We start from the raw sequence: 43,542 nt of genomic DNA, 5'->3' as shown, positions 1-43,542 counted from the left end.
TGTTATTTCCTTTTGGGTCATATTAAAAATCTCCTCTCTCATACTGACATTTTATCAGATTAAATTTAATATGACATTATCATAGAATATTTATAGAAGAGTATAAAATATATTGACAAAACAAATAAAAAGATTTATTATTAATATACCATAAGGGGGTATAGGAGTGATAAAATGGAAATAATGTTGACAGATTCTGCAAAGGAAGAACTAAAAAAAGTTCTTGATAGCAGAAAAGACAATGCAAAAGCATTGAGAATTTTTTTAGCTGGCTATGGTTGAAGCGGCCCAAGCTTTGGTATGGCTCTGGATGAGCCAAAAGAAGGAGACGTTGAAGTAGAGGCTGATGGATTCAAATTTTATTTAGAAGATTTAGCTTTTGAAAATTTTGATTCATTCACTATAGATTATAGTGACAATTGGCTAAGACGAGGTTTCAGCATTTTGCCAAATGGCATGGCTAAAGAATCGAGCTGCTAAACAAAAAAAGGTGGGAAGACCACCTTTTTTTGTGCTATAATATAGGTGCATTTTATTTTGAAAGGAGTGATGGCTGTGGATTCTAGTCCGCTGCCCGAAGGTAAAAGCTTAATAACTGGAACCACAGCCATTGTCTGTGGTTCCTCGAAAACTGAATAAGGAGGAATACTATGGACAAAGAAAAACAATTAGAGTTAATTTTGGATCTAGTTGCAAGAAAGAAATATGTGGAGCTCAAAGAAATCCTAAAAGAGATGAACGAAGTAGATTTAGCTGATATTTTGAATGAAATTGATGCTCAAACTGCTGTGCTGTTATTTAGAATGCTCCCCAAAGACCTTGCGGTTGATGTATTTGCGCATTTGACTTCAGAAAGGCAAAAGGAAATCATAAAAGTCATAACAGACAAGGAGCTCAAGTACATTGTAGAAGAGCTATACTTTGACGATATGATCGACCTTTTAGAAGAGATGCCTGCAAATATTGTAAATAAAATCTTATTGCAATCCAACAAGGAAGAAAGGGATTTAATAAATCAATTTTTGAAATATCCACCTGATTCTGCAGGAAGCATAATGACTATAGAGTATGTCGATTTAAAGAAAAACATGACAGTAAGAGAAGCGCTGCAACATATAAAAGAGACAGGATTGAATAAAGAAACGGTCTATACGTGCTATGTAACTGATGAAAATAGAAAGCTGGAAGGAATTATCTCCCTTAGAAAGCTAGTCACATCTGAGCTGGATCAAAGAATTGAGGACATAATGGAAAGAGATGTCATATATGTAAACACTCATGACGATCAAGAAACTGTCGCCAACATATTTAGAAAATACGGATTTTTAGCTCTTCCGGTTGTTGACAATGAAAACAGACTTACAGGAATCATAACCGTTGACGACATCATGGATGTAATGGAACAAGAAGCAACTGAAGACTTTCAAAGAATGGCAGCAATGGCGCCATCAGATGAAGCCTATTTGGAGTCGAACGTATTTGAATTAGCAAAGCATAGGATATTATGGCTATTGATATTGATGGTATCAGCCACAATTTCAGGCAGGATAATAAATGGAGCTGAAGAAGTTCTGACAGCTATGATTGTTTTGAATTCATTCATACCAATGCTAATGGATACAGCAGGAAACTCAGGTAGCCAATCATCGACACTCGTTATAAGAGGTCTGGCAACAGGAGAAATCGAAATGAAAGATTTCGCTAAGGTATTGTGGAAAGAGTTTAGAATTTCGATAATCGTAGGTGTAGTACTTTCATTTATAAATTTCTTGAGATTGTATTATCTAGAAAAGATTGATTTTAATATTTCGCTTCTGGTTTGCCTGACTCTAATTGTGGTAATAGTTATCTCAAAGCTATTAGGCGGCATACTGCCAATTATTGCAAAGAAATTTAAAATAGACCCAGCAATTATGGCGGGACCACTTATCACAACAATTGCAGATGCCATAAGCTTGACAATTTATTTCTACTTTGCAAGATTGATTTTACACATATAAATTATTAATAAATCTTAATAAAATAAACAATAGTTATTATTGACAGTATCAGGGTATAAATAGTATAATGTTGAACGTTTGACTTTTTGTTTGCCCCGTGTTATACTATACCTATGATGAGTGTCCCTACACTCCTTCTGCCCCGTTAAGGGAGATTCCTTTGGAAGGTGGTTTTAATAGGTATGGATAGTATAACCAAAATCAGAGAAGATTTAGAGGGATGCATTGGAAAAAAAGTAAGACTTAAAGCAAACAAAGGTAGAAAAAAGACAACTGTTAGAGAGGGAATACTAGAATCTGCATATCCCAGTCTTTTCGTAGTCCGTATTAACAACGACTATGACAACACCAGAATGGTTAGCTACACTTATTCTGATGTGCTCACATCTACTGTAGAAATCACAATTTTAGAAGATTAAGAAATACTATAAGACGACATAAATCGAGTTTAAGGATCTGCTCAAAGCAGGTCCTTTTTCATTTAAAAAATATTTTGCATATGGTATAATTATATAAAACAATGCGAGGAGAGATATAGTGGTTTACGAAATTGATGCAAACGCAAAAATAAACCTTGCACTCGATGTACTAAGTAGAAGAGAAGACGGATACCATGAAATCCGAACAATAATGCAGGAAATATCTCTATGTGACAAATTGATATTTGAAGAGATAAAATCAGGCGTGGAAATCACAACCAACAACAATAAATTGCCAACTGATGAAAACAACTTGGTTTGTAAAGCGTACAAGAAAATGGCGGAAATTGCCAATACTAAAACTGGAATCAAAGTAAAAATAATTAAAAATATACCACTCTCAGCTGGCCTTGCCGGCGGTAGCACAAATGCAGCTGCGACTTTGCTTGCGCTAAATCAAATGTGGGGTTTGAAGCTTTCGATCGAAAAACTTATGGAGATAGGAGAAGAGCTAGGGTCTGATGTCCCATTTTGCTTAGTGGGTGGCACAAAATTAGCTGAGGGTAAAGGCGAGAGGTTAAGAGACATTAAATCATTTAAAAACAAACATATACTACTTGTAAATCCCGGGTTTGAGATCTCGACACCCTATGTTTACAGTAAAATCAAGATTGATGACAATAGAATTGACATGGAAGGACTCATAAAAGCGATTGAAATGGATGATTTGCATACAGTGGCAAATAAGCTTGAAAACAAAATGGAAAAGGTAGTCTTTGAAGAATTTCCAATAATAAAAGATATAAAAGACTTTATGCTTCAAAATGGAGCTTTAGGAGCTCTTATGAGCGGAAGTGGTGCTAGTGTATTCTCTATATACGAAGATATTGAAAAATTAAAATATGCTAGGAAGAAAATGGAGCAAAAATATCCATATTGTTTCCACACTTTAACAAAATAAATTCAGAAAAGTATAGGAAATTGCAACTATTTGGCAGGGAAAACCTGCCTAAAATTCGGCGGTAAATGCCTAAAATTCGGCATGGAGGGATAATATGAAAGATACATTTTTAAGGGAGAATATATTTGAGGTATTGGATTATTTAGAGGAGGGAATACATATAATAGATGCCTCTGGAAAGAGCATATATTACAATGCATTTGCTCAAATGATAGATGGAGTAGAATTAAATAAAGCTATTGGCAAGCATCTGTTGGAGATATACCCTTCTTTAGATGAACAAACTAGCACTTTGCTCACTGCTATTAGAACTGGAGAGCCTATATTGAGAAAAGAGCAGACTTTTGTAAACTACAAAGGGGAGAAAATAACGACAATAAACTCCACTATTCCCATAAAGAGTAAAGGAAAGATAATGGGTGCAATAGAAATTTCAAGAGACATAACACAAGTCAGGGAGCTCTCAGAAAAAGTAGTTGATTTGCAGAGTCAATTATTCAAGAAAAACGACAAACTAAGTCCGACTAATGAATACGCTAAATACACATTTTATGACATTGTGGGCAACAACAAGGAAATATTGAGATTGAAAGCTTTAGCAAAAAAAGCATCTGAATCAGATGTGCCAGTGATGGTATCAGGAGAGACGGGCACAGGCAAGGAATTATTTGTTCACTCCATCCATAGTGGGAGCAAAAGAAGACATGGACCATTCATAGCTCAAAACTGTGCAGCTTTGCCTGCCAACCTCTTGGAAGGAATATTATTTGGAACTGCTAAAGGCGGCTTTACTGGCGCTGAAGATAGGCCTGGACTATTTGAGTTAGCTAATGGAGGCACATTGTTTCTAGACGAGATAAACTCCATGCCTCTTGAACTTCAACCAAAGCTTTTAAGAGTGCTTCAAGACGGCAATGTAAGGAGAGTAGGAGATACAAAAGTAAAAAATGTGGATGTGAGAATAATCACAGCGCTAAATATTCATCCCGAAGAAGCGATAGATAAGAAGATGTTGAGGAAAGACTTGTTTTACAGGCTCAATGTAATAACGTTGGAAATACCTCCACTTAGAGAAAGAAAAGATGACATCGAAACGCTCACCAATCACTTCATTGAAAAATACAATATGCTCTTAAACAAGGAAACTAAAGGCATATCCAAAAAAGCTCTAGACTTATTGAAAAGCTATGCTTGGGAAGGAAATGTCCGCGAATTGGAGCACCTCATAGAAGGAGTCATGAGCATCTACGATGTGGACATAATAGATATAGAACATCTGCCTGAAAAGATGAAGAGAATTGCCAACAGGAAGAACAAGAAGAAGCTAGAACTTGATCTAAATCAAGTGCTTAGAGATACAGAAAAGAACTTAATATTAGAAGCACTGCAATCAACAGATGGAAATATATCTAAAGCGAGCGAAGCTTTAAACATTCCAAGACAAACTCTTCAATATAAAATTCAAAAATACAATATCGAGCTAAAATGAGCCCTCTGGGCTCTTTTTTTTACTTTAATGCCGAATATTCGGCGTAAAAAACCTTTTCCCGACTTTTATTTTTATAAAGTCAGGAAAATAGCTATTTTTTTAACAAAGATTATTGGCACGAAAATTGCATTATAAAATAGCGTAAAAAAATTTAAGGAGGAGTTGCCAATGAAAAAAGGGAGTCCATATGGAGTACACAGAGTTATTGAACCAAAGGGTGTGCTTCCACAACCAGCATTAAAAATTGATAACACTATGGAAATCTACGACAATGAGATACTTATCGATGTAAAAACACTTAACGTTGACTCAGCTAGCTTTACTCAAATAGAAGAGCAAGCAAAAGGCGATGTTGAAGAAATCAAAAAAATCATGATGGGCATTGTTGCAGAAAGAGGGAAACACCAAAATCCAGTTACTGGGTCAGGTGGAATGTTAATTGGCACTGTTGAACAAATTGGGCCAGCTTTAGAAGGTAAGACTGATTTAAAAGTAGGCGATAAAATCGCAACTTTAGTTTCATTATCACTTACTCCACTTAGAATAGACGAGATTTTGGAAGTGAGAAAAGACATAGACCAAGTAGACATCAAAGGGAAAGCAATATTATTCGAATCAGGAATATACGCTAAATTGCCAGAAGACATTCCTGAAAACTTAGCTCTTTCAGTTTTAGATGTTGCTGGAGCACCGGCACAAACTGCAAAACTAGTAAAACCTGGGGATACTGTAGTAGTATTAGGTGGAACTGGAAAATCAGGCATGCTTTGTCTATATGAAGCAAAGAAAAGAGCAGGAGTAACAGGAAAAGTAATTTGCATAGGCAGTAGAGACGAGACTATAAACAGAGTAAAACAAGCAAATCTAGCTGATGTATACATCAAAGCTAATGCACAAGATGCTGTTGAAATCATGGAAAAAGTTGCAGAAGCAACAAATGGAGAAATGGCAGACATAGTAATAAATACTGTAAATATTCCAAACACTGAAATGTCATCAATACTAGCTACTAAAGACAATGGATTGGTATATTTCTTCTCGATGGCAACAAGCTTTACAAAAGCTGCATTGGGAGCTGAAGGAGTAGGTAAAGACGTCACAATGATCATTGGAAATGGATACACTAAAGGACATGCTGCAATTGCGCTTAATTTAATGAGAGAATCAGAAACCTTAAGAAAAATATTCACAGAGCTTTATGCTTAATTGAAAATATTTGGAGGTATAAAAATGAGAAAATACAACGAGATTCCGTTGTGGAAAGATGTAACAGAAAGTGAATGGAATGACTGGAAATGGCAAGTTAGAAATAGAGTTTCCGATGTTGAAACACTAAGCCAAATCATCAATCTGACAGAACAAGAAAAGCAAGACATAAATGAAGTATTGAAGAAATTCAGAATGGGAATAACTCCATACTATGCTTCTTTGATGGACCCAGACGATCCACATTGCCCAGTTAGGATGCAAGCTGTTCCAACAATTGCAGAAACCCACATATCAGTTGCCGACATGGAAGATCCACTTCATGAAGATGCAGATTCACCAGTTCCTGGGCTTACACACAGATATCCAGATAGAGTGTTGTTCTTAATCACAGACCAATGCTCAATGTATTGCAGGCACTGCACAAGGAGAAGATTTGCAGGACAAAGCGACTCCGCAGCAACAATGGAAAGAATAGACAAATGCATTGAATACATCAGAAACACTCCACAAGTTAGAGATGTTCTATTGTCAGGTGGAGATGCGCTATTGGTCGGAGACGACAGACTTGAATACATCATCAGTAAACTTAGAGAAATACCTCATGTAGAGGTAATAAGACTTGGAAGTAGAGTCCCAGTTGTTATGCCACAAAGAATTACCGACGATTTAGTAAACATGCTTAAAAAATATCATCCAATTTGGTTAAATACACATTTTAACCATCCAAAAGAAATAACACCTGAATCAATGGAAGCTTGTAGGAAGCTAGCAGATGCTGGTATTCCTTTAGGAAACCAATCAGTTCTATTAAGAGGAGTAAATGACTGCCCACATATCATGAAAGACTTAGTTCATGGGCTTGTAAAAATGAGAGTTAGACCTTACTACATCTACCAATGTGATTTATCAATGGGTATTGAACACTTTAGAACTAGAGTTGCAAAAGGTATTGAAATAATTGAGGCTCTAAGAGGACATACTTCAGGTTATGCTGTGCCAACATTTGTAGTAGACGCTCCTGGTGGAGGAGGAAAGATTCCAGTAATGCCACAATACTTGATTTCTCAATCTCCAACAAAAGTTGTCCTAAGAAATTATGAAGGAGTAATCACAACATATGTTGAACCAAATCACCTTGAAGAAGAATGCCATTGCGATGTATGTCAAGGCAAGAAAGAATCTAAATCCACAGGTGTTGCTGGACTGTTGGAAGGAAATGAAGTAAAAAATCTCGAGCCAAGCTATTTAGAAAGACATGAAAGAAGCGAGAAATACAATAAATAGTCATGCGCCTACTAAATTTAATTAAAGATGAATACAAGATAATATCAATAATTGGAATGAGCAAAAATGCTGGGAAAACTACTACTCTAAATGAGATAATAACTGAAGCTTACGAAGAGGATATACCAATAGGGATAAGCTCAATTGGCAGAGACGGCGAAAGTTTGGATATAGTAACAGAAACTGAAAAGCCAAAGATATGGGTATGTGAAAACACATATGTTGCCACTGCCCAAAGCCTTCTGCTTTTAAGTGATGCAAATGTGGAGATAATGATGACTACAAACTATCGAACGCCACTAGGACAAGTAGTCATCGGGAAAGTCAGATCTGCTGGATACATTCAACTTGCAGGACCACAGACCCTAAAGGAAATGAAAAAAGTTTCAGAGGACATGCTACGCTTAGGTGCTAAATTTGTAATCATAGATGGCAGCCTTGACAGAAAATCACAAGCAGCTCCTGCTATATCAGATGCTACGATTTTAGCAACTGGAGCTGCCATATCAAGAGATATAAACAGAGTAGTGGAAGAAACGCTTCACACTATCAGCTTGCTTAGACTTAAAAAAGTAGAAGATAGGTATGAGGATATTTTGAAGAGTCTTTTGGAAGAGAACACAATAGCAGTAGTAGATGAGGACTTAAAGAATGAAAGGTTAAAGTATAAAACCGCTTTGGGCATGGGTCGTGAAATATCCGAGCATATGAAGGAAAATTCAAGATACCTTTTGATACCGGGCTCTCTGGTTAAATCGACCATAAGTGAACTACTAAGCTCTACACACCATTATAAGAATGTGACCATTGCAGTATCAGATGGAACTAAAATATTTATCCCCCCCAAGGATTATTTGCACTTTCTTAGAATGGGTTTAAAGCTGGAAGTAGTTTACCCGATCAATTTAATCGGAGTAACGGTGAATCCCTATTCTCCTTACGGCTATTACTTTGAGCCAGAAGAACTTTTAAAAAAGATGAGAAGCTATATAAAAGATATTCCGGTTATTGATATTATGATAGGGGGTTAAATTATGTTTATGGATCAGAAGACAATTGATGCATTGGATTTTCAGTATGTTTATGACAAAATAGACTGTATAACTCCCTATGGAAATATTTTTAAATCTAGAATGCATTGCTATAAACCTGGGGAAGAGGAAGCTCTTTCCCAGCAGTTTTTGATGCTCGAGTCATTTATTCCATTTATCAAGAACACATCAATAAGAAGTGGATTTAACAATATCTTGAGTCATTTTAAAGACTTAAGGCAATCCATTAAAAGAGCTAATGACGGCTTTATATTAAATGATGTTGAGTTTTTTGAGATAAAATCCATGCTATTTTTCTTAAGAGAGTTAGATGAGTTCATACATGAAAATGGCATACCTGTATATGAAAAGACGAAAATAACTCCGATAGAACCTTTAGAAAAACTTCTAGACCCTGAAAACACAAAGATATCTTCTTTCTATATCTATGACTTGTACTCTGAAGAACTTAAAAAAATAAGAGAGAAGAAAAGAGAAATAGATAAAATACTTAAAAAAGAACAAAAGTCTATCAGAGACAGAATTAAAGAGGAATTGAAAGTAGACATAAGACCAGATAATACAGTCATTATTTCGAAAGACAAGAAAGATGTACTAGACAGAATAAAAGAAAATCCTAATCTAAACTATGTGTCTGAAACATATCTAAACATTAAATTCAGCATAAAAACTTCCGAGGAGATTGATGAATTAGAAAAAGAGCTGAATTTATTGAGAAAAAAAGAAGAATTAGAAGAGATGAGGATAAGAGAACTCCTCACAAAAGAGATTAAAAGACACCAAAAGGCAATTTACAGGAATATATCAAGCATAGGGAAATTGGATTTGCTGATTGCAAAAGCAAAATTTGCTGTGGACTACAACTGCGTAAGACCCGAAATAGTAAAGGAACATGTCATTGAGATTGAAGATGGGATTCACCCAAAAGTAGCTGAGATGCTTTCTAAAAAAGACTTAAAATTCACACCGATTTCAATATCATTAAAAAAAGGTGTAACTTGCATTACAGGTGCAAATATGGGAGGCAAGACCATAACATTAAAACTTGTTGGTCTTCTAACAGCAATGGCTCAATATGGTATGTTTGTGACAGCCAAGAAGATGACACTCGGGCTTAGTGAGTACATAAAGTCATCTATTGGCGATATGCAATCTACTGACAGTGGCTTATCTACCTTTGGCGGAGAAGTAAAAGTCGTAAAAGAAGCAATAGAAAGAGCTGATGAAAGAGGATTGATACTCATTGATGAACTGGCAAGAGGCACAAACCCAGAAGAGGGGTATGCAATATCTAAAGCTATAGTAGAGTATTTAAAAGACAAACAAGCAATCACAGTTTTAACCACTCATTATGACAATGTAGCTGATTTAGATGATGTGGTCCATTTGCAAGTAGTAGGATTATCCAATTTAGATTTGAAGAAATTGAAAGAAGAAATGAACGCAGAAGAAGGTTTTGAAATCATCAATAAATACATGGACTATAGGCTAAGGACTGTTGACAAAGACACTCCAATTCCAAGAGATGCATTGAATATAGCCCGTATTATGGGATTGGATGATGAAATAATTTCATTAGCCGAAAAAAACTTAAAGAAGAATTCATGAAAGGAGTGTTAAAGTGGGAAAACTAAATCTTGATGTAGAGAAAATAAACAAATCAAGACAATCGGCTAAGAATATAGCAGATGAAGTACAAAAATTTATAGATCAACACACTACTGTGGCTACAGAAAGAACAGTAGTGAGGTTACTTGGAGTAGATGGAGTAGATGAAATAGGAAAACCACTTCCAAATGTTGTAGTTGACAATATCAAAGAAGGAGGAGGACTCCAAAGAGGAGCAGCCTACTGGATTGGTAACGCAATTGCAAATTTAAGCCTAACACCACAAGAAATAGCAGAAAAAATTTCCAAAGGGGAAATAGATATAACTAGGCTTCCTGCTAAAGATGAAGGTGAAATAAGAGAACATATATATAAGATTGCAAATCAAACAGTTGATAAAATTAGAAATGTAAGAAAGACAAGAGAACACTATCTAAATACTCTTGGAGAAGGCCCAAAGCCATATCTATATGTAATCGTTGCAACTGGGAATATATATGAAGACATCATTCAAGCTAAAGCTGCAGCAAAACAAGGTGCAGATGTAATAGCAGTTATAAGAACTACGGGGCAGTCATTGCTCGACTATGTTCCTTATGGGGCAACTACAGAGGGATTTGGGGGAACATATGCAACTCAAGAAAACTTTAGGCTCATGAGAAGAGCATTAGATGAAGTTGGAGAAGAAGTAGGTAGATATATAAGACTTACTAACTATTGCTCAGGGTTATGCATGCCAGAGATTGCAGCAATGGGTGCAGTTGAAAGATTAGACATGATGTTAAATGACGCACTATATGGGATACTTTTTAGAGATATAAACATGCAAAGAACTTTAATCGACCAATATTTCTCAAGAGTTATAAATGGATTTGCAGGTATAATCATTAATACAGGCGAAGACAATTACCTAACAACAGACGATGCTGTTGAAGCTGCTCACACAGTACTGGCATCTCAATTTATCAATGAGCAATTTGCTCTAAAAGCAGGATTAAAAGAAGAACAAATGGGATTAGGCCATGCATTTGAAATGGATCCTTCGCTAGAAGATGGATTCTTGCTTGAATTAGCTCAAGCACAAATGGCTAGAGAGATTTTCCCTAAAGCACCATTAAAATACATGCCACCTACTAAATTCATGACAGGAAACATATTTAAAGGACATGTTCAAAATGCTATGTTCAACATGGTTTCAATCATGACTAACCAAGGAATCCAATTATTAGGAATGCTAACAGAAGCAATACACACACCTCATTTGCACGATAGATACCTTTCAATTGAAAACGCAAAATACATCTTTAACAATGCAAGACACTTAAGCGAAGAAATTGAATTCAAAGAAAATGGCAGAATTCAACAAAGGGCAAGTGAAGTTTTAGATAAAGCAAGCGATTTATTAGCTCAAATAGAAAAAGAAGGGCTATTCCAAACAATCGAACAAGGGAAATTTGGTGGAGTAAAGAGAATGAGAGACGGTGGCAAGGGATTAGATGGAGTTTCTAAAAAAGATTCTGGCTACTTCAACCCATTCATTGAATTGATGCTTGGAGGTGACAAGTAATGACTGAAGCTCAAAAGGTTGATTTAACAAAAGTAATGCCCTATGGAGATACATTAAACGATGGAGTAATGCAATTAAGCTTTACACTTCCAGTGCCATATGGAGATGAAGCCAAAGAAGCTGCAAGGCAAATCGTATTGAAAATGGGTTTTGAAGAAGCATCAGTAGTATACGCGCATGACTTGGGAGTAGAATACACTTATTTCATTGTATATGCAAAGACAAAACAAACAATCGACTTTACATCCATTGAAGTACCAAAAGTAGATGTAGAAGTCATGGAAAAAGAAGATATAGAAAAATTCATCAAAGAAAATATTAAGAGAAACATAGTGGTAGTTGGAGCATGCACAGGAACAGACGCTCATACAGTTGGAATAGATGCTATCATGAACATGAAAGGCTATGCTGGCCACTATGGGCTTGAAAGATACGAAGGAATAGAAGCATACAATTTAGGTAGCCAAGTACCTAACGAAGAACTCGTAGCTAAAGCAATTGAATTAAATGCAGATGCAATACTTGTATCTCAAGTTGTAACACAAAAAGATGTTCACATTCCAAACCTGACAGAATTAGTTGAACTTTTGGAAGCAGAAGGCATTAGAGATAAAGTTGTTTTGGTTTGTGGTGGACCTAGAATCACTCATGAATTAGCAAAAGAATTAGGGTACGACGCAGGGTTTGGCAGCGGTGCTTACGCAGAAGATGTGGCAACATTTATAGTAAATGAAATAGTAAAGAGAAATTTAATTAATAAATAGTATAAAAGCTAAAGCAACACTCCCATATTTTATCGATATGGGAGTATTGTTTTATCAAAAAAAGAGTTACTTTTTTAGTGCAAAGGGGTATATTAGAATAACAGAGGTGATATAAATGGTACTTTACATAAAAACATTTGGTGATTTCGATATATTAGATGAAGGAACTTCGAGGATTGAAAATCTAAAAAGAAGTTACAAGCTTATGAAACTCCTTCAGTATTTTATTGCCTTTAGAAATCAGAAAATACTGACCGAAACCATTTATGAAACTCTCTGGGGAGAATATGATTCAATGGATGTAAAAAATGTCATTAAAGGTCAGATATTCAGGTTGAAAAAAGGACTTAAAGAAGCTCGAATTGATGAAGATTCTTTGACAATAGAATTTGTTAAAGGCTATTATATGTTAAAGAGCGGCGAAAATGTCGTCATAGACAGTGATACTTTTGAAAAATATATAAGTGAAGCAAATATGATCACCGAGAATTTCGAAAAAGCTTTGGAATTGTACAACAAAGCTTTTTCTATATACGAAAATCAATTATTAAACAACATTGGCTATGAGATATGGCTAGTGCCCATGAGAAATTATTTAAGGAAATTATATGTAAATTCGGTAGAAAAAATCATTTTGCAATATCAATTACAAGATAAGGACGATGACATCATCAATATCTGCCAAAGAGCGCTGTCTAAAGAACCATATGAAGAAAAGTTTCATAGATATCTAATTCAAAGCTTAATAAACGAAGGGAAAATTCAAGCGGCAGTTGAACATGTAAAGTACTTGCAAAATGAGTTTGTTAAGGGCACAGGAGTTTTTACAATAGATTCCATCAACCGCTTAGAGAATTTATTGAATGCAAATAAAAAAAACACATACATTGACAACGGAATTGAAAAATTACAACCTTTAGAGGGTCCGATGCAATTAACTGAAGAAGAATTCAAGACCGTATATCAAATAGCTAAACGAAAGAGAAAAAGCGATGAGGAAGCAGACTATTTATTTATAATAGAGCTTGCTGATTGGAACAGATACAGTCTTAAGCAAATAGCATGGCATGAGTATGTCGCGAATGTGGTAACTAGATCTTTTAGGAAAAGCGATTGTTTTGCCATTTGGAAAGGCAAAGAAATACTAGTGCTTTTAAGTGCTGTTAAGATAGATGCATCAGCAAAGATGGAAAACCGATTTTTTATCAATTACTACGAAACTGATTCATCAAGAGCATTGCCAATAAAATTGAGGTCAATACAAATTGATGAAAACACAAAAATTAAATTGTAAAATATGGAAAAACTTGAACAAAAATTAATCAAGTGCTAAACTATTAAGGAGTAACTGAGAATTTGGTTTACTCTTTAATTTTTAGAGGTGAAATTTTGCTAGAAATATTTGTTTTTTTAAAGACGATTCTTTTTATGAATTTAATAAAAGTTGAGAACAATAGATTATTTGTGGTGCTTTTGACATCCTTAATAACATTGGGCATCATATACATTATACTCAGTCTAAATACCAATAAAAAATATTCAATACTCTTTTTATTTTATTTTGTTTTTTCAGTATTTTTGTTTGCAAATGCAATGTACTTTGGGTATTTTAACAAGCTGATATCCATAGATGCGTTTACACAAGCGGGTCAAGTGGGGGATGTATTGGACAGCATTAAAGAGCTTTTAAACTTTAAAAGACTAGCTTTGCTGTTGGATTTGCCGCTTTTGGCAGCATATCTTACAGCAATAGTTAAAAATAAAACAATTTCAAAACTAAATATTTCTGAAAAGAAATCAAAGCGATTGCTTTTAACATCGACTGTCACTGTGATCATTTTGTTTATATATATAACTACAATAGGACAGATAAAGGCAGTTGCGTCTGATGAAATATATTCATTTTACACAAGCAATTTAATCAACTATTTTAAAAAAGATAATGAAGTGGAAAATTTTTTAACAGAAGAAGACAAGTTGGAAGAATTGATTCATAGAGAAACTCAAACAAATGAATTTACAGCGATAGGCGAAAATAGAAACTTGATCGTCATTCAAGTTGAAGCGCTTCAAAATTTTGTGCTATTTAGAGAAATCAACGGTTTTGAGATTACACCGAACTTAAATAAACTAGTTAAAGACAGCGCCACTATATACTACGACAACTATTTTCACCTCGTCGGGAAAGGAAATACATCAGATGCTGAAGTGGCAACATTGAATTCGCTCTACCCTTCACTAGAGGAGCCAACTAATACCCTATACTACGACAATTCATACTATGGATTGCCATGGATATTGAGAGACAACGGCTACACAACATGGGCTTTTCATGGGTATAAGAGGGATTTTTGGAATAGAGATAAGGCATATGCATCAGAAGGATTTCAAAAGTTTATTGCTCAAGATGACTTTGTGTTTGACAACTACATTGGCTTTGGAATACCCGACAGGGAATTTTTCAAGCAGTCGCTAGAGTACATTAAAGAGCTCGATCAAATAGATGAAAATCCATTTTTTGCATTTTTAATCACTCTAACTAGCCATACGCCATTTAAGATGCCTCCAAATGAAAAATACACTGACTTAGGTGAATTAGAAGGTACGCTTACAGGTAACTACATTCATGCCATTCACTACGCAGACATGGAGGTAGGCAGATTTATCGAAAATTTAAAAAGCGAAGGCTTATACGAAAACTCAATAATATCAATATACGGAGATCATTTTGGTATTGCCGCTTATGATGAAACAGAAAGTGAAAATGCGGGAAAAATAACCAATGAAAGATATGATTACGACACGATGATGAACATACCTCTTTTAATCCATGTACCAGGAGAAAATATAAATAAAACTGTATCAACTGTTGGCAGTCAATTAGATTTTTTGCCAACCATATTAAATATTATGGGCATAAAAAATGAAAAAGGAATAATGTTTGGCAAAGACTTAAACGGGGAATTTACCGACAACTATGTATTTCCAATGGGATACATCAAAGAAGGCTCCGTTATATCCGAGGAAGAGATGTTTGTCAGAGATAAAGCATTGTTCGAAAACAGCAGAGCATTCAATAGAATAACTAGAGAAGAGATAGACATAGAGAAATTTAGAGATTTAAGCGAGAGAGCTTTAGAAGAAATCAACCTATCAAACTATGTGTTGAAATCAAATTATATAGATAGATTGCTTAATGAATAACTGGCTTTAAGGAGGAATTTAAATGCTAGAACTGATGATGCTAATAAAATCCATTATATATACAAACGCAATAAAAGTAGAAAAAAATGAAGGCTATATTATTGTATTGACTTTCTTCTTGTCTTGTGCCATTTTTTCATTTATTTCTTGGAAAAGTGGAAATAAAAAGAAGAGAAACACAATAGTTTTTTATAGCTTGATCTCGATTTTGATGTTTGCAAACGCAGTGTATTTTTCATATTTCAACTCGCTCTTGTCGATAAATGTGCTGGGACAGGCAAGGCAACTGAACACAGTAAAAAACAGCATAAAGCACCTTTTGGATTTAAACAAGATAATACTTGTGTTGGATATACCATTTGTATATTATTTCTTAAACAAGAAAGAAAAAGCATTTGGGAAAAAAGGAGCATTAAAAGCGGAGGATTATAAAAACATATTTAAAACATCATCAGTCTTTGTTTTGAGTGTGTTGGTATATTTGTTTGGAATTGGTGAATTAAAGTCGGTTATAAATCAAGAGTTTTACTCACATCAAATTGTCGATTTCTATCACATAGTGAAATTCGAAAAAACCTCAGTAGCCGAAGAGCAAACGATTGAAGATGGATTGAAAAAAATTGCTGAAAGAATGAAGAACGAAGGCCAAAACTATCATGGCATTGGAAAGGGCAAAAATCTCATTGTCATTCAAGTAGAATCCCTAGCAAATTTTGTCATGTTTAGGGACTACGATGGTCAAGAGATAACTCCAAATTTAAACAAACTAGCTCTTGAGAATGACAGCCTTTACTACAATAACTATTTTCAGCTTATAGGAAAGGGCAACACTTCAGATGCAGAATTCGTATCTTTAAACTCGCTCTATCCATCTATGGAAAAGCCAACCTATTTTCAATACGCTGACAACAAATTCTATGGGCTTCCTTGGCTAATGAGGGACAATGGCTATACTGCATGGGCATTTCATGGATATAAAAGAGAGTTTTGGAATAGAGACAAAGCTTACGTAAATCAGGGGTTTGAAAGGTTTATAGCAGAAGACAATTTCAACTTCACTGAAGAAATTGGCTTTGGCATAACGGATAAAGACTTTTTCAATCAATCGATATTTTACCTAAAACAACTAGATCAGAAAGATGAAAACCCATTTTATGCATTTTTAGTCACCTTGACAAGCCACAACCCATATGAGATGCCAGAAGAATACCAAAAGATAAATATCAGGGAAGAGCACAAGAACACTCTTACAGCTAATTACCTTCAAGCTATACACTATACAGACGAAGCAATAGGTGGATTCATTCAAAGCTTAAAGGACAATGGACTTTATGACGATTCTGTTATAGTAATCTATGGGGATCATTTTGCAATTAATGCAGGACTTGAAACTGAAGAAGAGATATTAGATTATTTGCTAGAGAAACCCTATGACTATGACACAATGATGAATATTCCTTTGATAATACACATACCAAATGAAAACTTAGGTAATACCATAACAACTGTGGGAAGTCAACTTGATTTCTATCCAACGATAGCAAATGTCATGGGATATGAAAACACTAAAGGTATTGTCTTTGGAATGGACTTAAACAATCCAACTAGAGAGAACTGTGTATTCCCACAAACTTATTTGTACAAAGGCTCTGTCATAACCAAAGACTATATGTTTGAGTTTTCAAGAGATGGAGTTTATGAAAATAGCAAAGCTATAAATAGGCACACTCGAGAAGAAGTAGATATAAATAAGTTTAAAGATATTTACCAAAGGGGTATAAGGGAAATAGACCTATCGGATTATATATTGAAAAACAACTATTTCCAGGAGTACATTAAGTAAAGGGGCGAGTTGATTGAAAAAGAAAATGAATAGATTGTTGATCTTTTTACTTGTTCTCACAATTCTACTGCCAAGTGCAAGCTTTGCTCAAAGTGGAATAGACTATGGCTATGTGGATTTTATTGTGGAATACATTAATTCTTATTACATTAAAGACATTGATTACGAAACTCATCAAAACAACATATTAAAGGGTCTGTTGCAAAACTTAGATCCATACAGCGACTACTACACAAAAGAAGAATATGAAGATTTTATCAACAGTTTAAATCAATCATTCGCAGGCATAGGCATTGTAATAAAGCTTCAAAACAAAGATGTGGTTATAGATAAAGTTTTGGACAATACACCAGCACAAGCTCAAGGACTTAAAGCAGGAGATGTGATAATCAGCATAAATTACCAAAAAGTAGAAGGGCTAAGTTTAGACCAAGTCACTTCTCTTTTGAGAGGGAAAGCTGGGAATATAGTGCGAATCGAGATAAAAAGAGATGGTGAATTAAAGGTTTTTAAAGTCAGAAGAGAGAAAATTGAAATATCCCCAGTAGAATACGATGTATCCAAAGGAGTAGGCTATATCAAACTCAATAGTTTTAGCGACAAAGCAAGTGACAAAGTAAAGGAAGCCCTTGACTATATAGATACTGTTGGAACCAAGAAAGTCATACTGGATCTAAGGGACAACCCTGGAGGTTATTTAGATGAAGCTGTAAAAGTAGCTAGTCTCTTTGTGCCAAAAGGACCAATAGTACACATAAAAGATAAATATGGAAATGTGCAAAGCTATTATTCAAATCTAGAAAAGACCAAATATGAACTTGTTGTATTGGTAAATCACAACAGCGCAAGCGCATCGGAGATTGTAGCCGCAGCAGTCAAAGACACAAAAGCAGGATACATTATAGGAACAAAGACCTATGGGAAGGGCACAGTGCAAAACATAGTTCAACTTCCAAAAGGAGATGCGATGAAATTGACAGTAGCTGAGTATTTTAGTCCAAAGTGGGTAAAAATAAATGGAGTAGGCGTGACGCCTGATTTAATAGTTGAAAATGAAACCTTTGATACTCAGCTTGAGAAAGCAATAAATTACTTAAACAACTAAATGACTTAAATGTAACAAATTTGTAACACTAAAATCCAAAATTTAGTGTATAATCAAAGTATAGTAACTACTTTAGTATATGCTGCAATATATTTACAATTTATTGACCATGGCTAAAGTAGGTGTTATAATAACTGTAAAGTGCGAGTTACTGTACTTAACAGTACAAATTAAAACAAAATTATAAGGAGGTAATTAGAACATGAAGAGAACCCTATCATTGGTGTTAGCTTTAGTAATGGTTCTAGGAATGATTCCTGTTTATGCACAAGCTGCAACTCCACAAGAGGAAGCAGGGAAACTTCTTGAACAATTAGGCGTTCTTAAAGGAGATCAAAACGGCAATTTAATGCTAGACAAGACTCTTTTAAGAAGAGACGCAGTAGTAATGCTTGCTAGACTTCTTGGTGAAGAAGAAGTAGCAGCAAAATATCCAACAGCTCCAACTTGGAAAGACGTAACAATTAAATATTATGTACCTTTCCTAGGCTGGGCACAAGCAGAAGGATATTACAAAGGATATAATGATGCAAAATTCGGATTTACTGATGACATAACTGTACAAGACTACGCTCAAGTATTATTAAGAGCACTTGGCTATACAGATGTTGAGTGGAAAGATGCTTATACAAAAGCTAAAGACTTAGGTCTATTAGAAGGCGTAACTCTTGAAGCTACAGCAAAATTACCAAGAGGAAACATGTCAGTTATGACAGTAACAGCACTTAATACAAAAGTTAAAGACAGTGAAAAGACATTAGCTGAAACATTGGGAATTGAAATGCCTGCAGAATTTGCTGTAACAGCAAAAGCAACAGGAGCTAAGAAAATCACTGTAACATTTAACAAACCTGTTGACAAAACAAAAGCAGTAATCACTGTTAACAAAGGTTCAATCGCTGTAAATACTGAAAGTATAGTATTTGCTGACGATGCTAAATCAGCAGTTATTACAACTGTAACTAACCTAACAAAAGGCGATTACACTGTAAAAGTAACTGGATTAACAGATGAAGCTTTAACAGCAACATTTACAGCTGAAGATGTTAAAGTTTCAAAGATTGAATTGTTATCAGACAAAGCTCCTATGAAAGACTTAAATGGTAAAGAAGCAACTGTTCTTTATAGAGTTTTAAATCAATATGGAGAAGAAATGAAAGGCCAAGCTATAACTTGGACTGCATCATCAGGCCCTGTAGCTGATAATGGCAATGGAGTATTAACTTTGACAACAAGCGGAATCTTCATTCCAAATCAAACAGTTGTTTATTTGACAGGAGTTCATGCAGCAACTGCAACAGTACTAAATGCACAAGTAACAATAGCTATGCCATCTAATGTTGACACAATAGAATTCAAAGGCTTGTATGACACAGAAAAATCTGTAATGGTAGATTCTTTACCAGCTGGTTTTGAATCAGGAAGATATCAATTGTTATTTAGTGCAAAAGATCAATATGGTAATGTTTTAACAGCACCTGGAGGGTCAATATATTTCTTATCAAATAATCCATTAGTTGCTCAAGTTAATAGCTATGCAACTTATACAGAACAAACTGTCAATGGAGTAAAATATCAAGGAGTTGTATTGACGCAAGGAGCTATGACTGCAAGTGGCGGAAATGTTGAAATAAGAGCTACTTCTACACAGTCTGGTAAATCAGCTAGTTTCAATTTGGTTGTTCCAGCAGTAGCTGTTATTAAATCGTTCACAATGTCATCTCCAACAACTATGGTTGCTGGTGGAGAAACTGTTGAGATACCATTTACTGCATATGATCAATTTGGAAATGCAGTTACAAAATTCAATGATTTAAATAGTGCTGTAGGTAAAACTTTGATATTTAATGAAAAAACAAATCTTAAATTTGAAAAACAAACAAATGGAACTGCAAAATTAATTTATACTGCACCAGCTAATGTTACACAAGATACACCAGTAATACTTTTCTCTACTGTAATTGGCGGAAATACTTCGCAAATCTCATTTACAGTTAGACCAAATGCAAAACCAGCTGTTATAGTAGGCTTGACAGGCGTATCTACAAATTTAGTTAGTGGAACAAGCGTTCAAATAAATCCTAAGAATGTTAAATACCAAGATCAATATGGTAGAACATCTACATGGGATAAAGCACCTACTGGCTACACATTAAATGTAACTACAAGTGCCGTTGGGTTTGTAACTGTATCATCTCCAACTGTTCCTACAACAGTATCAGCTATTTCAAAAGGAACAGCAACACTGACCTTTAAAATTGGCACAGATGCAAACTCAGCATATTCAGTAACATTTAATGTAATCAATCCTAATGATGTAGCAACTTACACTATAAAAGATATCGGGTTGTTAAATGGTAATAACCAAGCTCATGAAGCTAATACTAGAAAGATTGTTCTTGAAGGTAAATTAGCTAACGGACAAACTGTAGTAGTAAACAATGACGTAATTAAATCAGTGGCAGTAGCAGATACAAATATAGCAACAGTTGATAAAGATAATTTAACTGTAACAGCTTTAACTGGAGCTGCAACAAAAGCAGATGCAAAAACTACTCTTACAGTTGTAATTGAAGGAGCAGAAGGTCCAGTAGTAGTAACAAAAGAAATTACAGTATCATATCAACCAGCTAAGGCTGTTAAAATAGAAGTAGATCCAGAAATAACAGTAGATGTAACTGAAACTACTTCAACAGGTGCTATACAAACAGCAATAGCGGCTGCAAAAGAATTTGTAATCACTGATCAATATGGGGTTGAAACAAATCCTTCAGCTAGTGATATATTACTAACAAATATTGTAAAAGAAGATAGCAAAATAGTTAAAGTTAATGCAACAGTTGTTAAAGATGGATTAGCAGCAACAACTGTAGTGAATGTAGAGTAAAGTAGTTGATTAACACAAACAAATAACACAACCAAAAAACCTCGGTGTATCCGAGGTTTTTTTATGCCTATTTTCTGTATAAACGTAGTACATATAACCTCCTAATCATATATATAAAGTATAGGGAGGTGAGAAAATGGTTGAGATAACAAAGAAAAGCTTAAAGCTAGAACTTGACGGGGGAGTAGTTGACGGAAAACAAAAAATTGAATCAAAGACCTATTCAAACATCAGTCTAACTGCAACAGACGAAAACATATTGTCGGCAGGAGAATTGATTTCAGGACTTCAAGAAAAAGCACTTATCAATGTCAAGAGAATTGAGGAAGCAATCGTAACAGAATAAAATAAGAAAGGAGAGTATTTATGGAAAAGACTAAATTGATCATGCAGTTTATAGACGCTGCAAATAAAGCGTACAGTATATCAGTTGACAATCCAAGAGCTGATTTAACTGAAGATGAGATATACCAAGCTATGACAGGCCTTGTAGGTCTAAACACATTTGTATCAAGAAATGGTTTATTAACAGCACCAATGAAAGCTAACATAGTCACAACATCAACTACAGAAATAGAATTTTAAAAAAGGGAGCCTAGGCTCCCTTTAAATTAAAGAGGTGAAAACATGGAAGAGCTTTATACAAATATAGCTAATTTAGGTTTTCCTATAGTTATATCGCTATTTTTATTAGTGAGAATCGAAGGAAAACTAAATGAGCTAACTAAAAGTATAACTGAGTTATCTAAAGTCATAGAAACTAAACTAAATTAAAGGGATTGATCAATCAATCCCTTTATCAGTTTCAACTACTTTTCTATTGATTATAAATCCAGTCCCCAATAGAACCCAAAAGATAGGCGCAACAGACACTATACTATCATTTGATAACCCTGTAAATAGATACATGCAAACTGCAAAGAATATTCCAAGCCCTGCAGATTCCATAAATGAGTTGTATTTTTCTTTTTTAAAGTATGCTCTAAAGCTTGAAACAAAGTACATTAAAAACAAAGCTAATTCTGCTAACAAAGATAATAGGCCAGTACATATCGCAGTGTGTAAATACATATTGTGAGGTTTATCTACTACTGAATAAATACTATTTAAACCCTTTAATTTACCAACGAAGTCATTGTTAGGAAAGTAAATGCCATAGGTGTCAGGACCATGTCCTATAAAAATAGTGTCTTTTATCAAAGGAATAGATCTTGACCATATATAACCTCTATTTGACGCCATGTATTCTCTACCTTCAAAGTTAAAGTATTCTGCCCTTATTTCTTCATTTCCTAAGAGTTCCCCTCTATACCCTAAAGCCTTAGCGTTGTTATTTTCATCGTATGCAAATCTTATAGATTTTACTCCTTTATTTGTGGCTAGATCTGCTTGAACTATAAGTCCATTAGTATCAGACAGAAGCAATTTAAATGTGTGTTTATTGTATGGCTCTTTAGTAGATTTGTAAGTGCCTTCTTCAATCATTTTAACTTCAAGAGGATTGTCGTATTCGTCATAAAAGCTGAAAAAACCGTCTTCATTAACCACTCTAATTTCATGGTCAGTAAATTTTATGTCTATTGCATTGTCTTCTAGCACAATATCTTCAAAATCTATATATTGTACTTCAACTAATGTTTTTACACCTGATATCAATCTATCAGTAATTGTTCCATCTAATGCGGTGTTGACTCCGAAGAATATGACTATAATTATGACAAGGGCTAGTGCAAAAAATCTCAAACTATGCTTGATTTGCTTTCTGTAAAATATTATCGCTAAAATTACATAAACTCCAAAGCTTAAAAGTGCGGCTCTAGATCTTGACCCAAGCAATGTCAGAAAGTTTGCCGCACTAACCAGCAAGAAGAATATTTTCTGCTTTTTATCTTTCAGCAATAGCACTAAAGTGATAGCTATGGTAAAGAGCATGCTTGTGTACACGCCAACATAGTTTATGTTGTAAAGTGTTCCATAAGTAGCTTTACTTGCAGCAAATGTGAAGTTTAGGGTGTCCTTTAAATGCTCATAAGCCTTTGGTAATATCAAGCTTTTTCCGAAATCAGTCATAAAAATATCTTTTCCCAAGAACTGAGTCAATCCTATCAAAGCCATAACTAAAGAAGAAACAGAAAGCGAGTATATCAGAGTTTTTACCTGCTTTTCGTTGTCAATGGTGTTATATGCTAAAAACATCAAGCTCAAGTATGAAAGGAGAGCATACATTCCTTCATAACGATCTATAAATCCCTTTGTCGCTACAGATTTATAGCTTGAGAAAAGGACCGATAAAATTATCAATACCGCATAAATCAACATCGGATAATAGAATTTATCCTTTCTCAATTCTATTTGCTTATTTAAATACCATCTTGAAAAAAACATGAATAGTCCAACAACCGATGTTATAGACAACCAAAGCATTTTATAATACGAGAAAAAGTCAGCATTGTCTTGTCCATTTGTAAAATATTTAAGTTCTTCTGGTACTGCTACAACCTTAAGATAGATTATCAAAGGTATGACTGCAACCGCAAAAATAAGTGGTAATATAATCCATAAGTCATATTTGTATTTCTTTTTTATAGTTTTATCGTTCTTTGCCATGAATGCCTCCTTAAGTATTTTAAGTTTCTATATAAGTATTATACACCATTTGATGGCAATTTTTAAGCAAATAATTAACAATTTAGAGAGTGGTTATTGAAAAGAATGAAATATTGTTGTAGTATAATCTAAAGGGCAAAAAAGAGGTGAATCCCAGTGCGGTTTAACAAAAAGACAATATTAATGGTTTTAGTTGATTTTATGATTATAAACATATCAGCTGTATTTTCCTTATTTTTAAGATTTGAAAGCTTTAATAATCCCCAATTTATGAGCTATTTTGAAGTGTATAAAAACACATTTATATTTATTTCACTAGCAAAGATAGTCGTTTTCTACTTATTTGGACTTTATAAAACCATTTGGAAGTATGCTAGCGTTGATGAAATGTTAAAGATAGTATCAGCTTGTGTGGTAGCTAACATAGCTTCGATTTCAACGCTTGCTTTCTTGCAAACTTCATTGCCAAGATCAGTATATGCTATGATGACGGTATTTGACATTGCGTTAATAGGTGGATTTAGATTTTCGCTTAGAACTGTAAATGAAAAATTAAGTCATAGAGCCAAAGACGATGGAAAAAAGATAATCAGAGTTATGATTGTCGGCGCAGGGGACGCCGGAGCTATGATATTAAAGGAGTTCAAGAATCATTATTCTTACCAATATCGAGTTGTAGCATTTGTGGACGATGATAAAACTAAGCAAGGGAAGGTCATTTATGGGGTACCTGTACTAGGGAATAGAAACGACATACCAAAGCTTGCAGAGAAATACAATATAGATGAAATAGTAATTGCCATGCCATCAGCACCAAAGGCAGAAGTGAGCAATATAGTGGAAATATCTAAAAACACTAAGGCAAGGCTTAAAATATTGCCAGGCATGTATGAACTCATCGATGGAGTTGTGAGTGTAAGCGCGATAAGAGATGTTCAGATTGAAGATTTGCTTGGCAGAGAAGAAATAAAGACGGATCTGACAGAAATAAGCAAATACTTGAACGGAAAGACAGTTTTGGTTACAGGCGGAGGAGGTTCAATAGGTTCTGAACTAGCAAGGCAAATTGCTATTCAAAATCCCAAAAGATTAATCATATTGGATATCTATGAAAACAACGCATATATGCTGGAGAATGAGTTGAGAAAAAGATTTCCAAACTTAAACCTAGTTGTCTACATAGCATCTATAAGAGATGAGAACAGACTTCGCGAGATAATAAAAAGAGAGGAAGTTGAAGTCATTTTCCATGCTGCGGCTCATAAACATGTTCCACTAATGGAGACTAGCCCTAAAGAAGCTATAAAGAACAATGTCTTTGGAACTGTTAACTTGGCTAAAGTTGCCGCCGAAAATGGAGTTAAAAAATTCGTCATGATATCTACGGATAAAGCTGTAAATCCGACAAACATAATGGGTGCATCAAAGCGAATTTGCGAAATGGTCATTCAAGCTTTTAATGATAAATACGAGACTGAATTTGTTGCAGTGCGCTTTGGAAATGTTCTAGGAAGCAATGGCAGCGTGATTCCGATATTTAAAAAGCAGATAAAGGAGGGCGGACCTGTCACAGTAACGCATAAAGATGTCGTAAGGTATTTTATGACAATACCAGAAGCTGTTTCTTTGGTTATACAAGCAGGAGCCATGGCTAAAGGCGGAGAGATATTCATTTTGGATATGGGAGAGCCTGTGAAGATCATAAAACTTGCAGAGGATTTAATCAAACTTTCAGGGTTTGAACCCTATACAGAAATACCAATAAAGATCACAGGCTTAAGACCCGGAGAGAAATTGTATGAAGAGCTTATATTAGACGAAGAAGGAGTCAATGCTACAAAGCATCAGAAGATTTATGTTGCAAAACCAACAAACATTGATTATGAAAAATTGGAAAACAATTTGAAGGAATTGAGAATAGCAATTAATGATTTAGATGATAGAGAAATAAGGAAATACGTAAAAAGAATAGTCAAGACATATAGATATGAGGAGTGAATGCTCCTCTTTTTGTATATATTCTACAAATAGTTTAACGATAATTTAATTCAAATTATGCAATAACTTAATAAATAAATTGAATTTTTATGATATACTGAATATAAAGAAAAATAAAAGGAGGAGAGCAATGAAAAGAGCAAGAGTATTTACAAGTCTAATACTCGCCTTGGCTATGCTTATAACAATGATTCCTATGAACCCTACAAATGTGTTTGCTGAAAAAGCAAATCATGTAGTTATAAGCGAAGCATATGGCGGTGGAGGAAACAGCGGCGCAACTTACAAAAACGACTTTATAGAACTGTACAATCCGACATTAACAGATATTGATATATCAGGTTGGCAAATCCAATATGCATCGGCTACTGGCACATTTGGGACTAATAATCTAGTACTTCCAAATGCAGTGATCAAAGCAGGCGGATATTTCTTAATCCAAGCCGCAGCAGGTGCAGGAGGGACTGTTGATTTACCTACTCCAGATGCAACCTGTAATATAGCTATGTCAGGAACAAATTTCAAACTTAAACTTTTAGACAATAATGGGAATGTGGTAGATTTACTGGGAGTTGGCACAGCTAATGAATACGAAACAAAAGCAACTCCTGCTGTAAGTAATACAACGAGCGCTCAGAGAAAAGATAACGACGGCAGTCAAGCTGGCATAACAAATGGCTGGGATACAGATAACAACAGTGAAGACTTCTATATAGAAGCTCCTACACCAAGAAATTCACTATATCAAGGAGACAATGGAGGAGAAGAACCTGTTGAACCTGAAACACCTGAAATCATTCTATTGCCAATTTCCGAGGCTAAAACTAAACCGGCTAATGAAATAGTCACAGTTAAAGGAATCGCGACTTACTCAACTCAAGCTAGGACAATCTTTATGCAGGATGAAACTGCAGGAGTTGCTATTGACAGTGGAGGAAATAGCACTTTTAATCTGCCAAATTTAGTTGGTAAAGAAGTGCAAATCACTGGGAAAATAAGCCTATATGGTGGGATGGTTCAAATTGTACCTCAACAGTCAACTGACATAGTTGTAGTAAATGAATCCCCTGCTATGCCAAATCCTTTAGAACTAACAATACCGGAGATAATTTCTTCAAATAGAGCACACGAAGGCATGTTAGTAAAAATCACATCAGCAAAGCTTACACAAATAGGCGGCTCAGATACAACTAAATTAGCTAATCATAAAGTTGAACAAAATGGAGTAGAAATAACATTAAGATCACATGGCATAAATGACAAAGTCGTAGGAGACTATGTAGATATCCTTGGAGTAATAGGATATTATAATTCACCTCAAATTCAAGCAAACGGGACAGATGTAGTCAAAGCTCTACCTCCAAGCGTAGTGGCTGTTGAAACAAATCCAGCAAACGGATCTTCTATAAAACTTGGGGCTATTGTCACATTGTCGACTCCAACTGAAGGTGCTCATATTGTCTATTCATTAAATGGTGGAGAAGAGGTAGCTACTTCATCAAACACAGCTGAGGCTGTAATTAGAGAATTTGATGCAGAGCATAAAGCAACTATTGTTGCTAAAGCGGTTAAAGGTGAAGAAGAAAGTTTACCAAATACTTTTGTTTATTATCATGCAAAAACAAGTGCTGTCACTGCAAATCCTGTAGGAGCAGTTTCTGATGGAGATATCATCAATCTATCAGCATCTGAAAATGCTGTGATTAAGTATATAATAACTTATAATGTAGGCACAGAAGATGAAACCATCAGTGAAGAATTCACATACACTACACCTATAGTAGTTGATAAGACAGTTTTACCAATGAATATAACTGCATTTGCTATTGAAGAAGACTATCTTGATAGTGACCCAGTTGTATTTAGCTACTATTTAAAATCGAATGCACCATATAGAAATTACTATGGACAACTTCATTCACATACTGCTGAAAACTCAGATGGTTCAGGAACTTTGGCTGATGCTTATGCATATGCTAAAAATGTCGCTAAATTAGATTTCTTTGCAGTGACTGACCATTCGAATTCATTTGATACAGCACCATCAGCGGACAAATATCCAACATACAACTTAGTGGATTACAATTCAAACAATGTAAAATGGCAAAATGGATTGAGAGCAGCAGAAAATGCAAGAGATGAAAACTTCATTAGCATATATGGCTATGAAATGACTTGGTCAGGTGGACCAGGACATATGAATACTTTCAATACCACTGGCTTTGTAAGCAGAAACAATACTGAGCTTAATAACAAGACTAATAATTTAGGACTTCAACAATATTATCAGTTGTTAAAAGACACGCCAAATTCAATATCTCAATTTAATCACCCAGGACCAACTTTTGGAAATTTTGCAGACTTTGCTTATTTAGATCCTGTGATAGATCAAAGGATAAGTTTGATTGAAGTAGGCAATGGAGAAGGTGCAGTAGGAAGTGGCGGATACTTCAGATCATATGACCAGTATATAAAAGCTTTAGATAAAGGTTGGCACTTAGCACCTACAAACAATCAAGACAACCACAAGGGTAAATGGGGAGATGCAAATACTGCCCGTACTGTAATATACACGAATGACCTTTCGGTAGATGGGCTTTACGCAGCATTGAGAGAAATGAGAGTTTGGGCTACTGAAGACAACAATTTGGACGTTGTTTACACTTTAAACGACAATCTATTAGGAACTATTTTAGATGATGTTCCAGAAAGTGCAACTATAAAGGTTTCTGTAAATGATCCAGATGCAAACGACAAGATACAAACGCTTTCAATAATTTCAAATGGAGGAAAAGCCGTAGTAAAAGAATCAGTAGGAGCTAACTCCATTGAATTTGAAACAACTATAGAAGATCCAACTCCAGGATACTATTTTGTACAAGTAGTTCAAGAAGATGGGGATATAGCTGTCACAGCGCCTGTCTGGCTAGGTTCGGCACCTAAACTAGGCATAGATAGCCTTTTCTATGATCAGATGATGCCTGTTACAGATGAAAGCTTGAAAATTACAACAAAATTATTCAACAACGAATCAACTCCAGTCACTCTAAAATCTATAGAGTACCAACTTAAGAATGGCTCTGTAATCTATAGTGGTACACCTAATCAAACAATACCTGCAAGCGGCGGCATGATAACTAATGAGATTACTCATACATTCACGACACCAGGGAAATATACAGTTCTTGTAACAGCAGTTGTAGAGTCAAATGGTGAAGAGATTACATTTACTAAAGACTTGGATATAAATGTTAGAGATAGGGATAAACTGATATATGTAGGGATAGATGCATCGCATGACAACGAGTATGTAGCTGGTAACTATAAAGCGAGCATGGGGAATTTTGCTACACTAGCTGCAAACTATGATATCAGAGTGGTAGAATTAAACACTTCTGAAGAATTGCTTTCAGCATTAAACAATCCTAAATATGAGATGTTCATATTTACAGTTCCAAGCAGAAGAAATGGAACTACTGGGAGAATTCCATGGAAGAGCTACTCAGAAGCTGAGATCCAAGCAGTTGAAAACTTTGCTAAGCAAGGGAAAACTCTAATTTTAACTGGTTGGGGTGACTACTATGAAAACTACACTAATTTAAAAAATGACCCTAGTTTTACTCATGATCAACATATGGCTGCACAACAAAATAAGATCCTAGAAGCTATTGGAGCTAGACTCAGAATAACAGATGATGAAGCAAAAGACAATGTATTAAATGGCGGACAAGCTCAAAGACTTTATCTAACTGACCACAACGGCTATGTAAATCCATTCACTCAAGGATTAGATCCATCTCAAGTCTTTAGTCAATATGGAGGTTCAACTATACATGCAGTTGATGAGAACGGATTGCCTACTTCTGTATTGCCAAACAGTGTATCGCCAATCATAAGCGGACATGAAACAACTTTTTCATCAGATGATGACAAAGATAGGAATCCGCTTCCACCGAAATACAACGATAGATTGCTTTTGATGGCTAGTGAAGAAGTAACTTATGAAAATGGAAATACTGCAACAATAATTGCAGCAGGAGGAGCATTTATGTCAAACTTTGAAGTACAAGTTGAAGTCGAAAATGCAGGTACCCTACCATATAGCAATTACAATATAGTCGAAAATATATTAGTCTCATTAAAAGATGTAAATAAGATATCAGAGGTTCATTCATTGCCAATAGGGACACAGGTTATGGTTGAAGGTATAGTAACTACAGATGTATACAATGGCACTGATGACAACAAAGGATTCTTTGATTGTATTTACATTCAAGATGAAACAGGAGGAATAAATGTATTCCCAGTATCATCTGGCGTAGAAGTAGGACAAAAGGTGAGAGTGCTTGGGAATATAGACCAATATCAAGGAGAAAAAGAGATCCAGGTACAAAAACTGACTGTCATAGATAGCACAAAAAATCCAGTTGAGCCTTTAGTAGTTTCACCTCAAGAGGCGATAGCAAGTGAAAATATTGGTAGGCTAGTTAAATTTACTGGGACTGTTCAAGAAATAAAGACTGATGCAAATGGCGTAGTTGGGCAATTGACAGTTGACGGTGTCATAGTCTATATAAATGGATATATTACCAAAAGTGTTTCATTATCCCATATAAAAGTTGGAGATAGAGTAGAGGTAACTGGTATATCATCCATTGGAGAGAATATGTCATCCGAAACAGAATTTTTACCTCGTATTAGAGTTAGAGACAGAAGCGAGATCGTAGTATTAGAAAACAGTGTTCCTGTTGTTCCACAAGTACCTGTGGATACTACTAGCAATGCTATAGCTCCAAATATTAATATCGTTGGAGAAAATTTAAATGCAAAAGTTTCTGCATCTAGCTTAGAATCGGCTTTAAAATATGCAAAAGAAAATAAAGAAAACAGCAATGGAAAAGTTGTAATAGATATAGATATTGACAACTATCCACAAGTTAATAATATTACATTCAATATTCCTAGACAATCACTACAACTACTATCTAAAGAAGCTGACATGCTAGTTATTAATACTGGTTTAGCAAAAATTCAATTCAATCGAGTTGCTTTATCAGAAATTAGCAATAATGGACTCGAAGACGCAGACATTAATATTACAATAGCTAAAAGACCTAATGATATTCAAGGAACAATAGGAGAATATATTTATGATTTCTCAATTAAATCAGGTGATGCGGTTATTGACAATTTCGATAAGGGAACAGCAAGGGTAACCATTCCTTATGAGAATAACGATGATAATGCGCTGTTAGTCGTTTATCGAGTATCGCAAGATGATTCACTAATAATAGTACCTTTTAGCCAATATATTGACAATGAAGGTATGAGATTTATGACTAATCATTTTTCGGAGTATTTAATTGGACATAAAAAAGTTGATTTTGAAGATGTCAAATCTAATTCTTGGTACTATGAACCTGTTAATTTTGTAGCTTCCAGAGATATATTCAAGGGGATTGATGAAAAAAAATTCGACCCAAACGGCACACTTACTAGAGCTATGTTTGTAACGGCATTGGCAAGATTAGATGGCGCTGAATTAGAAGGATACTCAAATATTAAATTTAAGGATGTAAATGAAAATTCATGGTATGAGAATGCAGTTGAATGGGCAGTATTTAACGGCATAGTAAAAGGGTACGACGAAACAACTTTTGGGCCAAACGATGAAATTACTAGAGAACAAATGGCGGTAATACTAGATAGGTATCTAAACTATAAGAATATAGAGATTGAGAGAAAGCAATCTGATAATTTCTTGGATTCCAATCAAATAAGCGCTTGGGCCAAAGACTCTGTAATGAAAATTCATGAATATGAATTGGTACAGGGTGTTGGTGGAAATAGATTTGATCCACAAGGTAAAGCTAATAGAGCTTCTGCATCGACAATATTTATGAATCTAATAATTAAATCATTAGCTCAATAATAGAAAAACCACAGTGAACGAATTGTTCACTGTGGTTTTTTAAAATGGCTGAATCGTTTCTATCATTTGAGAGGGCTTTACTAAGTTGCCTGAAGTATCTCTTATATAAATCGGATTGTCAATAACTCTTATGGAGTATTTAGACTGTATTGGCTTTGATTTTAGAGTGATTACTAAAGTTTGCTTGTCGGTAGATTTAATTGATGTAGTGTAATCATCTGTGCTCAATACTTTACTATCACTTAATCTAATTACTTGTAGATCCCTTCTGTATAAGCTAGCACCTTCCTCTTCTAAAGGTTCGCTAAATGTGATTTCTAGATTATTCCCTACAATCATCACTTGGGTACTCTTCAAAATAGGGCTTACTTCATCTACTACATTAAATAGCCCTGGGTCTACGCTTGTACCAATTGATGTCTTGATCTTGTTAGTATTTGGAATAACCGTTGTATTTGGCTGAATGTAGGTTGTGCTGTCAGCAAGTACAATCTGTACCACATTTGTTCCGTCAACTATTACTCTTGAAATAGTGTGGCCTGCAACTACGAAATCTGTTATGTCAGCTTTTACTATAGGCATATTGAATTTTACTTTTATCAAATTTGGCTCTGCCAATACTGCTTGTTTCCCGGCTATATTTGGATAATAATCGACCACTTTGCCATTTCCTGTTGCGGTGCCTTCAAATTTCAAACTCAATACCAAAGGATCTGTGAAATTGCCAGAAGTATCTTTTAAGCCTCTGATTTCAAGATTAGTAAGGTTATCACTAGCTCCTATCATAACTTTTTTGCCGTACATATAGTCTGGCAATACAATAGTTAGTGTTTTTAGGTCTGGACTTAAGTTGAATTGAGTGCCTTGTACTAGATAGACTTCTGTCCCGCCTATCTTTGCGATGTAGTTGTACAGATAGCTTGTAGTCTTTTCGTCCATAGGTTTTGAAAATTCCATGATGATTGTATTCCCGTACCCTGAATAATTTAATAGTCTTGGGCTTTCAAAATCCTTAACAGTAAGTGTAGTTGTGAAAGGCTCTATCTTTAACCCATTCATGTCTTTTATTTCCGATACAGTAAGTTTTACATTGCCTTTTGGCAGTGTGCTGTAAAAGTTTATAGTGTACTCTCTGCCACTTCCAACAACATCTTTTATCAGTATTAAACTGCTATTTTTATCAACTACGCTATAGCTACTTGGAATATTTCCGACTACTGTCTTGTTGAATATCACTTTTATAAATTTACCGGTATCGCCTACTACTGCAGAGACAACTTCAGGCTTTCTTGAGTCAACTGTCGGAGTTACTTTTATTAAAGCCTGAGATATTTTATTATCAGAATAATCTCCGATGCCTTCTATAAAGATGCTAGTTTCTTTATTAGGAATTGAATTTTCGTTAAATACTGCTATGACTTTTTTACCATCTACTGTGATTGAATCTGGGTACTTCCTATACACACCATCTTGCTTCCAGTATATGCTTTCTCTAGATACAGTCATTGAATTAATTAGTTCGTTAAACTCTATTGTCAATTGATCTAGAGAGGCTGTAGATTTGACAATTTTAGGGGGAAGTGTATCTTTTACAACAGTAAATGATCTTGTGTCAATGTTCATCTTGTTTCCTGCGAAATCTTCCAAACCTTGAGTCAACAGAGTGTATGTCCCAGGGGCTAATGTAGTTGATGTAGAATACCTTAGCTCTATCGATTTATATGAAAGTATTGGGTTTGATAAAGATGTAGTTGCATTTATGTTGAAGTTACTCATTGAAGGAACTGTTTTTATCGGTTCTGAGAAATTAATTCTTATCCCGGTTGTTCCTAAAACATCAATCCCAGTAACCCTAGGAGGGGTATTGTCTGTCGCTGTGAATGCTTTATCTTTAAACTCTACAACTTCATTTGTAGTAGATCTGATATTTTTTGCAGTCAATGTATATTCTTTGTTGTTTTCCATCGTCCCATTTAAGACGAGGACGATAGTTTTATCTCCATTCTCATAGTAGACTCTATTTATCGCACCAGCATTTGTTTCATAGTTGTATACGAAACTTGAAAGATTTGTATCAACTGGCTTGTTTAAATTTATCTTTATTTCTTTTAAATTGTCTGCAAATACACTTGATAGGTCGAACTTTATATTTGTGATTGAAAAAGTTTTCATCTTAGCAGATTGAGTTCCGCTAAAGATTATATAGCTGTACTCGCCTATGCTCAAATCGTCTTTGGTATAGTCAAAGGAGCCATCTGAATTTAAAGGAATATTTAAGGTTTGTATGCCATTATTTGATTTCAAGTATAACTTCAACTCATTAACACCTTTTACAGATCCCTTTAAATTTAAAGAATCATTTAAAACTGTTGCGTTGTAGCTAATATCAAGTGGAATTAAATTCAGCACTGCCATAAGGGAAATAGTGCTCCCCTTCACAGGCAGTGCTAGTGCATTGTAGATCATGGCAGAAGCTTCTCCGCGGGTTAATGTTTGTGATGCAGAGAAGTTTAAACCTTTCATAATACCAAGATTTTGTGCAATTGTTGGCACATTCGACCAATTTTTTGCTTCCTCGTTATAACCCAATGCTCTTAAAAGAACGGTTTGAAATTGTTGAACTGTAACTGTCTGACCAAAGCCAAACTGAGTACTAGACATACCAACTATAAGCCCTTCGTTTTTAGCCCAAAGTATGTAAGGTATGTAGTATGACTGTTTTGAACCTAGGTCTTTGAATACATTAACTCCATTGTAATTTTTAGCAACGTCTTCTTTTCCATAAAGTCTTGAAATTAAGACCACCATTTGCTCGCGAGTAAGTTTACCATCTAGATTTAAATTGCCTTTTTCATCTCCGAGCAGTACACCAAGCTTATTGAGAAATTCACCTTGTTCTGTGTAAGGATTTTCTGCAGATACTATTGAGCCTGTACCCATCAGTAGTATCAAAGCTAGCATAAATGACATTATGCGCTTCATAAAATCACTCTCCTTTGTTTTATACTGTAATTATACACCAAAATGGATAGTTTTAATATTACATTTAAGTTAATTTGAGTATTGTGAATGGTTAGTGTATATTGATGCTTTATTTCGTTTTTGTTACAGTTTCCATAATCTGATTAAATTAAATTTTAAGGTGATATAATATAAGTGAAGATAATATAAAAAGGGGTGTAAACAATGAAAAAATTGTTTAAACTGACAGCTTTAAGTTTAGCATTAGCAATGACATTGAGCACAGGATTAGCTTTTGCTGACAGTCAAAATAGCAAATCAAAAGGAAAAGAAGAAGTTAAAATTGTTAAAAAAGTTTCTATTAATGATGAGATAATAAATAGCTTAAAAAACAAAGTTAAAGTAGAAAATTTAGAGTTAAAAGAGACTAAGGCTAAAAATTTGATCCAAATCTCAGGCAACATAAAAGTCGACGGTATGGATTTATCACAATTCAAAGGGAATACCAAGATAAAAATAAAATTAAACAACGTTGTAGTGAATCTAGACAAAGATGGCAAATTCAGCCAGCTTATGAACAAAAACAATCTAGACAAACTTGTACTTGGAGTATATGTAGGCAAAGTTAAGCTTTATGAACAAAACATCGATACAAAGACATTGCCAACTATGACTTTAGAGAAAGCTTTACAAACAGCTAGAGAAAAAGTAGCTAAAATTCCTGCATTGGAAAATCTAAAATTGACTGATAAACAAACAGTAATAGAAGCAAGAGATGCACTAAATGATCTGAGACGTATACTTGGGATGGGTGCAGCAACAAATGTGGAATATCAAACTATGTTAGCTAAAGTAAATCAAGCATTAGAAAGAATAAGATTTTTAGAATCAACAACTTTGAGATGGATAGAAGAACCAAAGCTAATAAAATCAAACAATGCCGTTTTAGCAGGGAAGCTTCATGTACCTGATAATATTAACAATTTGGTTGTAAAAGTAAATGGCGAGATTATACCGACTATCTATGGGGCTTTCAGATACAATGTAAACACAAATGTAGCTAATTTAGTTGTAACAGTTGAAGTAAACGGCGTGATAAACAATGAACTGACTAGGGTAGTAGCAAACGACGCAAATGCAACTAGCGTTCAAAATGTGATGAATTTAATAAATGCATTGCCAGCAAAAGAGAATGTCAAATTATCTGATAGAGATGATATTTTAAATGCGAGAGCAAACTATGAAAAACTTTCACAAGAGAATAAAGCTCTAGTAACTAACCTAGCTAAGCTAATAGAAGCAGAATTAAAACTTAGAGAATTGGAAATGGCACAATTATCTTGGACATTTAAGCCAACGGCATTTTCAGATGGACAATACATTGGTAAATTGAATTTAAATAACATTGACAACTCAAGAGTAAAGGTAAGATTGGGAACAGCTCCAAATGACGATATAGCAGTATTAAATAATGGATTTGTCTTACTGACAAAGACTGGAACTGAGATAGTTGCTGTTCATGTGTATTTAGACAATGTGATTGTACCAAATCTCAGCATCACTATAAATTAACATTTCTTATGAAAGATATCCTGAGCAGAAGAGCTTGATAGCAATTTTGCTTAGGATTTTTTTATTCAAAAAAAGTAGATTTTGAGCAATATTGCATTAATTTTTGTGTATTTAATGTTTCTCTTGGGTATATAAAAAGAGCAGTGATAATATAAAAAGGGGGATTTTTATGAGTATCAAAAACAAGAAGTTTCTTAGCGTTGTACTTTCATTTGCTATGGTTCTAAGCTTTCTAATAGTACCAACAAATGTCACTCATGCTGCAAGCAATGAAACCTTGACTATTGTCCATGTAAACGATATGCATGGTAGAGTTGCTGAAAATGAAGGCAGCAAAGAACTAGGGTTTGCAAAACTTGCAAGCGTTGTCAACGGCTTGCGAGAAGATGATCCAAACTTATTATTTTTAAATGCTGGAGATACTTTCCACGGAACAATTGATGTTAATTTAACTCAAGGTGAAGAGATAGTAAAGATCATGAACAAAATGGGATTCGATGCGATGACTCCTGGTAATCATGATTTCAACTACGGGTATAGCAGATTATTAGAGCTAAAGAAAATAGCAGAGTTTCCAATACTAGGGGCAAATATCATCAAAGAATCAGACAAAACTTCAGATTTCGAGCCATATGTAATAAAAGAGATGGAAAATGGCTTGAAAGTAGGGATATTTGGACTTACGACAGATGAAACAAAATACAAATCCCACCCATCTAATACTACAGGAATAGAGTTTGCTGATGTAGTCGCTACTGGTGATAAATATGTAAAAGAACTCAAAGCAAAAGGTGCAGATGTCATCATTGCATTAGTACACTTAGGGATAGATGAATCAAGTGTTAACACAGCAAAAAAATTGGCTGAAAAAGTTCAAGGCATAGACTTAATAGTTGACGGTCATAGCCATCACATGCTTGAAGAAGGAATGACTGTAAACAATACTTTAATAGTTCAAGCTGGATCATATACTCAAGATGTAGGATTTGTTAAATTGGAACTTGAAGATGGAAAGATAGTAAAGAAAACAGCAGAAGTAATGACTTATGAAGATTTAAAAGAAACTCAGCCTGATGCAGAAATAGCTAAGATGGTTGAAGAGTTAGTTGCTAAGAATGAACCTTTAAAGAACACTGTAGTTGGCAAAACTGAAGTTAAACTAGAAGGTACAAGAGAACTTGTTAGAACAGGTGAAACTAATTTAGGGAATCTAATTACAGATGCTATGAGAAAATCTACCGGTGCGGATTTTGCCCTCACAAATGGTGGAGGAATTAGAGCATCCATAGATGAAGGAGAAATAACATTAGGCGAAATTTTGACAGCATTCCCATTTACTAATACTCTAGCAGTTATAAAAGTTACTGGCGAAGAAGTATTAAAAGCATTGGAGCATGGTGTTGACGCTTATCCTGAACCAGCAGGTCATTTCCCACATGTAAGTGGCTTAAATTACACTTTTGACCCTTCAAAACCAGTAGGTCAAAGAATTGTTTCGGTTACGATAAATGGTAAGCCAATTGAAAAGACTAAAACTTACACCATGGTAACTAATGATTTCGTTGCAGCTGGTGGAGATGGATATACAATGTTTGCTAACAAGCCATTTGTCGGCGAAGGCGGATTATTATCAGACGTATTAGCTGAGTATGTTGCATCTACAGAAATGTTAGGGCCTCAAGTTGAAGGAAGAATTAAAGTAGTTAAGGCGCCCACAACACCAACTGAACCTACAACGCCAACTGTACCTACAAAAGACATTAAACATATTGTGCAAAAAGGAGAAGTACTTTATAGAATTGGGTTAAAGTACAAAGTTCCATGGCAAGAGTTAGCTCAATACAATAAATTAAAGAATCCTAACTTGATTTTCCCTGGACAAATCATATTAATCCCAACTAAATAGTATATTATAGGCAGCCCATATGGGCTGCCTAATAGATGTAAACTAAGGAGGCAAATATGGTAAGACATTTTGATGATTTTGAAGTAGAGGTTGTGCAAAATTTAAAAGATGGCAAAGGTTATGTAACTATCATTAGATTGTTTGAAGAAAAGGACTTTTTAGGCAAGGGGAAACTATATGGCAAGGCGATCATTAAACCGGGCAATTCTATTGGATATCATCAGCATATAGGAGAGCAGGAGGCATACTACATATTAGATGGTCATGCTATGTACAATGACAACGGAGAAGAAGTTTTCCTAGAGCCCGGAGATTTGACAATATGTAAGCCTGGTGAATTTCATTCAATAGAAGCGATAGGAGATGAGGATTTAGAATTTATAATGCTCATATTGTACGAATAAAAAAGCTCCCAATTAATTGGGGGCTTTATCTATTTTGTCATTGTTGCGGTCCCATTTAATATTTCTCCTGATCTATGGCAAGCGACAAAATGCTCTGGCCTAACTTCTTTGAATTCAGGAGTTGTTTTTTTGCATTCATCAATTGCATAGAAGCATCTATCTGCAAATCTGCAGCCTGGACCTGGATCAATTGGTGAAGGTACATCTCCTTCAAGTATTATCCTTTTTCTAGATCTTTGAATTTCAGGATCAGGAATAGGAATAGCAGATAATAGTGCTTGCGTATATGGGTGAATTGGGTGATCGTATAATTCTTCTGACTTAGCAAGTTCCATCATCATACCTAAATACATTACGCCAACTCTATCTGATATATACCTTACCATTGATAAATCGTGTGCAATAAATAGGTAAGTTAACCCTAATTGATTTTGTAAATTTTTAAGTAGATTTACTACTTGAGCTTGAATTGATACATCTAGCGCTGAAATAGGCTCATCGCATACAATAAATTTAGGATTTAATGCTAATGATCTAGCAACTCCAATTCTTTGCCTTTGTCCACCTGAAAATTCATGAGGGAATCTTAAAGCATGTTCTTCATTTAAACCTACTAATTGCAATAGCTCATAGACTCTTTCTCTTCTTTGCTTTTCTGACTTATAAATACCGTGAATTTCAAGCGGTTCTGCAATTATTTCCTCGACTGTCATACGAGGATTAAGCGATGCATACGGGTCTTGGAATATCATTTGTATATTTCTTCTTACAGGTTTCATACTATGCCTTGGGAGTTTATATATATCTTGACCTTCAAAATACAATTCTCCACCAGTTGGCTCATATAGCCTTATTATAGTTCTACCTGCAGTAGTTTTACCGCAGCCTGACTCACCAACTAGGCCTAAAGTTTCGCCTTTGTATATGTCGAAACTTATCCCATCTACTGCTTTTAGTGTTCCGCCGCTTACATTGAAGTATTTCTTTATATTTCTTGCGGATAAGATTGGTTCTGCCATTATATAACACTCCCTTCACGTCGTACATCAACAGCTAATGGGTGATTTAGCCAACATCTGCTGTAATGTTCTTCATTGTGGTATTCTGGGTTTGGCATATAGTCTTTGCATACTTTCATAGCGTAATCACATCTATCAAAGAACGCACACCCTTTAGGCGGAATGTACAAATCTGGTGGAGTGCCTTCAATATAGTGTAAGCTTTCATCACGTTTCATATTCAATCTAGGAACACTTGCCAACAATTTTATAGTGTAAGGATGCATTGGATTTTTAAATATGTCATTTACACTACCTTGTTCAACTATTTGACCAGCATACATGACTATTACTTTGTCGCTCATATCTGCAACAACACCTAAGTCGTGTGTAATTAATATAATAGACATGTTTAGCTTATCTTGTAGTTCTTTCATTAAATCCAAAATTTGTGCCTGTACAGTAACATCTAGAGCTGTGGTTGGCTCATCGGCAATTAAAAGTTCTGGATTTGCTACCATTGCTAGAGCGATCATTACTCTCTGTCTCATACCGCCAGAAAATTCATGAGGATATTGATTAACTCTTTTTTCGGGCTGTGGGACTGCAACAAGTTTCAACATTTCAATTGCTTTCTTATGGGCTTCATTTTTTGATAATTTTTGGTGTTTTATAAGCCCTTCAACGATTTGCTTTCCGATTTTCATTGTTGGGTTCAAGGAAGTCATAGGATCTTGAAAGACCATTGAAATCTTGCTTCCTCTTATGTCTTGCATCTCTTTTTCAGTTTTAGTTACTATATCTTCGCCTTTGAAAAGGATTTGTCCGCCTTTATAAAATGCTGGGGGCATAGGCAACAGCTGCATAATTGAACTTGCGGTAACGCTCTTGCCGCAACCTGATTCGCCTACTATTGCTACTGTTTCTTTTTTCCCAACAGTGAAACTTATATCTCTAACAGCCTCAACTTCACCAAAGAAGGTCTTAAAGGAGACTTGTAAGTTTTTAACTTCTAGTATATTTTCCATTTTTTCCCTCCTATTTCCTTAGCCTTGGATCTAATGCATCTCTAAGTCCATCTCCCAAAACATTGAAAGAGAACATTATTAAAGATATCAAAAGTGCAGGGAATATGATCTGATAGGTAAGTCCTACTGCCATTCCTGCTAAACCATCATTTGCCAAGGTTCCAAGACTTGATTTAGGAGCTTGTAGGCCTAAACCTAAGAAACCTAAAGTTGCCTCTGCAAATATGGCTCTTGGAATAGTTAATGTTACATTTACGAGTATTGGTCCAAGAGTGTTAGGAATTATGTGTTTTCTCAAGATCCACCCTTGATCAGCACCTAAAGACTCTGAAGCTAGAGAGTATTCAGCTTCTCTTAATTGGAGAACTTGTCCTCTTACTAAGATCGCCATGGGTACCCAGTCGGTTATTGTCATAGCTAGAATTATGACGAACAACGAGGTACCAGAACCTTGGCTCGAGAAAACGACTGACATCAAAATTACTACCAAGAGATATGGTATACTGTATATTACTTCTGCGATACGCATCATGATTGAGTCGACTCTTCTTGAAGAAACACCTGCAATACCACCATACAATATACCTACTGTAAAGTCTATTGCTGCTGCTAGAACTCCAATTAAAAGAGAATATCTAGCGCCATACCATGTTCTTGTAAAAAGATCTCTACCTAATTCGTCTGTTCCAAACCAAAATTGAGAATTTGGCTTCATATTAATATTTGAGTAATCTTGTTCATAGTATGTGTAGCCACTTATCATTGGGCCTATAATAGCCATTACTGTGATCAATATAATCAAAGTCAAACCTACCATGGCTAATTTATTTTGCTTTAATCTTCTCCATACATCAGGCCAGTATTTTATGCTAGGACGCCTGATTTTTTCAGCATTTTGTTGCTCTTCTGAAGCTCTTTCAAACATCTCTTTAGTTAGTTCAGTCATTAATGTCCCTCCTCAGTAAGTCTAATTCTTGGGTCAACGAGCATATATGTTATGTCTACTAATAATAACATTACGACAAGTATAAGTGCATAAAACACTGTAGTTCCCATAATAAGGGTATAATCTCTGTTTCCGATTGATTTAACAAAGAACATTCCTAATCCAGGGATACCGAATATTTTTTCTATAACAAAGCTTCCTACCAATAGATTGGAAATCGTGATACCTAAAATTGAAACAACAGGAAGTATTGCATTTCTTACAGCGTGCTTCATTATAACAGCAAATTTTGTAAGGCCTTTAGACTTTGCAGTCTTGATGTAGTCTTGATTTAATACTTCAAGCATGCTGGAACGCATAAGTCTTGCCATTGTAGCTAGAGGCATAAGCCCTAAGGCGAATGACGGCAGAATGGTGTGCCTAAATTCTCCCCATCCTCCAATTGGCAGGAAACCTATATTTCTGGCCACGAATTGTATGAGAAACGTACCCATTACAAAACTCGGCACAGATATACCTATAATAGCTACAATCATCGATATGTAGTCTGGAATTTTATTTTGATATAGAGCTGCCATAGATCCAAGCGCAGGTCCAAATATCAAAGCAAACACTAGTGCTTGGGCACCTAATCTAGCTGAAACAGGGAAGCCTCTTTCAATCATGTCATTTACAGTTTCAACTCGAGATTTCATACTGTCTCCAAAATCTCCTCTAACTAGATTTCCAAGATAAATTAAATACTGTTGATATAGTGGTTTATCAAGTCCATATTTCTTCTGAAGATTTTCATATACAACCGGTGGCATTTTCCCCTCTTTTGCAAAAGGATTACCTGGTATAGCATGCATCAGAAAGAATGTTATTGTTACGATAGCCCATAATGTTATGATTGACATAACAAATCTTTTGAGCAAGTATTTTTTCATGGTTTAGCTCCTTTCATATATTTTAATAAGAGAAAACCAGAGAGATTAACTCCCGATTTTCTCTTAAAAAATATAATATTTCTGACAAATTATTTATTTATATCAGCGTATGTGATTGTAGGGTAATTGATAGGAATTTTGTATACTCCAGTAACATATGGTTTTACAGCATATGGTTGAGTGTAGAAATATACAGGAACAATTGGAACATCTTCCATCAATATAGCTTCTGCTTTTCTCATAGCGTCGAATCTAACTTTTTGATCAGCTGTGCCCTTTGCGATGTCGATTAATTTATCATATTCTGGATTGCTGTAGTTAGCATCGTTGAAAGGTCCATCTGTATACCATAGATCCAACATTGTCATTGGGTCGCTATAATCTCCAATCCATCCAGCTCTTGATATATCATAATCTCCAGCTTTTTCTCTATCTAGTTTTACTTGGAATTCAACATTTTCCAATCCTAATTCAAGCCCTAGATTTGTTCTCCACATTTCTTGAGCAGCTTGAGCTATCTTCTTGTGAGCTTCTGAAGTGTTATATAGCAGAACAAATTTTTGTGCGTTGAAATCTTCAACAGTCATGCCTTCTTCAGCTAGGCCTTCAGCAAGCAATGTCTTTGCTTTTTCAAGGTCATAACCTATAAAGTCACCGGTAGTTTTTCTGTAGTCTTCTCCATTTTCATCCAATAGTCCTGGAGGTACAACTCCTGTTGCTGGAATTTGTCCACCTTGAGCTATCTTATCAACGATAGTTTGTCTGTCGAGAGCATATACCAATGCTTGTCTTACTTTCTTGTTGTTGAAAGGTTTTTTCTCGTTGTTTAAGTTGTAGTAGTAAGTTCCAACTTCTGGCCCTATTTGAAG

General features: G+C 35.1%; 31 protein-coding genes (1 of these 31 cut by a window edge). 24 read left to right on the top strand and 7 right to left on the bottom strand.

All coding sequences use genetic code 11. The features are described from left to right. Nucleotides 1–174 precede the first annotated feature (174 nt). From BO51_RS01765 to BO51_RS01675, 19 genes are all read left to right on the top strand, one after another. Nucleotides 175–480 carry a HesB/IscA family protein gene (locus BO51_RS01765; RefSeq protein WP_496483377.1) on the top strand — a complete coding sequence of 102 codons (306 nt, stop codon included), beginning with the start codon at nt 175–177 and terminating at the stop codon, nt 478–480. A 170-nt stretch (nt 481–650) separates the two neighbouring features. Next, complete coding sequence (gene mgtE / locus BO51_RS01760) at nt 651–2,000, top strand: magnesium transporter (protein ID WP_496483375.1); 1,350 nt, start codon at nt 651–653, stop codon at nt 1,998–2,000. Between the two features lie 182 nt (nt 2,001–2,182). Next, a complete protein-coding gene (locus BO51_RS01755; RefSeq protein WP_496483373.1) occupies nt 2,183–2,419 on the top strand; it encodes a Veg family protein in 237 nt (78 codons plus the stop codon). 118 nt (nt 2,420–2,537) lie between these two features. Continuing rightward, on the top strand, nt 2,538–3,380 hold the full coding sequence (gene ispE / locus BO51_RS01750; RefSeq protein WP_496483371.1) for a 4-(cytidine 5'-diphospho)-2-C-methyl-D-erythritol kinase: 843 nt from the start codon (nt 2,538–2,540) through the stop codon (nt 3,378–3,380). Nucleotides 3,381–3,474: 94 nt separating this feature from the next. Continuing rightward, the gene (locus tag BO51_RS01745) at nt 3,475–4,869 is read left to right on the top strand and encodes a sigma-54 interaction domain-containing protein (protein ID WP_496483369.1); all 1,395 of its coding nucleotides are present in this window, start codon (nt 3,475–3,477) and stop codon (nt 4,867–4,869) included. Between the two features lie 168 nt (nt 4,870–5,037). Beyond that, nucleotides 5,038–6,075 (top strand): L-erythro-3,5-diaminohexanoate dehydrogenase, encoded by a 1,038-nt coding sequence (gene kdd / locus BO51_RS01740; protein WP_496483367.1) that lies wholly within the window; start codon nt 5,038–5,040, stop codon nt 6,073–6,075. A 24-nt stretch (nt 6,076–6,099) separates the two neighbouring features. Beyond that, entirely contained in the window at nt 6,100–7,362 is a 1,263-nt protein-coding gene (gene kamA / locus BO51_RS01735) for a lysine 2,3-aminomutase (RefSeq protein ID WP_496483365.1), read from the top strand. A 2-nt stretch (nt 7,363–7,364) separates the two neighbouring features. Then, the gene (kamB, locus tag BO51_RS01730; protein WP_496483363.1) at nt 7,365–8,393 is read left to right on the top strand and encodes a lysine 5,6-aminomutase reactivase subunit KamB; all 1,029 of its coding nucleotides are present in this window, start codon (nt 7,365–7,367) and stop codon (nt 8,391–8,393) included. A 3-nt stretch (nt 8,394–8,396) separates the two neighbouring features. Continuing rightward, nucleotides 8,397–10,022: a lysine 5,6-aminomutase reactivase ATPase KamC gene (gene kamC, locus BO51_RS01725; RefSeq protein ID WP_496483361.1), complete on the top strand. Its 1,626-nt coding sequence runs from the start codon at nt 8,397–8,399 to the stop codon at nt 10,020–10,022. Nucleotides 10,023–10,035: 13 nt separating this feature from the next. Beyond that, entirely contained in the window at nt 10,036–11,589 is a 1,554-nt protein-coding gene (gene kamD, locus BO51_RS01720) for a lysine 5,6-aminomutase subunit alpha (protein ID WP_496483359.1), read from the top strand. After that, the gene (gene kamE, locus BO51_RS01715; RefSeq protein ID WP_496483357.1) at nt 11,589–12,353 is read left to right on the top strand and encodes a lysine 5,6-aminomutase subunit beta; all 765 of its coding nucleotides are present in this window, start codon (nt 11,589–11,591) and stop codon (nt 12,351–12,353) included. Before kamD ends, kamE begins: the two co-directional genes overlap by 1 nt. Nucleotides 12,354–12,468: 115 nt before the next feature. Beyond that, the gene (locus BO51_RS01710) at nt 12,469–13,647 is read left to right on the top strand and encodes a BTAD domain-containing putative transcriptional regulator (RefSeq protein WP_496483355.1); all 1,179 of its coding nucleotides are present in this window, start codon (nt 12,469–12,471) and stop codon (nt 13,645–13,647) included. A gap of 95 nt (nt 13,648–13,742) precedes the next feature. Further along, on the top strand, nt 13,743–15,557 hold the full coding sequence (locus BO51_RS01705; protein ID WP_496483353.1) for an LTA synthase family protein: 1,815 nt from the start codon (nt 13,743–13,745) through the stop codon (nt 15,555–15,557). A 22-nt stretch (nt 15,558–15,579) separates the two neighbouring features. Next, the gene (locus BO51_RS01700) at nt 15,580–17,400 is read left to right on the top strand and encodes an LTA synthase family protein (RefSeq protein WP_496483351.1); all 1,821 of its coding nucleotides are present in this window, start codon (nt 15,580–15,582) and stop codon (nt 17,398–17,400) included. Nucleotides 17,401–17,413: 13 nt separating this feature from the next. Next, nucleotides 17,414–18,505 (top strand): S41 family peptidase, encoded by a 1,092-nt coding sequence (locus BO51_RS01695; RefSeq protein WP_496483349.1) that lies wholly within the window; start codon nt 17,414–17,416, stop codon nt 18,503–18,505. 202 nt (nt 18,506–18,707) lie between these two features. Continuing rightward, nucleotides 18,708–21,392 carry an autotransporter outer membrane beta-barrel domain-containing protein gene (locus BO51_RS01690; RefSeq protein ID WP_496483347.1) on the top strand — a complete coding sequence of 895 codons (2,685 nt, stop codon included), beginning with the start codon at nt 18,708–18,710 and terminating at the stop codon, nt 21,390–21,392. Nucleotides 21,393–21,528: 136 nt separating this feature from the next. After that, nucleotides 21,529–21,738, top strand: coding sequence for a DUF1659 domain-containing protein (locus BO51_RS01685; RefSeq protein WP_496483345.1), 210 nt, complete (start codon nt 21,529–21,531; stop codon nt 21,736–21,738). A gap of 20 nt (nt 21,739–21,758) precedes the next feature. Beyond that, nucleotides 21,759–21,977, top strand: a complete 219-nt coding sequence (locus BO51_RS01680) for a DUF2922 domain-containing protein (protein ID WP_496483343.1) — start codon at nt 21,759–21,761, stop codon at nt 21,975–21,977. A 42-nt stretch (nt 21,978–22,019) separates the two neighbouring features. Continuing rightward, entirely contained in the window at nt 22,020–22,166 is a 147-nt protein-coding gene (locus tag BO51_RS01675; protein ID WP_135270438.1) for a YvrJ family protein, read from the top strand. A gap of 9 nt (nt 22,167–22,175) precedes the next feature. Here the strand turns inward: BO51_RS01675 and BO51_RS01670 are convergent, their stop codons facing one another. Next, nucleotides 22,176–23,999, bottom strand: coding sequence for an O-antigen ligase family protein (locus BO51_RS01670; protein ID WP_496483341.1), 1,824 nt, complete (start codon nt 23,997–23,999; stop codon nt 22,176–22,178). A gap of 156 nt (nt 24,000–24,155) precedes the next feature. Between BO51_RS01670 and BO51_RS01665 the strand changes: the two genes are divergently transcribed. Together BO51_RS01665 and BO51_RS01660 are read left to right on the top strand one after the other, a co-directional pair. Then, complete coding sequence (locus BO51_RS01665; RefSeq protein ID WP_496483339.1) at nt 24,156–25,997, top strand: polysaccharide biosynthesis protein; 1,842 nt, start codon at nt 24,156–24,158, stop codon at nt 25,995–25,997. 130 nt (nt 25,998–26,127) lie between these two features. Further along, entirely contained in the window at nt 26,128–31,929 is a 5,802-nt protein-coding gene (locus tag BO51_RS01660) for an S-layer homology domain-containing protein (RefSeq protein WP_496483337.1), read from the top strand. Between the two features lie 39 nt (nt 31,930–31,968). On the opposite strand, the gene BO51_RS01655 is transcribed toward BO51_RS01660, so the two are convergent. Further along, a complete protein-coding gene (locus tag BO51_RS01655) occupies nt 31,969–34,911 on the bottom strand; it encodes an Ig-like domain-containing domain (RefSeq protein WP_496483335.1) in 2,943 nt (980 codons plus the stop codon). A 204-nt stretch (nt 34,912–35,115) separates the two neighbouring features. Here BO51_RS01655 and BO51_RS01650 point away from each other — a divergent pair, with 204 nt between their 5' ends. The 3 genes from BO51_RS01650 (at nt 35,116) to BO51_RS01640 (ending at nt 38,772) form a co-directional block, all read left to right on the top strand. Continuing rightward, nucleotides 35,116–36,462 (top strand): hypothetical protein, encoded by a 1,347-nt coding sequence (locus BO51_RS01650; protein ID WP_496483333.1) that lies wholly within the window; start codon nt 35,116–35,118, stop codon nt 36,460–36,462. 169 nt (nt 36,463–36,631) lie between these two features. Beyond that, nucleotides 36,632–38,368, top strand: coding sequence for a 5'-nucleotidase C-terminal domain-containing protein (locus BO51_RS01645; RefSeq protein WP_496483331.1), 1,737 nt, complete (start codon nt 36,632–36,634; stop codon nt 38,366–38,368). A gap of 56 nt (nt 38,369–38,424) precedes the next feature. Further along, on the top strand, nt 38,425–38,772 hold the full coding sequence (locus BO51_RS01640) for a cupin domain-containing protein (RefSeq protein WP_496483330.1): 348 nt from the start codon (nt 38,425–38,427) through the stop codon (nt 38,770–38,772). Between the two features lie 29 nt (nt 38,773–38,801). Here the strand turns inward: BO51_RS01640 and BO51_RS01635 are convergent, their stop codons facing one another. From BO51_RS01635 to BO51_RS01615, 5 genes are all read right to left on the bottom strand, one after another. Beyond that, the gene (locus tag BO51_RS01635) at nt 38,802–39,791 is read right to left on the bottom strand and encodes an ABC transporter ATP-binding protein (protein ID WP_496483328.1); all 990 of its coding nucleotides are present in this window, start codon (nt 39,789–39,791) and stop codon (nt 38,802–38,804) included. Continuing rightward, on the bottom strand, nt 39,791–40,798 hold the full coding sequence (locus tag BO51_RS01630) for an ABC transporter ATP-binding protein (RefSeq protein WP_496483327.1): 1,008 nt from the start codon (nt 40,796–40,798) through the stop codon (nt 39,791–39,793). Before BO51_RS01630 ends, BO51_RS01635 begins: the two co-directional genes overlap by 1 nt. 10 nt (nt 40,799–40,808) lie before the next feature. Then, on the bottom strand, nt 40,809–41,744 hold the full coding sequence (locus BO51_RS01625) for an ABC transporter permease (RefSeq protein ID WP_496483326.1): 936 nt from the start codon (nt 41,742–41,744) through the stop codon (nt 40,809–40,811). Continuing rightward, entirely contained in the window at nt 41,744–42,673 is a 930-nt protein-coding gene (locus tag BO51_RS01620) for an ABC transporter permease (RefSeq protein ID WP_496483324.1), read from the bottom strand. Before BO51_RS01620 ends, BO51_RS01625 begins: the two co-directional genes overlap by 1 nt. A gap of 89 nt (nt 42,674–42,762) precedes the next feature. Then, nucleotides 42,763–43,542 carry the final stretch of a peptide ABC transporter substrate-binding protein gene (locus BO51_RS01615; protein ID WP_496483323.1) on the bottom strand. The gene runs 885 nt beyond the window's last position, so the window shows 780 of its 1,665 coding nt (coding positions 886–1,665); its start codon lies beyond the right edge, outside the window — the gene reads right to left on this strand; its stop codon occupies nt 42,763–42,765.

Source organism: Soehngenia saccharolytica DSM 12858, from assembly GCF_059568515.1.
The sequence above is the reverse complement of the archived record's forward strand: the minus strand, read 5'-3'. Positions and strand labels throughout refer to the sequence as shown.

Excerpts from the sequence above, each read along its gene's own strand:
- mgtE (WP_496483375.1), top strand. The coding sequence starts at position 651 with ATGGACAAAGAAAAACAATTAGAGTTAATTTTGGATCTAGTTGCAAGA.
- BO51_RS01755 (WP_496483373.1), top strand. The coding sequence starts at position 2,183 with ATGGATAGTATAACCAAAATCAGAGAAGATTTAGAGGGATGCATTGGA.
- BO51_RS01745 (WP_496483369.1), top strand. The coding sequence starts at position 3,475 with ATGAAAGATACATTTTTAAGGGAGAATATATTTGAGGTATTGGATTAT.
- kdd (WP_496483367.1), top strand. The coding sequence starts at position 5,038 with ATGAAAAAAGGGAGTCCATATGGAGTACACAGAGTTATTGAACCAAAG.
- kamA (WP_496483365.1), top strand. The coding sequence starts at position 6,100 with ATGAGAAAATACAACGAGATTCCGTTGTGGAAAGATGTAACAGAAAGT.
- kamB (WP_496483363.1), top strand. The coding sequence starts at position 7,365 with ATGCGCCTACTAAATTTAATTAAAGATGAATACAAGATAATATCAATA.
- kamC (WP_496483361.1), top strand. The coding sequence starts at position 8,397 with ATGTTTATGGATCAGAAGACAATTGATGCATTGGATTTTCAGTATGTT.
- kamE (WP_496483357.1), top strand. The coding sequence starts at position 11,589 with ATGACTGAAGCTCAAAAGGTTGATTTAACAAAAGTAATGCCCTATGGA.
- BO51_RS01710 (WP_496483355.1), top strand. The coding sequence starts at position 12,469 with ATGGTACTTTACATAAAAACATTTGGTGATTTCGATATATTAGATGAA.
- BO51_RS01700 (WP_496483351.1), top strand. The coding sequence starts at position 15,580 with ATGCTAGAACTGATGATGCTAATAAAATCCATTATATATACAAACGCA.
- BO51_RS01690 (WP_496483347.1), top strand. The coding sequence starts at position 18,708 with ATGAAGAGAACCCTATCATTGGTGTTAGCTTTAGTAATGGTTCTAGGA.
- BO51_RS01685 (WP_496483345.1), top strand. The coding sequence starts at position 21,529 with ATGGTTGAGATAACAAAGAAAAGCTTAAAGCTAGAACTTGACGGGGGA.
- BO51_RS01680 (WP_496483343.1), top strand. The coding sequence starts at position 21,759 with ATGGAAAAGACTAAATTGATCATGCAGTTTATAGACGCTGCAAATAAA.
- BO51_RS01675 (WP_135270438.1), top strand. The coding sequence starts at position 22,020 with ATGGAAGAGCTTTATACAAATATAGCTAATTTAGGTTTTCCTATAGTT.
- BO51_RS01670 (WP_496483341.1), bottom strand. The coding sequence starts at position 23,999 with ATGGCAAAGAACGATAAAACTATAAAAAAGAAATACAAATATGACTTA.
- BO51_RS01660 (WP_496483337.1), top strand. The coding sequence starts at position 26,128 with ATGAAAAGAGCAAGAGTATTTACAAGTCTAATACTCGCCTTGGCTATG.
- BO51_RS01655 (WP_496483335.1), bottom strand. The coding sequence starts at position 34,911 with ATGAAGCGCATAATGTCATTTATGCTAGCTTTGATACTACTGATGGGT.
- BO51_RS01650 (WP_496483333.1), top strand. The coding sequence starts at position 35,116 with ATGAAAAAATTGTTTAAACTGACAGCTTTAAGTTTAGCATTAGCAATG.
- BO51_RS01645 (WP_496483331.1), top strand. The coding sequence starts at position 36,632 with ATGAGTATCAAAAACAAGAAGTTTCTTAGCGTTGTACTTTCATTTGCT.
- BO51_RS01640 (WP_496483330.1), top strand. The coding sequence starts at position 38,425 with ATGGTAAGACATTTTGATGATTTTGAAGTAGAGGTTGTGCAAAATTTA.
- BO51_RS01635 (WP_496483328.1), bottom strand. The coding sequence starts at position 39,791 with ATGGCAGAACCAATCTTATCCGCAAGAAATATAAAGAAATACTTCAAT.
- BO51_RS01630 (WP_496483327.1), bottom strand. The coding sequence starts at position 40,798 with ATGGAAAATATACTAGAAGTTAAAAACTTACAAGTCTCCTTTAAGACC.
- BO51_RS01625 (WP_496483326.1), bottom strand. The coding sequence starts at position 41,744 with ATGACTGAACTAACTAAAGAGATGTTTGAAAGAGCTTCAGAAGAGCAA.
- BO51_RS01620 (WP_496483324.1), bottom strand. The coding sequence starts at position 42,673 with ATGAAAAAATACTTGCTCAAAAGATTTGTTATGTCAATCATAACATTA.